This is a genomic window from Kribbella sp. NPDC055110 (genome assembly GCF_053607525.1).
In genome coordinates this window covers 115,343-172,042 of sequence record NZ_JBSGTS010000006.1, presented here as the reverse complement: position 1 = coordinate 172,042, position 56,700 = coordinate 115,343, and the positions used below count along the sequence as shown (strand labels likewise).

Here is a 56,700-nt window from a genome sequence, read left to right as displayed (position 1 = left end):
TCCTCGGTTTGATTCGCTTGGTGACCGGGATGTGGCTGATGTACCTGACGTTCGCCGTCACGCTGAACCTGGCCGCTGGTTTTCACCTGACCGTCTAGAACGGAGCGCCGACGATGATCGCGACGATGGCGAGCACGCTCGCGTCGCCGGATCAGGACTACCTCTTCCAGGCACGACAGATGCAGGCGCTGTCGCTGGCGGTGCACATCCCGCTCGTGTGCTTCGGGCTCGCCTTCCCGGCGATGGTGCTGTTCTGCGAATGGCGGTACCTGCGCACCGGGGACCTGGTGTTCCTGACGATCGCCCGGCGCTGGTCGAAGGTGATGCTGGGACTGTTCGCCGTCGGCGTGGTGACCGGAACGATCCTCAGCTTCGAGCTGGGTCTGCTGTGGCCGGGGTGGATGGCTGCCTTCGGCAACGTGTTCGGCCTGGGGTTCACACTGGAGGGCTTCTCGTTCTTCGTCGAGGCGATCTTCATCGGCATCTATGTCTACGGCTGGGACCGGTTCGCGCCACGGTGGCATTTCCTGTCCGGTGTTCCGGTGGCGATCGCGGGGATCACCGGTTCGCTGTTCGTGATCGCGGTCAACGCCTGGATGAACCATCCGGCCGGGTTCGAGTTGCAAAACGGCCGGGCGGTGAACGCGCATCCGTGGTCGGCGTTGTTCGCGAACTCCTACTTCTGGCCGGAGTTCGTGCACATGTACTTCGCTGGATACATCGTCGCCGGGTTCCTGATCTCCGTTCCGTACGCGTGGGGATTCCTGCGGGGCCGATGGGGGCGCTACCAGCGCACGGCGCTGACGGTCGGGCTGTCGGCCGCGGCGGTCGCCGCACCCTTGCAGGTCATCGTCGGTGACATGGCCGCCCGCGACGTCGCGGAGCAGCAACCGGTCAAGCTGGCGGCGCTGGAGGGGCTCGGTCAGACCACGAGCGGCGCACCCGAGCACCTGCTGGGCTGGTACAACGGTCACGAGGTCGTGTACGGCGTCGCCGTCCCGCGCCTGTTGTCGCTGCTGGCCTTCCACAACCCGAACGCGACGGTCCAGGGTCTCGACACCGTACCGACGGCGGACCAGCCACCGGTCAACGTCGTACGGTTCGCGTTCCAGACGATGGTCGGCATCGGGACACTGATGGCGCTGCTGGCCGTCGTGTATCTCTACATCCGCCTCCGCCACAAGCGCCTGCCCCGATCGCGCTGGTTCTACCGGGCCGTCGTACTGGCCGGGCCGTTGTCGGTGGTCGCACTCATCGCCGGCTGGATCACCACCGAGGTCGGACGCCAGCCTTGGATCGTGTACGGCGTGATGCGCACGTCCCAGGCGGTCACCGGCGCGGCGGGGATCCCAGTGGGCTACGGCACCCTGGCCGTGGTCTATCTCGGACTTGCCGGCGGGGTGTGGTGGATGCTGCGCTGCTTCAGCCGGGTGCCGCTGGAGGAGGGGCTGGATGGCTGAGATCCCGATGCTGATCATCCTCGCCGGTCTCGCCGCGTACACCGTGCTGGCAGGCGCGGACTTCGGAGCCGGGCTGTGGACGCTGCTGGCCGGCGGCGGACGAGACGGCGACTCGATCCGGTCCTTCGCGCGGCATGCCATGGGCCCGATCTGGGAGGCCAACCATGTGTGGCTGATCCTGGTGCTGGTCGTGTGCTGGACGGCGTACCCGGTCGCCTACGGGTCGATCACGTCCACGCTGGCGGTGCCCCTGTTCATCGCTGCGGTCGGGATCATCCTCCGCGGCGCCTCCTACGCTCTGCGCGGGCAACTCGACGGTGCTCGTGGCGGGCGGGCGATCGAGTACCTGTTCGCGCTCTCGTCGATTCTCACGCCGTTCGCGCTGGGCACCGTCGCCGGCGCGATCGCCGCCGGGCGCGTCCCGGTGGGCAACGCGCAGGGCACCTTGATCAGCAGTTGGCTCAACCCCACGTCGGTGCTCATCGGTGGACTCGCCGTCGCCACCGGCGCCTACCTGGCCGCGGTCTATCTCGCCGCGGACGCCCGGCGGCTCGGTTCGGAGACGTTCGAACGTGCGTTCCGCGCCCGAGCCCTGATGTCCGGACTCTTCGCGGGTTCGGTCGCGCTCGCCGGCCTGTTCGTCGTCCATTCCGACGCCCCCGCGCTGTTCCGGGGACTGACCCGAGGTGGTGGCGTCGTCATGGTCGCCGTTTCCGCGGCGGCGGGGCTGGGAACCCTGCTGCTCGTCTGGCGCGACCGTCTCGGCGCGGCCCGGGTCTCGGCAGCGGTCGCTGTCGCGGCAATCGTCGCGGGCTGGGCCCTCGCTCAGCAGCCACGCTTCCTGCCCGGGCTGACGGTCAAACAGGCTGCCGCCGGCCGATCGACCCTGCTGGCGGTCGTCATCGCCGTCGCGGCCGGGGCGGTCGTACTCGTTCCGTCTCTCATCTTGCTGTTCCGCCTCTTCCTTCGAGGTCGCTTCGACCCGGAGGCCGAGGCCGGCACGCCCGTCGTGACCGTCCCCACCGCTGGACCCGTAGCGAGAACGACCGTGCTCGGAGCCGCCGCCGGCGTCACGCTGCTCGCCGGCGCAACGCTCACCGTCTTCGCCGACGGCGGCTGGCTCCGCGCCCTGGGCATCCTCTGCCTTTTCGCTTGCGCGACCTCGACCTTCGTCCTCGCCACGACACAACCGGACGGTCAGGTCTGACCAGCTCTTGAGCCGGTTGCCGCGTTCTGGTGGCTCGGGGTGACTTCGACGACAAGGTGTTTCGTCAGCGGTTGGCCGCTCTGGCTGCTGACATCGGAGATGCCGCAGAGGACGTTGAGCTCGGGCATGTAGCCGGCCGCGCAGCTCGGCGGGATGTCGTAGCGGACAGCCCGGTAGCCGTGGACCGAACGCGTCGTCCCGTCCTTGGAGAAGCTGGTGATGTCGACCAGGTCGAAGTCCTCGAGGCCGCGGTCCGCCATGTCCTGGTCGTTCAGGAACACGACCGTGCGCAGGCCCTTGACGCCGCGGTAGCGATCGTCGTTGGAGTAGATGGTGGTGTTGAACTGGTCGTGCGACCGGACCGTGGTCAGGAGCAGCCGGCCTTCGCCGGGATCGACGTCGTCGGGGAGCGGCGCGGCCCAGAACTCGGCTCGACCGGTTGGCGTCAGGAAGACGCGCTCGCGTGCCAGTTGGCGGATGCGGAAGCCGTGGGGGTGGCGGGCACGCGCATTGAAGTCCTCGAACCCGTCCAGTACTCGCGCCATCGTGTCGCGGACCCGGTCGTAGTCGTCGACGTACGACTGCCACGGCGTGCGGCTGTCCGGCAGCGTCGCCTGCGCCATGCCGCCGAGGATCGCGCACTCCGAACGCTGCTCCGGCGAGCTTGGATCCTTCATCCCGTACGAGATGTGCACCATTGCCATCGAGTCCTCGACCGTGACGCCTTGGACGCCACCGGCCTGTTGGTCCTTGTCGCTGCGGGCCAGGCAGGGCAGGATCAGCGCCTGCTTGCCGTGCACGATGTGACTGCGGTTCAGCTTGGTGCTCACCTGTACGGTCAGGTCGCAGTTGCGTAGCGCATCGAACGTGTAGGGCAGGTCAGGGGTGGCGAGCGCGAAGTTGCCACCGAGCGCGACGAACACCTTGACGTCGCCGCGGCGCATGGCCTCGATCGTCTCGACGGTGTCCAGTCCCGCCTCGCGCGGTGGCTCGAAGCCGCAGACCTCGGCGATCCGGTCGAGGAACGCCTTGTCCGGACGGTGGTTGATGCCACAGGTCCGGTTGCCCTGGACGTTGCTGTGCCCGCGGACCGGGCAGGGCCCGGCTCCCTCGCGGCCGATGTTGCCGCGGAGCAGGAGCAGGTTGACGATCTCGCGCACGGTGTCGACGCTGTGCTCGTGCTGGGTAAGGCCCAGGCACCACGCGATGATCACCCGCTGCGATCCGACGTACGAGTCGGCAAGACGACGGATTGCCTCCTCGGACACGCCGGCGTCGTGGACCAGGTCCGCCCAGGCAGTGGTCCGCACGAGCTCGCGGTATTCGTCGATGCCGTTGGTGTAGCGACGGATGAAGTCCTGGTCGAGTACGTCGGGGTCTTCCTCGGCCGCCTCGAAGACCGCCTTGGCGACGCCGCGGAGCAGGGCAAGATCGCCACCGATCCGCACCTGGACATTCATCGTGCCGGTCGCGGTCGTGTGGAACCTGGCCATGTCGACGAACTCGTGCGGCACGATCGTCCGCCGCGAGGCCGCTTCGATCAGCGGGTTGACGTGGACCAGTTGCGCACCGCGCCGGTCCGCCTCGGCCAGCCAGGTCAGCATCCGCGGCGCGTTCGTCGCGGCGTTGTCGCCCATCAGCCAGATAGCGTCGGCGGCCTCCCAGTCGGTCAGGTCGACCGTGCCCTTGCCGCTGCCGATCGCCGCCGTCATCGCCCGGCCGCTGGCCTCGTGGCACATGTTCGAGCAGTCGGGCAGGTTGTTGGTGCCGAACTCGCGCACCCACAGCTGGTAGAGGAAAGTCGCCTCGTTGCTGAGTCGCCCGGAGGTGTAGAACGACGCCTGATGCGGACTGGTCAGGCTGCGCAGGGAGCTCCCGACCAAGGCGAAGGCATCATCCCAGGAAATCGGCTGGTACGTGTCGCTGGCGGGGTCGTAGCTCATCGGCTCGTCGAGCCGGCCCACCGCCTCGAGGTCGTGGTCGCTCCACCCGGCCAGCTCGCTGACGGTGTGAGCAGCGAAGAAGTCGCGATCTGCTCTCGGGGGTGCCAGCTCCCAGGTGACGTGTTTCATGCCGTTCTCGCAGATGTCGAGACGCAGCCCGCTCGGGTCGTCCGGCCACGCGCAGCCGGGGCAGTCGAAGCCGCCGTTCTCCTGGTTCATCACGAACAACGCGTGCAGCCCCTCGACCGGCTCGCCGGCGCGTTTCAGCACGTGTGCGACGCTGCCGGCGGCGCCCCATCCCGCGGCGGGATGGTGGTATTCGTGGCGCGAGTAGTTTCCGGGAGCAGGCCCACGACCGAGCGCGGGCTCGTCCGGTACGGCGCCGAGCATCCGCTGCTCGGCGTTCCTGCTGTTGTCAGGCTGGGCTGTCATGGTCGCTCTTCCCGGTCGATGTAATCGCCGTGGCTGCAACGAAATGTCACGTTACTCCGGCGGAGAGCGTCTGGGGATGGGTGCCTGCATGGACGAGGACAGCTGGGCCGGCGGCGTTTCGCCGCCGGCCCAGGTGTTTCGGTGGAGCGCGTTTGGTTCGACTTCGGGTTTACGGCTGACCGGAGTCGCTGTAGCGGCCGCCGTTGTTGTTGCTCCAGACTCGGCGGTTGGACATCTCCGAGATGTAGTCGACGTGGGCCTGCAACGGCCAGGAGAGCTGGTTCCAGCTGCCGATCATGTAGGTCATGTTGTAGGGCCCCTCGCCCGGTGAGTTGAGGAACGTCGGCGCGACTGCCTTGAAGTAGGCATCCACCTCGGACGGGAGGGTCGTGGCGCTGTCGGTGGTCACCAGCAGCGGTGCGTGGAAGCCAAGGTGCGACAGGGGTGCCGAGGCGACGGCGGCCTGCCAGTTGCTGACATTCACCAGGGTGAAGCCGTGGCCCGGGCCCAGGATGCCCCAGCCGACGTCGCCGGCGGGGTCGTGCATCTTGGCGAACGCGACGCTGATGTTCTCGGGGGTGGTCGTCGCCGGCGTGTTGAAGGCCACCGGGTCGTCGGCGGTGATCCGCTGTACGGCGCCGTACTGACTCAACTGCTGGACCACGGAGGCCGAGACCTGGTTCGGGCCGCCGAAGACGTAGATGACGGCGTGGCCGTTGCGGCGCTTCAGGGCATCGATGGTCGCCGCGGGGAGGCTGTTGCGGTGGCTCCACAGCAACCCGGTCGGCATGTGGGACGCCCAGTGTGTGGCGGGCAGGTAGTACTGCCAGTCGGTGCCGTCCGCGGAGCCGACGAACACGTCCTGCATGCCGTTTCCGCTCGAGCTCGCGCTGCCGCCCATCTGGGGCACGCCGAGGTCGGGGTTCTGGATGCTGCCGTACAGCTTGTCGACGTTGTCGGCGAGGCTGAAGACATCGCTGCCGGTGACCGTCTTGTATTTCACGCCAATGGCGGTGAGCTGCTTCTCCACAGTGGCGTTGGCGGCGGCGCCGACAAGGAACACGTCCGCGTTGTTCATCGGCGGACGGACGATGCCGGTGTCCCCGAGCCGCTTGATCTCGTTGAGGGTCACGTCGGGAATGCCGTTGTTGTTCACGAACAGGACCGGAGCGTCGTCGGGGAAGTGGATCAGCGGCACCGCCGTGATTCCGGTGAGGGGATCGTCGGGTGTGATCAGGGTGATCCCCCACGGGCGGTCGGGGACGTTGTTGGTCTCGTTGGGAGCGTTCGCGGGCAGAGCCGCCGGCCAGATGTGCTGGGTGACCGAGACAGCCTCCTCGAACGGGTTCGCGCCGTAGATGCGCGTCGTCGTCTTGGTCGTGTACGTCGGCGAGAGCGTCGGCTCCTGCGGTGGCGGCGGCACCTTCACCGCCAGGCCCCCGGTCGGCGCTCCGAACGGGTAGAGGTTCGGATCCGTCGAACCCGACGCGGTCGAAGTGGGTGCCGATGCGGTGGAACCTGGCGTCGACGCGGTCGAGCTGGGTGTCGATGCCGATGCAGTAGGTGTCGGGGTGGCGGATGGCGCCGCGGCACCGGCTGGGGCCGACATGGCGGCGACGCCGGCCAGGCCGAGCACAGCGACGGCCGCGATTCCACCGACCGCCCATTTGGGCTTGGACATGCTGCTCCTCTGGGGTGTTATGGGCAATTGCACAGGGTGCAGCCTCGTCGTATTCGTAGAAAGAACGAATGGCGGCGTTCCCTGCGACTCGCTGCTTAAAGTTTCCTGGGAGATGATTGAGAAGTCTGTGTTGCCAGCAGCAGACCCTCACCCCTGGCGGCGTGAATCTCCATGTACCGGCTACCTGGAATGCTGCCTTTCGGTGCGCGAAAGGTTGGCGCCTGCCGGCATCGGAACAGTGGCGCCAACGAGAACCACGGATGGGTATCTGCGGGATTGGCAGCGATGTCCGACGCGGGAAACGATTGTTCGCAGTCTGAGCGTCCAATCCGTCCGGCAAGGTGAAATTATGACCACAGCCCTCAGTGCCCGGGCAGGCCGTCACGGCCTGCACGCCGCCCTCGCGTCGGCTGCTCGCGGTCGCCGTGTCACCCGGCGAGGCCTCCAGGTCGTTCTCGGCGTGCTGTGGCTGCTCGACGGCGCGCTGCAGGCGCAACCGTTCATGTTCACCCGCAGCTTCGCCACACAGCTGATCGCGCCCGCCGGCCAGGGCCAGCCAGGCGTGGTCTCCGGTCCGGTTCACTTCGCGTCGGTGATCATCGCTGCCCATCCGTTCGCGTGGAATCTCTTCTTCGCGGGTGTGCAGGTTCTGCTCGGCGTCGGGCTGCTCGTACGCCGGTCAGCTCGCGTCGCGCTCATCGCATCGATCGGTTGGGCGCTTGGCGTCTGGTATCTGGGCGAGGGCCTGTCCGGACTGGCCGGCGGGCATGCAAGCCTGCTGACGGGCGCGCCTGGCTCGGCGTTGCTCTACGCGGTCATCGCCGCAGCTGCATGGCCGAAGAACCGAGTCGGCCAGGCGCCCGCCCGCTGGCTGGTGTGGGCCTGGGCGCTGATGTGGGTCGGCGGCGCGGTCCTGCAGCTGCTTCCCGGCCAGAACACGGGACAGGACCTGTCGAGTCTGTTGACCGCTGCCGCCGGCCAGGGACCGCATTCGCTGGCTGGGTTCGACACGTCCGCGGCGAGCTGGGTCAGCCGGAACGAGCGCCGGCCGTGTACAGCCTGGCGGCAGCTGAGATCCTCGTGGGGGTTGGGGCGCTGTTACGCAGAACCCGCGCCTGGGCGCTCGTGATCGGGTTCCTGCTGATCATCGCCATCTGGGCAATCGGACAAGACTTCGGCTTGCTCTTCAGCGGTCGAGCCACCGATCCGAACAGCGGGCCGCTGATCGCCGTCATGGCGATGGCGTTGCTGGCACCGGCGTTCGTAAAGACAGGGGTCGTTGCATGACCTCAGCCACTGATCCAACCGGCCGCTCTCGACCGATGAACGAGGTTCACGATCGTTCCGATCGGGTCGAGGCCAATGCTCGACTGACCGCGCTGGCGGGAACCGTACTGCTGTTCCTGTTCACAGCCGAGGTCGTCACTGTCATTCTGGGCGTCAAGCAGGTCCTGTCGGCACACGCCGCCATCGGCTTTTTGCTGATTCCCGTCGTGTTCCTCAAGATGGCCAGTACGAGCTGGCGAATTGTCCGTTACTATCGCCGCGACGCCGACTATCGACGGTACGGGCCGCCAAGCCCGTTCCTTCGAGCGCTTGGTCCCGTTCTGATCGCACTGACCGTTGTCCTGCTGGTCAGCGGCATTGTTACCTATGTCGGGCCGGCGTGGGCTCATCCGACGGCGTTGCTGACGCATCAGGTGTCTTTCTACCTTTGGCTCGCTGCCATAGCCGCTCACGTGATTGCGCATTTTCTGGAGACTTTCCGCCTGACGGCAAGAGATTTTTCCCCTCGACGAAGCACCATCGTTTCAGGTCTGTGGTGGCGCCGCAGCGGTGTCGTGGCAGGTCTCGCGGCCGGGGTCGTGCTCGCCCTGATCCTCTCGGGCCACGCCAGTGACTACTTGGCGCAATATCACCATCACCGATAACTGCTGGACGCCGGATGACGAGGTGACGTCTGCGTCAGTGGAGCTGTAGCGGGAGCTGGACGACGAGCTGTGTTCCATGACCCGCGGGGCTGCTGACCTCGATCGATCCGCCCAGGGCCTCTGCTCGGTCGCGCAGGCCGATCAGGCCCGATCCGCGGGCGGGGTCAGCCCCGCCGATGCCGTCGTCCCGGATCGAGAGGTGGAGGCAGTCTTCTCGCTGTTCGACGGCGATGGCCACGACCGATGCCCGCGCATGCTTGGTCGCGTTCGTGAGGGCCTCCGAGACGACATAGTACGCCGCCACCTCGATCGGCCCGGCGAGCCGTGCAGGCGCGGCAACCTCGAGCTCCACTGCGATCGCGGCCCGGCGGGCGATCGTCCGCAAAGCCGGTCCCAGCCCGCCTTCGGACAAGACCGCCGGGTGGATGCCGCGGGCAATCTCGCGCAGATCCTCGACGACTTCGTTGAGCCCGTCCGCGACACTGCCGATCTCGGCCCCGAGTTCAGGTAGCTGGGCGGGGACAGCCGACTGCGCGCGGCGAAGCTCCAGGCCCAGTGAGACCAGACGCTGCTGGGTCCCGTCGTGGAGATCCCGCTCGATCCGCCGTCGGGCCTCGTCGGCGGCGGCGACGATCCGCGTCCTTGAGGCGGCAACCTCGGCCCGGCTGTCGGCGTTCCCGACGGCCGTGGCGACGAGCTCGGTGAAGTCGGCCAGGCGTTCCGCGGTGCCGGAAGGGAAAGGCCCGCGCTTCGTCATCGCGAGCACCACGCCCCACAGGCCGCCTTCGACGATGATCGGGCTCGCCACCATCGATCGGATTCCCAACTCGCGGAGGCGGTTGGCGGCCGGGTCCGGCTTGGCGGCCCACGTGTCGTCATCCTGCTGCGCGGGCCGGCCGGTGCGCCACACCACCGCCGGGGCGAGGTAGTCGGGCAGCTTCACGCGGGTCCCGATCGGCAGCTGGGCTTCATCGCCCCCGGCACAGCCGGCGACGACCGCTGTCCCGTCCGCCTCGAAGCGGGCTATCCCCGCGTTGTCCGCGCCGAGGAGGCGGCCGACCTCATCGGCGACCGCCGCGAAGATCTCGGCCGGGGCCATCCCGCGGGCGACCAGCGTCGCGACCCGGTGTAACGCGGCCTGCTCCTGCAGGAGACGAGTGAGTTCGTCGAGGCTCGCCTCGAGCGATCCCCGGTTCTGCGCGTTCGCGATCGAGGTTGCGACCAGATCGGTGAACGCCGTCATCCGTTGCTCGGTGTCGGGCGGCAACGGCCCGGGTCCGACGGCGATCATTCCCCAGAGCCGCCCGTTGACGTGCAGCGGCACGGCGGCGGCGGACCGAATGCCCTCGCGGAGTGTTGCCTCCCCGCCTGGAATCGCGCCGTAGTCGTCGACCCGGGCGGCCTGGCCGGTGCGCATGACGGTCGCTGTCAGTCCGTCCGGCGGATAACCCTCCCATCGCTCGCCGACCTGCACGTCGGGGGCGGTCCTGCCTTCGTTGGCGACGAGCGTCGCCGTTCCGTCCAGCTCGAACCGGATCATCCTGGCGGTGTCGTTGCCGAGATGCCGTAGCACTTCCTTGGTCGCTGCCGCGAAGACCACCTCGGGCGGTTCGCCCCGCGCGACCAGGGTGGCGAGGCGTCGCAGCGCCGCCTGAGTGTCCGCCAGTTCGCGCAGCTCCCGGTCAGCCTCGGCCTTGGCGATCGCCGTCGCGGCGAGCTCCATGAAGTCCACGATCTGTGCCTCGGTGCCGGCCGGCACGTCCTTCTGCGAGGTCGCAGCCACCGTCACGCCCCAGTTGTGGCCTCCGACCACGATGGGCACGGCCACCCCGGCTCGCATGCCAAGCCCGCTGATCCACTCGCCGAACTGGCTCCGCGCCAGTTCATCGCCGGTCATCCGGGCCGGGCGCCTACTGCGCAGTGCGGCATGATGGATCGTCCCGGGTGCCAGCGGGAGCTTGGAGCCCACTGGTACTCGACCACCCAGCCGGCCATAGGAACCCACGACGGCCAGGTATCTGTCCGGGGCGCCGCGGTCGCACGACGAGGGATCGAGGCGGAGGACGAACGTCGCCTCGGCGCCGATCAGATGCCCCAGCTCATCGGCGACGGCGCTGAACACCTCCGGTGGCCGAGCACCACTGGCCACGAGCATGGCCACTCGCCGCAGCGCCGCCTGCTCATTGGCCAACTGACGCAGCCGCGCCGGCCCCGGCTCGCCTCCTCCGGCGCTTGCGGTGTTCGCCAGGCCCGGCACTTCACTCGGCCCACTCGGAGTTCGCGACCGTCTGTCGGCTGCTCATCATGTCCTCCTCAGCGCGGACGCGCCCTGCGCCCATCAGAGACGATCGCGTAGCCGCGCGGCCGGAGTCTGCCCGGCGAGCGCCTAACGCATCTACCCGCCAGCAGGTACGGCCGGTGGGGCTCGCAGGGAGGGCAGAGGACCGCTGGCAACGATGGTTCGGGATCAGAGGGGCGGAATCGTTGAGCCATATCAACTCCTGGGAGAAGGAGGAAATGAGATGGCTGACGTCGTCACGAACGGACGAGAAGCCGTAACACTGCCCGACCATTGGGTAGTAGCAATTCGGAAGAACACGGTCGAAGCGATCGGGGCGTTCTTCCTCGTATTCACAGTGGCAGTCAGTGGACTGACCCACAGTGCGTTCACCCCGCTGGCAGCCGGTTCGGTCCTGATGGTGATGGTCTACGCCGGCGGTCACATCTCGGGCGGCCACTACAACCCGGCCGTCACGATGGCAGCGCTGGTACGACGCCGGATCGGGCTGGCCGACGCCGTCCAGTACTGGATCGTGCAGCTGGTCGCCGGCGTGATCGCAGGGCTTGTTGCTCGCGCGGTCGTGGACCCGGCGATGGTAGTGACGTTCCGCCCATCCGGTCGTGAGCTCGGTGCGACGGCCGTGGTGGAACTGCTGTTCACCTTCGCTTTGTGCTACGTCGTCCTGAACGTTGCCACCAGCAAGGACCAGCCGATCAACTCTTTCTTCGGCCTGGCGATCGGCTTCACCGTCCTGGCCGGCGCGTTCGCCGTCGGTGGCATCTCCGGCGCCGCCTTCAACCCGGCCGTCTCGCTCGGCGCGGCCGTCGGCGGCCTGTTCGCGTGGTCGACGCTGTGGGTCTACATCGTCGTACAAGCCATCGCAGGTGTCGCCGCCGGATTGGTCTTCCGGGCGCTGAACCCGGACGACAAGTGATCCCCAATCACCAAGGAGAAACACCCATGACCAGCACACCTCCCAAGCCCACGACGACGGACGCCGGCATCCCGGTCGAGAACAGTGAGCACTCGCTGACCGTCGGCCCGGACGGCCCGATCCTGCTCCACGATCACTACGTCATCGAGCAGATGGCCAACTTCAACCGGGAGCGGGTGCCGGAGCGGCAGCCGCATGCCAAGGGCGGCGGCGCGTTCGGCCGGTTCGAGGTCACCGGCGACATCAGCGCCTACACCAAGGCGGCGTTGTTCCAGCCGGGTACGACGACCGACCTGGTGGCCAGGTTCTCCACCGTGGCGGGGGAGCACGGCAGCCCGGACACCTGGCGTGACCCGCGGGGCTTCGCGTTGAAGTTCTACACGTCCGAGGGCAACTACGACATGGTCGGGAACGACACCCCGGTGTTCTTTCTGCGCGACCCGATGAAGTTCCAGCACTTCATCCGCTCGCAGAAACGCCGTGCGGACAACAATCTGCGCGACCATGACATGCAGTGGGACTTCTGGACCTTGTCGCCGGAGTCGGCGCACCAGGTGACCTGGCTGATGGGGGACCGGGGCATTCCGCGCACCTGGAGGCACATGAACGGGTACTCCAGCCACACCTACATGTGGGTCAACGCTGACGGCGAGAAGTGCTGGGTGAAGTACCACTTCATCAGCGACCAGGGCATCGAATGCCTGACCCAGGCCGAGGCCGACGCCCTGGCGGGGTCGGACAGCGACTACCACGTCCGGGATCTGTTCCAGGCGATCCAACGGGGGGAGTTCCCCAGCTGGACGCTGAAGGTGCAGATCATGCCGTTCGCGGAGGCCAAGGACTACCGGTTCAACCCGTTCGACATGACCAAGGTCTGGCCGCACTCCGACTACCCGCTGATCGAGGTCGGAAAGATGACGCTGGACCGTAACCCGGCCGACTATCACTCCGAGATCGAGCAGCTGGCCGTGGAGCCGAGCAACATGGTGCCGGGTATCGGGCCGAGCCCGGACAAGATGCTGCTGGGCCGGATGTTCTCCTACCCGGACGCGCACCGCGCCCGCATCGGAGTGAACTACAACCAGTTGCCAGTGAACGCTCCTAGGTCGCCCGTGAACAACTACAGCACGGCCGGCAACATGCGCTACCGAAACGCCACCGACCCGGTCTACTCGCCCAACTCCAAGGGCGGCCCGCAGGCCGACACCGAGCGGTACGGCGAGCCCGCCGGCTGGTACGCCGACGGGGACATGGTCCACGCCGCCCAGACGTTGCATGCCGAGGACGACGACTGGGGCCAGGCGGGCACGCTCGTCCGCGAGGTGATGGACGACTCGGCCCGCGACCGGTTGGTCGGCAACATCGTCGGTCACCTGCTCGACGGCGTCAGCGAGCCGGTGCTGCTGCGTGCCTTCGAGTACTGGCGCAACGTCGACGCAGACCTCGGCCAACGGGTCGAGAAGGGCGTCCGCGCCGGACAGTCCTGATCCGCGGATCGCATTGTCACGGGGCCTGGCACCGACTGGGGTGCCAGGCCGCGCACGTCCCCAGTACCAACAACGGAACTCCGAGAGCGGAACGGTCACCGCGATGACGATTGTCAGCCTGAGCCTGTCCTACCGGACCACCCCGGCCGAGGCGCTGGAGAAGCTCGCCGTCCCGGTCTCGGAGCGAGGCCGCGTGTTGTCACGGCTGCGCACGGTGCCATCCATCGACGAGGCTGTTGTGCTGTCCACCTGCAACCGGGTCGAGGTCTATGCGGCGACGCACGACCCGGTCGAGCCAGTAACTCAGGCCGTGGCGGAGCTGCTGGCCGCCCACGGTCGGCTCGAGGTCGACGAGGTCCTTCCACTCACCCGGGTTCGAGTCGACGGTGCCGCCGCCGAGCATCTGTTCTCCGTCGCGTGCGGACTGGATTCGATGGCGGTCGGCGAGGAGCAGATCGTTGCTCAGCTCAAGTCCGCGGCCCGGGCAGCCGCGGCCGCAGGAACCACCGGTCCGGCTCTCACCGGTCTGATCGACGCGGCACTGCACGCCAGCAAGCAGGCACGTACGCAAACCACGATCAGCACTGAAGGCATCTCCCTCGCCCGGGCCGGCCTGGACATCGCCGCCGCTGAGCTGGGCGGGCTCGCCGGCCGCGAAGCAGTCGTGCTCGGGACCGGCAGCATCGGCAAGCTCGCGGCACGACTGCTCCGAGCAGCCGGCGTCGGACAGCTGTGGGTGGCCGGCCGTCGGGAGACGCGGGCCGCCGACCTCGCCACAGCCGTGGATGGCAGGTACCTACACGCGAACGATGTGCCCACCAAACTTGCCGAGGCCGACATCCTGGTCACGGCCACCGCAGCCACGGTACCGGTCGTGGCCGCGGAGCAAGTGCGAGCGGCCCGAGCGCGGGCCGGCGCTCGGCTGCTGTTCGTGCTTGACCTGGGGATGCCGCCCGATGTGGACTCCGCCGTTGGCCGCCTGCCCGGGATCAGGCTCGTCGACCTGACCGCACTCGGACGTCACCTGGCAGACCGAAAGGTCCCGGATCAGATCCCCATGGTCCGTGCCATCGTCGCCGCGGAGGCCGCCGCGTACATGGATCGGCAGGAACAAGCGGCGGCAGCGCCCGTCATCGCCGCGCTGCACGCTCAGATCGGGCAGCTGGCGGACGCCGAACTGGGCCGGCTGCAACATCGGCTGCCCGACCTGACCGATCAGCAACGAGCCGAGACGGCCGCCACCGTCCACCGCATCCTCCGCAAGGTCCTGCACCGGCCGACGGTCCGTGCCAAGGAGTTCTCCACCGGCCCAGACGGGGCTGTCTACCTCGAGGCGCTCCGCCGGCTCTTCGACCTCAAGTGAGGGAATCACCTCTAGGACTCAGGCGAGGCTGCACTGGTCTGGCCGTCGAGCGGGAGCTGGATCTGCAGCGTTGTGCCGCAGCCGGCTGGGCCGGTGACGTGCAGTTTGCCGCCCAGGGCCTCGACCCGGTCGCGGAGGCCGACAAGTCCAGTTCCCCGGGCTGCAGTGGGGCCGTCTGCGCCGCGCAACTGAAGACCGAGCGAGACGAGGCGTTGCTGGATGCCGTCGTGCAGATCGCGCTCGATCCGTCGGCGCGTCTCGTCGGCGGCGGCCACTGCCCTGGAAGCCGTCGCTGCTCGAGCGGAAAGTTGCCGTCGGCATCGATGGTACGGCGCTGTCCGCCGAGGCACTGGAGTTTGCCTTCGGCGTCGCTGCCGGCCGGGAAGCCGACCTGACCGTCGTGCACGCCGGGGTGCGGGCCGAGCGTGCGTTCAGTGAAGAGGACCCGGAGTGTTCGTGGATCAGCCGGGCGGGCGGACCACGTGTTGTCGGAGTCGCTCGCGCCGAGAACTGGGGCGCGGAACTCGGCCGGCTACTGACCGGCTCCGCGAGGCCGCCTGAAGGGAGCGTACGTCTGACGCCCCAACTTTGAGAACCCACCACCCATTTCGCCGCGGCGAAAACGGTTGGTGGCTTCTCAAAGTCTGGGTGGTCACCAGGACCGGATGCGGCGGCCGTGCCGACGGCGGTGGTCCCGGGTCACAGTTGTGGCGTGGTGGGCGCGGCATCCTGAACGGGTGCCCGACCGGGCGTGGAGCGGCGCGCAGCCGAAGGAGAGGGCGATGACGATCAAGGTGTTCCTGCTCGACGACCACGAGGTGGTGCGGTTGGGCCTGCACCAGCTGCTCGACGCGGAGCCGGACATCGAGGTAGTGGGCGACGCGTCGACCGCGGCGGAGGCGATCGCCCGGATTCCCGCCGTACGTCCCGATGTCGCGGTCCTGGACGTCCGGCTCCCCGATGGCGATGGCATCACCGTATGCCGCGAGGTCCGCTCGCAGATGGACGAGCCGCCGGCCTGCCTGATGCTGACGTCGTTCTCCGACGACGAGGCGCTGTTCACCGCGATCATGGCCGGCGCCGCCGGCTACCTGCTGAAGCAGATCAACGGCCAGGCCCTGATCGACGCCGTACGCCGCCTCGCGGCCGGCGAGTCGCTGCTGGACCCGAGCATGACCGCCAAGGTCCTGGAACGTCTCCGCCACCCGGCCGCGGACGAGAACCCGCGGTACGCGTCGCTGACCGAGCAGGAACGCCGCATCCTCGCCGAGATCGCCGAGGGCAAGACCAACCGTCAGATCGGCCAATCCCTCTTCCTCGCGGAGAAGACCGTCAAGAACTACGTCTCCTCCCTCCTCCGCAAACTCAACCTCGAACGCCGCAAGAAGCCGCCGTCTTCGCCATCGAACACGCGAAGAAACAGCAACGCGGCTAGCTCGAGCCGACCTTGTGCGCGACGTCCGTACGGCGCCGCTCGCGCCGCACGGATACGGTGCACAAGGTCGCGGTGGGAAGCCGTCGACACGGGTTCTCATCAGTCGGTACGTCGCCTGCGCATGCCATCACGACGTCGGCCGTTTCGCGCTCTTCGCCGTGGTGTCCCCTGCAAGGGCGGTTCTACGATGGCGGCACCATGACGCCTACTCAGCTCCGTGCGTTTTCTGCGGTTGTCCGGCTTGGATCGGTGAAGGCTGCGGCCGGTGAACTCGAGGTCACCGAGGCGGCCGTGTCGCTGCATGTGGCGCAGTTGCGTAAGGAACTCGGGGACCAGCTGTTCAATCGGACGGCCTCCGGGCTGGCGTTCACGCCGGGTGGGTTGCGGCTGGCCAGCCGGGCGTCGGAGTTGCTGGGTCTGCAGAACCGGACGATTCAGGAGGTCAGTCAGGCGGGTAGTGGTCGCCGGCTGATGCGGATCGCGGCGTCGACCTTGTTCGCGGAGTACGCCGCTCCTGGTCTGATCGAGCTGTTCGCGGGCCGGGCCGACGACCTGGATGTCGAGCTGAGCGTGCATCACCCGCGCCAGTTCTTCGGGCTGCTCTCCGAACGGGTGGTGGATGTTGCGCTCGGCCCCGTTCCCGATGGTCTGCCGGAGACCATCCGCCGGGTGCCGTTCCTGAACTACCGGCTCGTGGTGGTGGCGGGGAGTGGTCATCCGGCCGCTGTCGGTCCGGCGCGGCCTGCGATGCTGCGTGAGCAGACCTGGCTGCTCGGGCCGTCCGCGGTCAGCGACGGCGTGGTGGCGGCGATGCTCCGCAAGCTCGAAGTACCCGAGTCGCAGCAGCGGATCTTCCAGAGTCATGCGGCGGCGATCGAGGAGGCCAAGCACGGCCAGGGCGTGGCCGTCGCGCTTTCGTCGGCCGTGGCCGGTGACGTGTCGAACGGCCTGCTGGTGATCGTCACCGGACGCAACTTGACGCTGAGCGGGGTGTGGTCGGCGATGACACTGCCGGCCCACTCCGTGGTACCGCCCGCAGCCGAGCTGACGCGCTTCATCACGACACCGCGGGCGACACAGGCGATGTTGCGAGGCGCGGGGGTGACGATCGGGCACTTCCGGCCGTCCATCCATGTCACCTTGTGGAGCTGATCACCTCCGCGAGGGCGTCGAGCGTGTTGCCGGGGAGCAGCGCGTCGCAGTACGGCAGGGCGGCGACGAGCGCCCCTGTTCGGGGTTCGTAGCCGGGTGCGGCGATGCGTGGGTTCATCCAGATCACCCGGTACGCGCGCCGCGCGAGCCGGGCCATGGCCTTCGCCAGCAGGTTGGGATCGTCGCTGTCCCAGCCGTCGGAGGCGACGATCACGACGGCTCCGCGGACGAGCGCGCCGTAGCGCGAGGTCAGCAGGGTCTGGAGGTTGGTGGCGATCCGGGTCCCGCCGAACCGGTCCGTGACCAGAGTGGTGGCCTGTTCGACCGCGACGGTGACGTCGCGATGGGCGAGTACGGCGGTGAGCCGCGTCAAGGTGGTCCCGAAGGCGAACACCTCGGCGCCGGTCGTCATCGTTGCCGCTCGCATCAGATGCAGGTACGGCGTGATGAACGCCTGCATGGATTGGCTGACGTCGCACAGCATCACGAGTCGACGGGGCTTGTGGACCGGGCCGGTGCGCACGAGCTCGGTGGGCTCCCATCCGGTACGGCGGGAGCGGGCGAGTGTGGCGCGGAGGTCGACGATCGACCCTCGGTTACGGGTGTTCATCCGGCGGGTACGACGTACCGGCCAGTGTTCACGGGCGCTCTCCAGCCAGGCGCCTACTTCGGCCAATTGCGCCGGGTCGAGCTGGTCGAACGGGGTGTCGCGCAGGCCGCTCAGGGAGCTCGGCAGCCGCTCGGGGACAGCGAGGTTGCCTTCCTCGGCCCATCCGACGGCTGCGGGGAGGGTCATCCACGGGAGGCCGCCGCCGTCCTGGGCGCCGGTCGTGTTCGGGAGGGCGCCGGCCGATGGGTCGAGGGCGGATCCGTCGAGGAGTCGGCGGCGGGCCTGAGGATCGAGAGGCAGGACGCTGTCCGCGAAGACGGCTGCGAAGACCGCGTCGTACCGCTCGAGGTCCTGACGCCGGCGGATCAGGGTGACGCGGCCGAGCCAGTACAGCCGACGGCGGCTGTGGGTCGGCTGCAAGACCTGAGCGAACGTCTCGGTCGCAGTCAGGTCGACCGGCACACCGGCCGTCCGCAACCGATCGGCCAACGCGACGGCGAACGCCGCACGGTCGACGGCACGGAAGAGCGCGGCGTCACCGGACAAGGAGGTAGACCACCACTGCTATCACCACGACCACAGCAGCCGCGGGCAGCACTCGCTTCGCGATCGAGCCGCCCGCGACGTGCAGCAGATCCAGTGGTTCAGCTTCGTCGGCCGCCTTCGTGGACAGCGCCTCGCCGGGCGTACTCGCGCTGGCAACGGCAGACATCTCCGGGCTGTCCGTGACCGCCGCCCCGGTGGCCGGTGTCGTGCCGAGCATGCCTGTGGCGAGTTTGGACTCCAGGCAGGTGGTGAACTCGCCGAGGAGTTTTTCGGAGACCTGTTTGATCATGCTGCTGCCGAACTGGGCGACCTTGCCGGAGATCGTCAGGTCGGTGTCGACAGTGACCAGCGTGCCTGTCCCGTCAGGCTTGAGGTCGGCGGTGATGCGGGCGGACGCGTTCCCGGCGCCGCGGGTATCCTTGCCCTTGGCATCTATCACGGCGTGCTGGGTCGCGACGTCCTTCTCCGTGAACCGCGCCGTACCGCCGAAGTCGCTGATCACCGGACCGAGCTTGACCCGGATCTTGCCCTGGTACGTCTCGCCGTCGAACCCGGTCAGACCGGCTCCCGGCATGCACGGCGCGATCGCCTCGAGGTCGGTCAGTACTGCCCAGGCCTCGGCCGGCGGCACACTCACGGTGAACTCGTGGGTGATCTTCATGCTGTCCCCTCGCTCGGTTCGAACAGGTCGGTCATGGCTTGCACGTCGTCCGGCGATTTCGCGATCGCCGACAGCGTCCGTACGGCGTCCTCGCGGCCGAGCGCGCTGACACCGAGAGTGCTCAGCGCGGCGACCCAGTCGATCGTCTCGGCGAGGCCGGGCGGCTTGTCGAGGTCGAGCTCCCGGGCGCGGCCGACGAACTCGGCGACGCTGCGGATCAGGGGCTCGGACGCGGCCGGGATCCGGCGCCGGACGATCCGGGCGGTGCGCTCGGTCGTGGGGAACTCGATCCAGTGGTACAGGCAGCGGCGGCGCAGCGCGTCATGCAGTTCGCGGCTGCGGTTGGACGTGAGTACGACGTACGGCGGCCGCTCGGACGCGAACGTACCGAGCTCGGGGATCGTGACCGCCGACTCGCCGAGAAACTCCAGGAGGAGAGCCTCGAACTCGTCGTCCGAGCGATCGATCTCGTCGAGCAGCAGGACCGGCGGTACCGGACCGGTCGCGGTGACACTACGCAGGATCGGACGCTCGATCAAGAACTCGGTGGTGAACAGGTCCGCGTCCTCGAGTTTGTCGTGGCGGGACTCGGCCAGGCGGATCGCGAGGAGTTGGCGTTGGTAGTTCCACTCGTACAGCGCTTCGCGGGCGGTGAGCCCCTCGTAGCACTGCAGACGGATGAGTGGTGTGCCAAGGACGTTCGCGAGGGTGAGCGCGGACGCGGTCTTGCCGACGCCTGGTTCGCCTTCGAGAAGCAGCGGTCGGGGGAGCGCGGTAGCGAGGTAGAGCGCTGTCGCAGTGCCTTCGTCGAGCAGGTGGTCGGCGTCGTCGAAGCGGGCGATGATCTCGTTGGGGTCCCGGAACGGAGCAGTCATCGCTCGGCCCCCAGGAGGTGTTCGTAGTCGGCCCAGGTGTCGACGTCGGCGGGGACGTCTGTGTCGATCGCTATCTCGGCGACGTCGTACCGTTCGGACTCGATCAGCCCCCACACGCTTTTGTCTCCGTGGAGTTTCGCGAGGTCCGGGAAGAGCGCGCGGGAGAACCAGAACGGGTGCCCGATCCCGTCGCGGTACCTGCAGACGGCGATCGCCATGTCTGGTCGTACGACGGCGCGTGCCGACCCGGCGTCGACGCCGGGTTGGTCGCCGAGCAGCAGGACGACGCCGGCCGCGCGCTCGTCGACGACCTCCAGGGCGGAGACGATCGAGGACGAGCATCCGGTGCCGTACGACGGGTTGAGTACGACGGTCACGCCGTCCAGATCGACAGTGTTCTGGACCGCTTCCGCTGCACCGCCGAGGGTGACGAGCAGCTGGTCGAACGCGCAGGCGCGGGCGGTTCGCAGTACGGCGTCCAGCAACGTCGTGCCGTGGTAGGAGAGGAGTTGCTTCGGCTGACCGAGCCGCTGCGATCCGCCCGCGGCGAGCACCAGCCCGGTCACGAACACGCCGCTCAACCCGCAGCCTGCGCGGCGTACGCGTCCCGGCAACCCGAACCACAGAACCAGTACTCGGTCCCGTTCACCTCCAGGTGCGGCGTATCCGCCTTCACCGCTACCGACATCCCACACACCGGATCGACCGCCTGCACTGGAGAACCCGGTAGGGCAGGACGCAGATTGTTCTGTCGCATCGAGCGAATGACGTCTGCGAGCACGGACACGGCGATCTCACCCGGTGTTTCGGCGCTGATATCCAGGCCTGCTGGGGTGTGGATTCTGCCGCGTTCGTCGTCGGTCAGGGCCAGTTCGTCGAGGAGTGCTCGGCCTCGTTTGCTGCTGGCAATTAAGCCGATGTACGCGACCCCGGCGTCCAGCGCGGTGCGGAGAGGACCGGTTTCGTCGCGGCCGAGGCCGGCCACGACCACCGCGAGGGTGCCGGGTGACGGTGTCTTGCTGCCGTCCAGCCGGTCGACGGTGAACCCGGCCGCCACTGCCACCGCGCCGAGCGCCTCGGCGATCGGCGTCGTACCGGAGACGGCCAGCAACGGCGGCGGAATCTGCGGACGGAGGAAGATCTCCAACGCCCCACCACTCAGACAAGGGTTGGTCGCAACGACCGCGCCCGGGACCTCAGGGAAGGTCTCCGCATCCGACGGCAGCACCCGCAGCAGGACCGAGCGCCCGTCGGACAGCGCCGACAGCGACGCCGACACCACCGATCCCTCCGCGCACACCCCGCCGACGAATCCCTCGATCGACCCGTCCATCAGCACGATCGCGTCGTTTCCCGGACGCGCCGACGTCGGGTGCTCCGCGCGTACGACGGTCGCGAGCACGAACGGCACCCGGGCCCCGGTCAGCTCCGCGATTCGATCCGCGATGACGGTGTTCATGGGCATCTCACACCGGCGGCCGCGGGCGGCCCTGCATGGCATCCCAGACCCGCGACGGCGTGAGTGGCATGTCCGCATGCCTGATACCGAATGGCTTCAGGGCGTCCACCACCGCGTTCACCACCGCCGCCGGCGACCCGACGGTCGCAGATTCGCCGATGCCCTTCGCGCCGATCGGGTGGTGCGGCGACGGCGTCACCGTGTACCCGGTCTCCCAGTTGGGTACTTCGAGGGCGGTCGGGATCAGGTAGTCCATCAGCGACCCGCCGAGGCAGTTCCCGTCCTCGTCGAACGCGATCATCTCCATCAGCGCCATCCCGACCCCGTCGGTCAGGCCGCCGTGCACCTGACCCTCGATGATCATCGGGTTGATCCGGGTACCGCAGTCGTCCACCGCGACGAAGCGCCGTACCTTGACCTCCGCGGTGCCCGGATCCACGTCGACGACGCAGATGTACGCGCCGTACGGATAGGTGAGGTTCTCGGGGTTGTAGCAGATCTGCGCCTCCAGACCGCCCTCGATTCCCTCGGGCAGGTCGCCGGCCCCGTGCGCCCGCATCGCGATGTCCTGGATCGTGACCGCGGTCCCGGGATCGCCCTTCACGTGGAACGAGCCCTTGGTCCACTCGAGGTCGGCGACCGACACCTCGAGCATCCCGGACGCGATGATCCGCGCCTTGTCGCGGACCTTCCGCGCGACCAGCGCGGCGGCCGCACCGGACACCGGCGTCGACCGGCTGCCGTAGGTCCCGAGTCCGAACGGCGTGTTGTCCGTGTCGCCGTGCACGACCTCGATGTCGTCCGGCGGAATGCCGATCTCCTCGGCGACGATCTGCGCGAACGTCGTCTCGTGGCCCTGTCCCTGCGTCTTCACCGACAGCCGTACGACGGCCTTTCCGGTCGGGTGCACGCGCAGCTCGCAACCGTCGGCCATGCCGAGTCCGAGGATGTCCATGTCCTTGCGCGGCCCGGCGCCGACGGCCTCGGTGAAGAACGAGACACCGATTCCCATCAGTTCGCCGCGCTCCCGGCGTTCGGCCTGCTCGCGGCGCAACTCGTCGTACCCGGCCAGCTCCATCGACAGGCGCATGGTCTTCTCGTAGTCGCCGGAGTCGTAGACCCAACCGGTCTTGGACCTGTACGGGAACTGCTCGGGCCGGATGAAGTTCTTGAGCCGCAGCTCGACCGGATCCATCTTCAGTTCGTACGCGAGGCAGTCGACCAGCCGCTCGACCAGGTAGACGGCCTCGGTGATCCGGAACGAGCACGCGTACGCGACTCCGCCAGGCGCCTTGTTCGTGTAGACGGCGGTCATCTTGCAGTACGCCGCTTCGAGGTCGTAGCTGCCGGTGAAGACGCCGAAGAAGCCGGCCGGGTACTTGACCGGCGCCGCGGTCCCGTTGAACGCGCCGTGGTCGGCGAGCACGTTGGTGCGGATCGCGAGGATCTTGCCTTCGCTGGTCGCGGCGATCTCGCCGCGCATGATGTAGTCCCGCGCGAAGCCGGTGCTGGTGAGGTTCTCCGACCGGTCCTCCATCCACTTGACCGGTTTCCCGAGGACGAGCGAGGCGACGATCGAGCACACGTACCCGGGATAGATCGGCACCTTGTTGCCGAATCCGCCGCCGATGTCCGGTGCGATCACCCGGATCTTGTGCTCCGGCAGGCCGGAGACGAGCGCGTAGACGGTCCGGTGGGCGTGCGGTGCCTGGCTGGTGGTCCAGAGAGTGAGCTTTCCGTCGACCCGCTCGTAGTCGGCGACGCAACCGCAGGTCTCCATCGGCGCCGGGTGCACGCGCGGGTAGACGATGTCCTCGGTCACCACCACGTCGGCGCGTTTCAGGACCTCCTCGGTCGCTGCGGCATCGCCGGTCTCCCAGTCGAAGCAGTGGTTGTCGGACTTGCCGTCCAGGTCGTCGCGGATCACGGGCGCGTCGGGTGCGAGCGCCGTACGGGCGTCGATCACCGGCGGCAGCGGGTCGTAGTCGACATCGATCAGTTCGAGGGCGTCACGGGCGGCGTACCGGTCCTCGGCGACGACGAACGCGACCTCCTGGCCCTGGAACCGGACTTTGTCGGTGGCGAGGACGGCCTGGACATCGTTCGACAGCGTCGGCATCCAGGCCAGGCCCTTGTCGGCGAGGTCGGCGCCGGTGATGACAGCCTTCACCTTTGGGTGCGCCTGGGCCGCGGTGACGTCGATGCTGACGATCCGGGCGTGCGCCAACGGCGAGCGCAGGATCGCCAGGTGCAGCATCCCCGGCAGTTGCAGGTCGTCGACGTACCGGCCGAGACCACGGATGAACCGCGGGTCCTCCTTGCGCAGCATCCGACCGTGCCCGAGCGGCTTCTGGTCGTTGTCGTCGAACGTCTCCGGCCGGGTCGATGTCGTGGTCATGCCGGGCTCCCAGCTGCTTCAGGCTGCACGCCATCTGGATGTGTGGCAGCCCAGCGGATCGAGCGGACGATCGTTGCGTACCCGGTACACCGGCAGATCTGGCCCGAGATCGCCTCGCGGATCTCCTGCTCGTCCGGATCCGGATTGCGGTCGAGCAGTGCGCGGGCGGTCATCATCATGCCCGGCGTACAGAACCCGCACTGCAGCCCGTGGCACTGCATGAATCCCTGCTGAACCGGGTCGAGACCATCCTCGGTCTCCAGTCCTTCGACGGTTCGTACGTCGTGACCGCCTGCCATCGCGGCCAGTACGGTGCACGACTTCACCGGCTCGTCGTCCATCCAGACCACGCAGGTCCCGCAGTTGCTGGTGTCGCAACCCCAGTGCGTACCCGTCAGGCGGAGGTGATCGCGCAGGAAGTGCACGAGCAGTGTGCGGCCTTCGATCTCGGCGGAGACCTCGTCGCCGTTGACAGTCATCGTCACCTGCATGGTCACAGCCCTCCTGAGCGGTCGAGGTACCGCTGAACCGCGGTGCGGAAGGCCCGCGTGGTCAGCTCGGCAGCCAGGTGCTTCTTGTAGTCCGCGCTGCCTCGCTGGTCCGTCACCGGCTCGCTCGCCTCCGCAGCGAGCTCGCCCGCCCGGCGGAACAGCTCCTCCGACGGCGGATTGCCGCGCAGCGCCTCAGAGATCGCCGGGATTCCAGTGGTGTTCGGTCCGACCGCCGCCAGCCCGGCGCGAGCGTCGGCGATCACCCCGTCCTGGATCCACACCGCCGCGCCCGCGGAGACGACCGCCCAGTCACCAGCTCGGCGTTCGACCTTGTAGTACGCGCTCGACCCGCCAGGGCGGATCGGAAACCTGACCTCGGTGAGGATCTCGCCGTCGCCGACGGCGGTCTCGTACGGGCCGCGATAGAACTCGTTCATAGTGACCACTCGGGTCCCGGACAGACCGCGGATCACGCAGCTGGCGTCGAGCGTCGTACACACTGCCGACAGGTCCTCGGACGGATCGGCCTGACACAGCGATCCGCCGATCGTGCCGCGGTTGCGGACCACCGGGTCGGCGATCACCCGCTCGGCGTCGGCAAAGATCGGGAACAGGCCGGCCAGTTCGCCGGACTCCAGAAGCTCGCGATGCCGGGTCATCGCACCGACCCGTACCTCATCCGGCGTGACGGTGATCCGGCCGAGCTCGCCGTGCAGGTCGTTGATGTCGATCAGGTACTCGAAGTTGGCCAGCCGCAGCTTCATCATCGGCAGCAGGCTGTGCCCGCCGGCAACCAGCCGGGCCGAGCTCCCGAGTCGGTCGAGCAGCGCGATGGCGTTGTCGACACTGGTGGCGCGCTCGTATTCGAACGGTGCTGGAACCTGCATGCCGGGTCCCTCCGTAGTTCTCCTGTCCCTCGATGTCACTGCTCGGGACGGGCAATGTCAACGGTGACCTAAGGCATCGCTTAGGTGCCCAGCCGTGGCGTTCGCGGACCAATTCGCGCCGGCTGCCGAGGGCTCCCAGCGCACCGGCCCCACCCGGATCGCGGCCCCGACCCGGATCGCCGGAGCAGGCCTGGAGACCTGCGTCATGGCACGGACTCGGGACGCCGGTGTCGTCAGCTGTGTAGCTAGCGGTGGGGCCGCACGGTGGGTCGGGGCTGGTCTGGTTCGGGCGCGGTCGTAGGCGGCGCGGGGTCGGTGATGTGGATGCGGTGGGCGGGGCCGGGGTGGGCTTTCGGGGCGTGGATGGTGAGCAGACCGTGGGTCAGACTGGCGGTGATCTTGTCGCCCAGCACGGGGCCGGGAAGGCCGATGGTGTGGTGCAGTGGCCCGGTGTGGCGGGTGTGCTGGCGCAGCATGCCGGGGTGCTCGCGGTCGGGGATCTGGCCGTGCACTGTGAGGGAGCGGTCGTTGCGCTCCAGTACGACGTCGTCGGTGCCGGCGCCGGGCAGGTCGACCTCGACGAGGTACTCGTCGTCGGTTTCTTCGATGTCGACCGCGGGTGTCCAGGCCGTCCCGACAGGGGCGATGGTGAGTTGGCGCTTCAGCTGGTTCATCCGGCGGTGGATGTCTTCGAAGTGGGCGAACGGGTCGGTCGGCAGCCACCGCACCGCCTTCGTGGGAACCGGTCGCTGGGCGAGATCGGGATTCATCGCGCTCACCTGTGCCTTCGGAACGTCTGTCGTCGACCGGGGTGATGCGGCGGCCCGCGTTGGCGTGTGTCGTCCTAGGAAGGACAGGCGGCGGACAGAGCTTTCGTCGCCGCGGGTCGAGGATGTGCCCGCGGACGGCCGCATCACCGGGTCAAGGATTTGGTCTGTCTGGGATCTGCTCACCTCCTCTCGCTGGACTGCCTTGCAGGAGGGTCACGCCACCACGGAGGGCCGCGTCCCCGCCCGTTCGGTCGGCTGCTCGGCGCGGTCGCGGGCAGCGGGTTCCTGGGCCGGCGAGGCCACCTGGAGGGTGGCCCCGCCGCCCATCCACCGGCGGGTGGACAACGCTTGTCGAGGGGCGGCTCGCACGGCGATTCCCAGCAGTCGGCGATCAGTTCGTCGAACTCGGCCCGCACCCAGTCGTCGTTGCCGAGTACGAGGTCGACGAACACCTCGGCCTCGTCGAGTGTCTGCTGTTGGATCGCAGTCATCGATCTCACCCCATCGACAAACGTGTCCCTCAACGTGTCCTGTCGTACCCCGCCGGTTCGGCGCGCCACGGCGCGCGCCGTTGTTCCGAGGTCGTCAGGCGTCGATCTGCTTGCGGCCGCCGTCGCTGTTCGCGATCGCGATCTTGCGCGGCTTGGCCTGCTCGGCGATCGGGATCCTCAGCGTCAGGACGCCTGCCTCGTAGCCGGCCTCGATCCGGTCGGCGTCCAGGGTGTCGCCCAGGAACAACTGCCTGGAGAACGCCCCGAGCGGACGCTCCGCGACCTGCATCTCCACACCGTCGGCCAGCTCGAGCGGCCGGCGCTCGGCCTTCACCGTGAGCACGTTGCGCTCCACGTCCAGATCGATCGCGTCCGGCGAGACCCCCGGCAGATCGAACGCCACCACGTACTCATCGCCGTCGCGGTAGGCATCCATCGGCATCGCCGTCGGATGTGACCACGTGCCCGGCGCCTGGCTCCCGAAGAACTGCTGGGTCAGCCGGTCGAACTCCCGGAACGGGTCGGTACGGATCAACATCGTCCCTGCACCTCCTCAGTCTTCAACACACTCGTCAACTCGGTCTCACTCGCGGGTGGTGTCACCCGGCACTTCCGATATAGCATGTCATCGAGACGATGACAAGTAGGCAATGTCATCGAACCGCTGACATATTCGATCTGCCGACAGGTTGTAGTCAGGGAGGTGACGGATGGCGGCCGATGACACGACGCGGGACGCCACGACACAGGATGCGCGGTGGCCGGCGACGGCTGCGGTCGCTGCCGTGGAGCACACGGTCCGGCAGCTCATCTCCCCGGTCGACGGCCGGGTGGACGGCTCGGACCGGGCGGGCCCAGCAAGCGTCGGTTCGATGGACGTCCTGACTGCGCTCGCCGAGCTGCGGGTCGTCCAGGATCAGCTCGCGGCCTGGGAACCGATGCTGATCGGGGCGGCCCGTGACCGCGGCGCGAGCTGGACCGCGATCGCCCCTGCGCTCGGTTTGGCCAGCCGCCAGGCCGCCGAACGCCGCTACCTGCGACTCAACCCGCACACCGCAGACCCCGAAGGAATGACCGGCGAACAACGCGTCCAGGCCGCCCGCGACCGGCGCGCCGGTGACCGCGCGGTCACCCGCTGGGCCCGTGACAACGCGACCAGGCTGCGCCGCCTGGCTGCACAGATCACCGCCCTGGATGACCTCGACCCGGCCACGCAGGCCAGTGTCGACCAGGTCTTGCACGCCCTCGGCGACAGCGACACCGCGACGCTGCTGGCGCCGTTGGCCGAGGCCGGCGCCAAGCTCGAGGACACCCACCCACGACTGGCCGGGCAGGTCTCCGACATCAACGTGGCCACCGACCAGCTACGAACCGAACACACAACACGAACCCAATGACCACGCAATGATCCGCCCGGCCGCTGCCTCGACTCATCGAGGCAGGGCACTCACCGCGGCTGACACTCCCATCGCCCCTCTTCGTGGACAGTGCTTGTTAGGTCACGGGACGACGATGACCCCGTAGAGATGCCCAATCCCGTTTGCTCCGTCGTCCGTTCCGTGGCCGCTGAGGCCGTCGTACGCGCCGGTGCCACCCTGGAGACTCACGGGACCGGTGTTGTCGATCCCGGGCGGAGTTGCCACCAGGCGGATGTGCTTTTGCGCATTGAAGGTGCCACTGCCATCGGCGCAGGTGTACACGGTCTCGGTGAGTGCCGTCTCCAGCGGATGCTGGAACTGCTGTCCCCGCAGACCCGCGAGAGCTCGGTAGGTGTCGACGAACGTGCCGGACGGGCACAGCGGACCGGTGGTGACGAAGTCCCCGGTGTCGTAGTCGTCGAAGAACTGGATGTTCGTCTCGGTGATCGTGAAAGGTACCTGGCTCTGTTGGGCGACCGGAATCGGTCATGGTGGGGTGTTGACAGGGGTAGTTACCGATAACAAAATGTTACCGGTAACAGCGACACTGCCGGATGGCGTGGCCCGCCGTTCGGCGAAGAAGGGAAAGCAATGCCCAGACCAGGCGTAGGAAATCACCTGACGCGTCGACGATTGCTCGGGCTGGCCGCGGTTTCTGCTGGTGCTGTGTTCTCCGGGCCGGTTCTCACCGGTTGCAGCAAGGATTCGGCGGAAGGCGGCGGCTCGACGTCGCTGACGTTCATGAACCAGTCGCGAGGGCAGGTCAAGGCGCTCGAGAAGCTGGTCGAGACGTACCAGAAGCAGACCGGGGTGCGGGTGACGATCGACAGCCCGGGGCCGGCGAACTATCCGGCGAAGTTGCAGGCGAAGTCGCAGTCCGGCGATATGCCGGACATCTACTCGACGCTGACGCTGCCGGAGATGATCCCGTACTACAAGGCCGGCTGGGCGATGAATCTGCAGCCGAAGCTGACCGGCGACTGGAAGGCCGACTTCTCGCCGATCGCCTTGGACCTGACCACTGTGAAGGCCGGCACGATCAGCGGCGTGGACGCGGGTGTCTATTCGGCGCACTGGGAGATCCAGACCATGGGGGTGCTGCTGAACACCAAGACGTTCGAGTCGGCAGGGATCGATCCCAAGGCTCCGCCGGCCACGACGGACGCGTGGATCGAACAGCTGAAGAAGGTTTCGGCCAAAACCGGCAATGGTGCGTTCCTGGTGGCCGCGTCCCTGGCGGACCGGTTCCTGCTGACGCACGCGTCCAACTGGCTAACCGACGCCGAGATCGACGCGACACTAGCGGGCAAGGCGAGTTGGAAGTCGGACGGCTGGCGTAAAGGGCTGCAACTGCTGGCCGAGCTGAGGGACGCCGGGGTCATCGTCAACAAGACCCTCCCGGGTGGCAACGACGACAACCCGACGGTGGAGAAGGGCTTCTTCAACGTCCAGGACACGCCGGCGATCTTCGACGCGTCGGTCGCGATCGGTGTCGCGCGGGCGACCGCTCCGGACTTCACGGACTACGTGTCGATGGGGATTCCGAAGGCGGCGGACGGTACGCAGAAGCCGCGTGTGTACGGCGGTGTCGGCAAGGGCGCGTGCATCAACCCGAAGGGAAAGAACGTCGATGCCGCGGTGAAGTTCGTGCAGTGGCTGACCGAGCCGGAGCAGGCGAAGGTGTTCGTCGACATGGTCGGGCTGATCCCGGCGAACCCGAAGGTCACCGCCGGCGACCTGCCTCCGCAGGTGTCCGGGTTCGCGTCGCTCGCCGACGCGATCGAGATCGTTCCGTCGCCCTTCAGCACCGATGCCCGGACGGCGTTGATCAGCGGGGTGCAGAGCCTGGTGCTGAAGGAGAAGACCGTCGACCAGGTGCTCGACGACATGGAGACGGCGCAGAAGAGGTCCAAGTGACGGTCCATCCGCTCGAGGCGGGCGACGTCGCTCGAGCGCACTCGGGAACCCGCCGCCGCGGTTCACTCGCACGGCGCCGCGAGCTGATGGCGTACGGGTTCCTCCTGCCTGCGGTGCTGCTGCTGGCCGTCTTCACGTTCGTACCGTTCGTGCAGGCGATCGTGTTGAGTTTCCAGCAGTGGGACGGCGTCAGTACGTCGACGCCGTTCGTGGGCCTGTCCAACTACCGGTTCGTGCTGCACGACGCGGTCTTCTGGTCGTCGATGCGGAACGTGCTGGTCTTCGGTGTGGTGGGTTTCGTTGTCGGCAACGCGTTGTCGCTCGGGATGGCGATCGCCGTCAACAGGGTGCGTCGCGGTAAGGCGTTCTTCCGTACGGCGTTCTACCTGCCAGGCGTGTTCTCCGTCGTGGTCATCGGAATGATGTTCTCCTGGCTGCTCGCCCCGAACGCGGGCATCGTGAACCGCATACTCGGCGCGGTAGGACTGTCGGGACTGCAGCACAACTGGCTCGAGGATCCCGGTACCGCACTGCCCGCGGTGGCGGCCGTGTTCCTCTGGTACCACTGGGGATTCGGCTTCATCCTCTACCTGGCCGGACTGCAGGACGTGCCGGTGGACTTGTACGAGGCGGCCAGCCTGGACGGTGCGAGTGGCTGGGCGAAGTTCCGGTACGTCACCTGGCCCGAGCTGCTTCCGGTGACGGCGATCGTGTCGTTGCTGACGCTGCTCGGAGCGTTGCAGGTGTTCGGCACGGTGCAGGTGCTGACGAACGGTGGGCCGGGCGACCACACGATGGTGCCGACGCTGCGGATCTATCAGGAAGCGTTCACGAACCAGCGCTTCGGCTCGGCGGCGGCGATGTCGGTGATCTTCGGCGGCGCGCTGGTCCTGCTGGCGATGCTGCATCTGTGGTTGTCCAGGCGGCGGAGGTGATGGCGATGGTGAAGGGTCTTGCGGGCCGTGGCGGTCTGTACGGGTTGCTGGTGCTTGCCGCTGTTGGGGCGCTGTTCCCGATGGTCTGGTTGCTGATCGGGTCCTTGCAGACGAGCAGCGAGCTCTACCGGGGCAAGGATCTGCTGCCTGCCAAGCCGCAGTGGTCGAACTATGTGACGGCCTGGACGGACGGCGATCTCGGCACGTACTTGCCGAACAGCGTGATCTACACGGTGTCGGCGGTGATCGGCATCCTGGTCGTGTCCAGCATGGCCGGCTACGCGTTGGCCCGGATCGAGTTCCGCGGGAAGGCCGCGGTCACGTTCGGCCTGCTGGCGGTGATGATCATTCCGGCGCCGGCGTCGTTCATCGCGCAGTACAAACTGATGGTCATGCTCGGGCTGACGAACAGCCGGATCGGGTACGTGCTGATTCTCGTTTCCGCCGGTATCCCGATCTCCGCGTTGATCATGCGCGGGTTCTTCGCGAACCTGCCGAAGGATCTCGAGGAGGCGGCGGCGATCGACGGCAGCTCGGCCCTGAACACCTTCGCGCGGGTGATCCTCCCGCTGGCGCGGCCGGGATTGATTGCGGTCGCGGTGATTCAAGGGCTGGCGGTCTGGAACGAGTACCTGCTGGCGTTGGTGCTGTTCGACGACGACACGTTGATGCCCATTCAGCGTGGTTTGATGAACTTCGTGTCCGCGGAGACGCCGGTGCAGAACATCCTGCTGGCCGCGACGGCGATCTCTGTCGTCCCGGTGGTCGTGTTCTATGTCTTCGCGCAGCGGCAAGTGGTGCAAGGGATCAGCAGCGGAGCGGTCAAGTAGCCTGCAGTCGAAGGGAGATGGAGACGAGTTGACCGAGAAACCGGCGCCCGTGGTGCGGGCCACTCTCACTGATGTCGCGCGTGCCGCAGGGGTCTCCCGGCAGACGGCGTCCCGGGTCGCTCGCGGCGGCGAGAACGTGAATGCGCGGACGGCGGCCCGGGTACGGCGCGTGATCAAGTCGCTCGGCTACCGCCCGGACCCGATCGCGCGGGCGCTGTCCGTCGGTCGCGGGCTCAGCGTGGGACTACTCACGCATCAGTTGACCGGCCGGCAAATGGGCCTAGGCGCCATTTCGGTCATGATCGGGGTCGAGCAGGCCGCTGCTGAACTCGACCTCGGCGTCAGCGTCGCCACGTTCTCCACCTTCGATCGGGCCACCGTTCAGGACGGGATCGACCGGCTCGCGCGAGCCGGCTGCGACGGCGTGATCTTCATGGCCCCGTGGGTGTCGGCAGCGAAGACCTTGCGGGCTCTCGATACCTCGCTGCCGATGGTGTCTACCAGCGAGGTGCCCGAGTACGACGGTCCTGCCGTCCATGCCGACGCGACGCAGGCCGCGGCGGATGTGGTGAATCATCTGTTGTCGCTCGGCCACACGACGGTTCACCATGTCACGGGTCCGCCCAACTGGATCTCCAGCCAGCTTCGCCTCGCCGGCTGGGAGAGCGCGTTGCGGCGGGCCGACGCGGAGATCCCCGAGCCGTTGACCGGTGACTGGACCGCAAGGTCCGGGTACGACGCCGGCCGGCGGCTCGCCGAGGATCCCTCGGTCACTGCGATCTTCGCGGCCAACGACGAGATGGCGCTGGGGATCGTGTCCGCGCTCATCGAATCAGGCCGCCGCGTTCCAGAAGACGTCAGCGTCGCCGGCTTCGACGATGCGCCCGGGGCGGACTACTTCCGGCCGCCGCTCACGACCATCAGGGTCGACGACGCCGAGTACGGGCGACAAGCCGTCGCGCAGCTCATGCTGCAACTCAACGGCGAGCCGGCGGCCCCGGCGACCATCCTGCCGCATCAGCTGATCATCCGCGCCAGCACAGCGCGCAGTCCGCACCAGGCGCGACGGAAAGCATCTGCACGTCAGCTTCCGCGCTGACCTCCACATCAGTTGCAGCACCCGACTCGGCAGGCTCCGGCTCCCGAGTCTTCGAAGCATGCCTGTCCAGCAGAGTGAGGAACACATGAGCCGAGCCCCGAACGGACTGCGGATCGACAGCGGCGGCGACCAGTTCACCGTGTCGGGACCGTCTCCGAGACTTTCGTGGCGACCTCCGGCAACGCTCACCGGCCAGTCCGCGTACGAACTCGACAGCACCGTTGACGGCGCCTCGGTCGCTCGTGTCACGCATACGTCGACGGAACATCTGTTCGTTCCTTGGCCGTGGGCGCCGCTTCAGAGCTCTCAACGAGTGACGTGGCGCGTCCGGGTGCGCGGTGACCAGGGCTTCTCGGAATGGTCCGAGCCGAGCAGTTTCGAAGTCGGACTTCTCAACGAGGACTGGACGGCTCACTGGATCTCTCCGGACGAGACGGTCGATGCTGGGTATGGGAATCGGCCCGCCTACGTGCTCTCGACGCGGTTCGAGGTGGCCTCGGAGGTGATGTCAGCTCGTCTGTACAGCACCGCGCTGGGTGTCTACGAGGCGTTCGTCAACGGCCGTCGAGCTGGTACGGCGGAGTTGACTCCCGGCTCCACGTCGTACGACCGCACTCTCTACGCGCAGGCGATGGATGTCACGGACGCCGTACGTCGTGGGCGCAATCGGCTCGAGGTCCTGCTGTCGGACGGGTGGTACCGCGGTAAGACGGGCGGTTTTCGGATGCCGTCGGGATGGGGTACGACGACGGCCGCTCGGCTGGAGCTTCACCTGTGGTGCCGCGACGGCTCGCGACAGGTCGTTCGCAGCGACCGGACCTGGACGAGCACGGAGTCGAAGATCACCCGGGCCGACCTGATGGACGGACAGGCGGTCGACCTCGGTCTGCCGACCGGAGCGGTCCGTCCGGTGCTCGTCGATCAGGTGGTTGCTCCGAGCATCGACTGGTCGCCGGCGCCGGCGGTCCGCCGGATCGAGTCCCGTGCGCCCATCGCGCTGCGGCAGGTGGATGCCGGAACCTGGGTCGCGGACTTCGGTCAGAACGCCTCGGGCTGGATCTCGCTGGCCGACCTCGGACCCGCGGGCACCCGCACAGTCGTCGACTACGGCGAGTTCGTCGGGCCCGATGGCGATCTGACCACGACTCATCTGGACTCCTTTCTGCCCGGTGGCCGGCGGATCGTGTTCGTGCAACGCGACGAGGTCGTGTCGGCGGGCGACGGTGAGGTGTTCGAGCCGCGCCACACCGTGCATGGGTTCCAGTACGCGCGACTGCGGCGCGACGGCGCGGCGATCGACCCGGCGAGTGTGACGATGCACGTGGTGCACTCGGATCTCGCCCGGACTGGGACATTCGAGTGCGGCAACGCCGATCTCAACCGTCTGCACGACGTGGCGGTGTGGAGCTTTCGGGGCAACGCCGTGGACGTGCCGACCGACTGCCCGACCCGGGAGCGGATCGGCTGGACCGGTGACTATCAGATCTTCGCCCCGACGGCGGCGCGGCTGTACGACGTTCACGGGTTCAGCCGGAAGTGGTTGCGCTCGGTGCGGGACGATCAGCTGCCCGATGGCCGGATCGCGAACTTCTCCCCGGACGGCCGGCGTACCAAACTCAACCTCGAGGACCGCTTGGCGAAGTCAACCGGATCGGCCGGGTGGGGTGACGCGATCGTCGCCGTACCGATGGAGCTGTACGAGACGTACGGCGACCGCGAGGTGCTGGCCGAGAACTGGGACGCGATGGTGCGTTGGGTGGAGTGGGCATTGGCTGCCGCACGGGAGCACCAGCATCCGACTCGGATCGAGCGCTCCGCGCAGCCGTTGCCGCACGAGCGGTTCATCTGGGACGGCACCTACCACTGGGGTGAATGGGCCGAGCCGGGGATCGATCCGCCGCTGAGCGACCCGGCCGGCTGGGCCGCTTGGCAGCAGTCGGACCAGGGCGAAGTGGGAACTGCCTACCTCTACCGATCCAGCGCCACCCTCGCTCGGATCGCCGCCATCCTCGGCCGCTCGGCCGAGGCCGCCAACTACGCGGAGATCGCGGATCAGGTGCGTGCGGCCTGGCGTACGGAGTTCCTCGACGAGTCCGGTCGGACGACCGGCGACACCCAGGCAGGTTACGTGCGTGCGCTCACGTTCGGGCTGGTCCAGGAGCCGCTGCGCGAGGCCGTCGTACGGCGTCTTGTCGAGCTGATCCGGGCCGCGGGCAACCATCTCGGGACCGGGTTCCTGTCGACGGGCGAGCTGCTCCCGGTGCTCGCGGACAATGGGTACGCCGAGGTCGCGTACGACGTACTCTTCCAGCGCACGCTGCCGTCCTGGCTCGGGATGCTGGACCGCGGCGCCACGACGATCTGGGAGGAGTGGGACGGGGTCGACGACGACGGGAACCCGCATGCGTCGCTCAACCACTACAGCAAGGGTGCCGTCGTGCATTTCCTGCACACCCACGTCCTGGGCCTGCGCCAGGCCGACGGATCCGTCGGGTGGGAATCGTTCGTGATCTCCCCGCTGCCACACCCGGACATCCCTTGGGCACGAGGCACCTACGAATCTCCTCGAGGCACCGTCGAGGTGCGGTGGGAGATCAAGGGCGGCAGCTTCGAGATCGTGGTCGACGTACCGCCCGGCTCCACGGCCGAAGTCGTCTTTCCGGGCGGCGAGAAGGTATCGCTTCCGCCGGGGCATTTCACTGCGACCCGGCCCACTCCCGCCTCCTGAAAGGGCTCGTCTCGGTTTCCAAGAGCGTTCCGAGGCTGCGCGTTGCTGCGCAGGCGTACGCGGTCGGGACCGACGACGATCGCGAGTCCGTCTGATGTCGCGTCAATGCGACTATGGGTCCATGGCACTGACAAGCTACGGAGTGCTGGTCGGGCAGCTGATCCGCTTCGCTCGTGAGGATCCGAACGACTTCGGATCGTGGTACCACGGGAAGCTGTACGTCGCGGCTCCCGGTGGCGAGTACGAATGCGCGATCGATGTGTCGACACCGAGTGGCGTGCCGGTGCAGTACCGCGAGGTACGAAATCTCAATCCGCATCTCTTCGCACCGACCGCGACCATGAGTGACGGCTGGCACCAGTTGGCCAGCACGCCTGTGTCTGGTGCCCTCGACTATGTCCGATCACCGTTGCTGCGAGGAAGCGGCGGATGCCTCAGCGTTGTCTACAGTCCGCTCGTCGCGTTGGTCAACGCGATCCTGAGGTCGCCCAGATTCGGCTGGGTCGACAGCACGGCCGACAACGCATTGGATCTGCTGGAGCAGCGGCTGCTCGGCTGCGAACGCGTGTACGTGTACGGCGCGCCGTACACCACCGGCCACGGCGTACACGACATCCACTACAACCAAGGCGACCCGCCGGGCCAGTTCCAGCACCTGGACGGGATCTGGCAGGACGGCGGCACCGTCATTCAACGCCCGGGCGGGGAACTGACCGCCTTCCTCACCAAGTTCAAACCCCAATCCCTGAACACCGACGGCAACGGCCTACCACAGGGTTAGTAGGACGTTGCCTGGTCGATCTCGTTGTTCAAGCGGAGCGTGCCGCGGAGTCGGAGTTCGGACCGCCGGTATCAGCTGAGGGACTCGATGGCGGTGTGGATGAGGTCGGCGACGGCCTGGGGCTGGGAGACGTAGACGGAGTGGCTGCCGGCGACCTCGCGGGTGGTGGCGCCGGCGCGTTCGGCCATCTGACGCTGGGCGGGCGGCGGGATCATCTTGTCGTCGGCGGCGACGAGGTACCAGCTGGGCTTCTGCCGCCAGCCGGGCTCGGTGACGGCGCCGCCGAGCGCCTCGACGCCCCACGGGACCTGGGAGTCGGCCATGAAGGCTGCCTCGTCGGCGGGTAGATCGCCGGCGAACGAGTCGTGGAACTTGTCGCGGTCGAGGAACAGGAAGCCGTCGCGGGGCGGCAGGATCGGCGGGACCGGCGCACCGGGCGGCGGGTCGGCGATCAGGGTGTTGACGGACTCACCCTTGTCGGGGGCGAAGGCGGCGATGTAGACGAGGCCGGCGACGCGTTCGTCGCTACCGGTCTCGGTGACCACGACACCGCCGTACGAGTGCCCGACGAGCACCGCGGGGCCGTCGATCTCGTCCAGGACCTGCTTGGTCGCGGCCACGTCGCCCTCGAGCGTCAGGGTCGGGTTCTGTACGACGGCCACTCGGTGACCCTGTGCGCGCAGCCGGTCGTACACGCCGCGCCATCCGGATCCGTCGACGAAGCCTCCGTGGATCAGCACGATGGTCGGTTCGGTCATTGCGTCCTCCTCGGGTTGTTTCGGATGTCTGCGACGTTAGGGCGGGGGTGCGGGCGGGGCAGGAGGGGAAACCCTCGAACAGGTGCGGCCCGACCCTCGATCGGGGGCGAGGGGTGTCCGATGATGTGTTGATGGACGAGGCATCGGCGTACGGGCTGTTCGGTCGCGAGGACGTGGTTCGCGCGCTGAACGACGTCCTCGACAGCGGCGGAAGCGCGGTGGTGGTCGGTGATCCCGGCCTCGGCAAGAGCAGTCTGCTGAAGGTCGCGAACCAGCTCGCGCAACGCCGGGGGAGACGGGTGCTGTCCGTGACGCCGACCCAGTTCGACCGGGGGCTGCCGTTCGCCGGTCTGGCGGAACTGGTCAGCCAGTGTCCGGCGGGCGTCGAGGATCGGATCCCGGGTCCGCAGCGTCGCGCGCTGGCGGTTGCTCTGCAGCGTGCCGAGCCCGACGGTAGTGCGGTGGACGCGCTGGCCGTTCCGCTCGCGGTCCGGAGTCTGCTCACACAGCTGAGCGAGGCGGAGCAGGTCACGCTGGTGATCGACGACCTGCAGTGGCTCGACCACGCGAGCGCCGGCAGCCTCGCATTCGCAGTCCGCACCCTCGACGCCCAGCGCGTCAGCGTGATCGCCGGGATGCGCCCCGACCCCGAGGCAGGCGCCGACCTGCTGCGCTCGCTGCCGGAACCGCGGCACGAGATCCATCTCGCGCCGTTGGCGGACTGGGCGATCGGTCGACTGCTCCGCAAACACCTCGGTCAGCGATGGACTCCGCCGATGAGCGCCGGGATAGCGAGAGCCAGCGGCGGGAACCCGTTCCTGGCTTTGATGATCGCCGAAGCCATGCAGTCCGATCTGTCGAAGTGGCGGTGGAGCGCACAGCAGGGCAACGACCCGATCTTCCCCGTCCCACCGAGCCTGGTCGGACTGCTGTGCGAGAAGGTCGAGGTACTGCTGTCGCAGGAGTCTCGCGACGTACTGCTGCTGGTGGCCGCGGCGGGTCGGCTGACCGTCCCGGAGCTGCAGCGAACTGTCGAGGAGGCTCGGCTTCGCTCGGCGCTTGAGGATGCGGACGATGCCGATGTCGCCCGGGTCGGCGCGGGATCGGTCGTCGACTTCACCCATCCGCTCCTGGCTTCTGCGATCTATGACCAGGCGACGCCGGCCGAGCGCCGTCGAGCGCACCGGGTGCTTGCGGAGAAGCTCGAAGATCCGGTCGAGCGGGCACGCCATCGCTCGAAGTCGATCACCGCGCCGGACGAGGCAGTCGCCGGAGAACTCGAACGCGCCGCAGACGTGTCCCGGAGCCGTGGCGCCTTGCAGTTGGCCGGCGAACTGCTCGAGGGCTCAGCGCGCGCGACGCCGTCGGACCTGGACACGACGGGCAGCCTCGTCCGCTGGCTGCGAGCGGTGGACACGTACGTCGCCGCGGGCGATTTGCTCGCGGCGCGCAGGGCGCTGGACGTCGGCTCGGCGCTGGCGGCCGACGGCGAGCAACAGGCCCAGGTGCTGGTCCGGAAGGCGTGGCTGGTCGACGGGCTCGGTGCTGCGCGGTCGGTCACCGAGGAAGCGTTCCGCCTGGCACCGGCGGGCAGCGAGGTTCGCGCGCGGATCCTGCAGGAGCTCGGCGAGTACCACCGGATGGAGGGGCACGGGAAGCTCGCGCTCAGGCTCACCAACCTGGCGATCCGCGAAGCAGCCGACGCCGGCCGTCCCGACATCGAACTCGCTGCCCTGAATCAGCTGCAGAGCATCCAGCGGCTCTGGGCGCTCGGGGACGCGGAACAGACCTTGGCCGAGGTCGATCGCCTGGGCGACAGCTCGTCCAGCGAGTTGTCCGAGGCGCAGTGGGCGTGGGCCCACGGGTTCCATGCCGCGTGGAACGATCCGACCGCGGAACGACGTACCCGGGACGGCATCGCCCGTACCATCGAGGCCGGCCGGTACGGCGAGTTGTCGGGCCTGTACATCTGCTTGATCCTCACGCTCATTCGGCGTTCCAGGATTCGCGAGGCCCAGGCCGCGCTGGACGAGGCGGATCGGCTGGGCGCGTGGGCTGGTGGCGTCGGTCTGCAGGAAGCCATCGGGCGTGCACTGGTCAGGTCGTATGCGGGGGATCTGACGGACGCGCGGGAAGTCGCGCAGGGCGGGGAAGCGCAGGCGAGATCGAGTGGCCTGACGTACTGGCTGGCCGGATTCCTCGCCCAGCTGGGATTCGTCGAAGTCTCCGCAAAGAACTGGCAGGCGGCACTCGAACCGTTGCGTGAGCTCGCCGGGATCTTTGCCGACACCGAGGTGGTCGACCTCGAGCAATTGCTCTGGCCGGTCGACTACGCCGACGCCGCTCTCCAAGTCGGTGCGCTCGACGAGGTCGCGACAGCCGTCGCGCTGCTTCGGCGGCAAGGCCGTCCTGAGGCGCTCGTCGCCGCGGATCGTTGTCAGGCTTTGCTCACCGCCGCTCGTGGTGATGTCGAGGAGGCCTTGACCGGGTTGCGCGAAGTCGTCGATCGAGCGGACGCCGAATGTCCGTTCGAGGCGGCGCGATCGCGGCTCGCCCTCGGGCAGGTCGCGCGGCGCGCCGGCTACAAGGGTCTGGCCAGTGAGTCGCTCAACGCCGCGGCGAGCGCGTTCACCGAGCTGGGGATCCCGCGGTGGGCGGAGCGAGCCCTCGACGACGCCCGCCGAGTGGGGTTGCACAGCACCTCGACGCTACTGACCGAGACCGAACGCCAGGTTGCCGACCTGGTGGCGTCCGGCGCCTCGAACCAGGAGGCCGCGGCCCAGCTCTTCCTGTCGGTGAAGACCGTCGAAGCCAACCTGACCCGCGTCTACCGAAAGCTGTCCGTCCGCTCCCGGACCGAACTCGCCGCAGCGGTGGCCGCTCATTCGGTCGTCGTACGGCGGGGTGGTGGGGCGGTCGATTCTCGGTAGATCAGGCGGTTGATGGTTGGGAGCGTCGGTCGCGGGATCGGTTCGCCGCGGATCTCGGCGACGAGTTGGTGGACCGCGAGGCGGCCCTGCGCCTCGCGGTCGACTGCCACGGTCGACAGTGACGGGGTCGCGAACCGGCCCATCTCCTCGTCGTCCCAGCCGAAGACGCTGAGGTCGTCGGGCACGCGCCAGCCGCGCGAGCGGGCACCGCGGATCACACCCATGGCGACGACGTCGTTGGCTGCCACGACCGCGGTCACACCGCCGTCGGACGGCAGGGCGGTGATCGCGTCGAACCCGGACTGCGCCGACCAGTCGCCGTCGACGACTCCGACCGATTGCAGTCCGAGGCGTTCGATCGTCTCGAGGTAGACGCTCTTCCGGTTGCGTGCCGAGGCGAAGTTCTGGGCGCCGGCGACGTGCAGGAACGTCCGGTGACCCAAGGAGACCAGGTACTCGATGATCTCGCGGATCTCAGTGGCGTCGGCGAGCTCCGCCAAGCTGTGCAACTTGTCGTCGTAGGTGCCGTACTCGACGATCGGCACCCGATTCGAGCTCTTGCCCTTGAGGCTGATCGGCGAGAGGGCCAGGATGCCTTCGACCTGGCCGGATCTGGCCAGCTCGTCGATCCGTTCCGAACGCTCGCGGGCCCCGCCCTCGACGCTGACGATCTCGACCTGGTACCCCGCCTCGTGCGCCGTCCGGGACGCTGCCGCGAGCAGCCGCCCTGGAAAGTGCGCGCCTGAAGCGAGCACGATCGCGAGCCGGTTCGTGTGCCGCGTCCGCATCGAGCGAGCGACCAGGTTGGGGCGGTAGTCGAGCGCCTTGACGGCGTACTCGACCTTGATCCTGGTCTTCGGCTTCAGGCTGTCCTTGTCCTGCAGGTACCGCGACACGGTCGTGTGCGATACGCCGGCGAGACTGGCCACCTGGTGGATGGTCGCCGGCCGATCGACTGCCGAATCTGCCACGTTCCCCTCCTCGAACCGGGCCTTGACACTAAATCCCGGCTCCGATTAGCTGTCAACCCAGAAGTGGATCGATCACTTTTTATTGGAGTCCTCTTGAATTCCAGTCAACCCATCAGGTTCGCCGCCGTCGGGCTCGACCACGCGCATATCTTCGGTCAGATCGCCGGCTTGATCGAGGCCGGTGCGACGTTCGCCGGGATGGCCACCGACGAACCGTCGGCAGCGGTCGCGGTGACGGTCCGGGAGCGCTATCCCGACGTACCCGTGATCGAGGATCCCGACGAGTTGATCGCGCAGGACGGGATCGACCTGATCGTGACCGCCGCCGTACCGGACCGCCGCGGGCCGATCGCCGTCGCGGCGTTGCGGGCCGGCAAGGACGTGATCGCCGACAAGCCCGGGTGCGTCACCCTCGAGCAGTTGGAGGACGTCGAGAAGGCGGTCGACCAGAGCGGCCGGTTCTGGTCGGTGACGTTCTCCGAGCGGTTCGAGGTCAAGTGCGTGGTCAAGGCCGGTGAACTGGTCCGCGAGGGCCGGATCGGCACGGTCGTGCAGACGCTCGGGACCGGGCCGCACCGGATCGGGGATCGCGGTCATCTCGCCGGTGGCGGCGGCCGCCCGGACTGGTTCTACGACAAGGCCCGGTACGGCGGCATTCTGACCGACATCGCCTCGCACCAGATCGACCAGTTCCTCTGGTTCACCGGTGCGTGGACCGCCGAGGTGGTGACGAGCGCCGTCGGGAACTTCGCCAACCCCGACGAGCCGGGTCTGCAGGACTTCGGCGAGGTCCTGCTGCGCAGCGGGAACGCCCAGGGCTACATCCGGGTCGACTGGTACACCCCGGACGGGTTGCCGACGTGGGGCGACGGCCGGCTGACCGTGCTCGGCACCGAGGGTTACATCGAGATGCGCAAGTACGTCGACATCGCGGGCCGCGACGGCGGCGACCACCTGTTCCTGGTGGACAAGGAAGGCATGCACTACATCGACTGCTCGGACGTCGAGCTGACCTACTACTCGGACGTACTGCGCGATGTTCGGGACCGGACCACTACCGCCACGCCGCAGGAGCACACGTTCGAGACCATGCGGCTGGCGTTGACCGCCCAGCAGAACGCGGCCTATCGCGGGGCCGCTCAGTGACAGTGAAGGTCGCGATCGTTGGCTGCGGCAACATCAGCAACCGGCATGCGGAGGCGTACGCGAACACCGGCCGGACGTCGCTCGTCGGCGTCGCGGACATCGTCGACGCGAAGGCCCGGACGCTGGCGGAGAAGTACGGCGCAACGCCGTACGCGAGTGTGACGGAGCTGCTCGCGGCGGAGGACCCCGATCTGGTGTCGGTGACAACGCCGCCCGGTAGTCATGCCGAGATCGCGATCGAGATCCTCGCCGCCGGCAAGTCGGTGCTCCTGGAGAAGCCGCCGGTGCTGAGTCTGGCCGAGATGGACGCGGTCGCGGAGGCCGAGCAGGCGAGCGAAGGCTCGGTGTGGGTGATCTTCCAGCACCGGCACGGATCCGGCGCACTACGCGCGGCCGACCTGCTCGGCCGCGGCGCGCTCGGGCGTCCGCTGGTCGCGGTCTGCGAGACGTTGTGGTTCCGGCCGCTCAGCTACTTCGACCCGGACTGGCGCGGCACCTGGGTCGGTGAAGGCGGCGGGCCGACGCTTGGCCACGGGATTCACCAGATCGACCTGCTGCTGCATCTGCTCGGGCCGTGGCGGACGATCAACGCCACCGCCGTACGGCTGGATCGGCCGGTCGAGTTCGAGGACGTGTCGACGGCATCGGTGATCTTCGAGAGCGGCGCGGTAGGCACCGTGATCAACAGCCTGCTGTCGCCGCGGGAGCTGAGTCGGATCCGAATCGACACGGCCGGTGGAACGCTCGAGGTGAACCACGTCTACGGCTACTCCGACCAGGACTGGACGTTCCACCCGGCCCCGGACGCGGCGAAGGCGGCGACCCTCGGCATCGATCCCGGCGTCCGGAAGGCAGACGTCGAGTCCAGTGTGGGAGACGATCCGTGGGCCGCGTCGGCGGGTGACGATGTGGCGAGCAACCACGACGCGCAGATCAACCGCCTGATCGACGACCTCCTGGCCGGCCGGACCCACGACACCACCTTGGCCAGCACGCGACCGACGATGGAGTTCGTCACCGCGCTCTACGCCTCGGCGATCACCGGCCGCCCGGTACGCCGCACCGACCTGACCCCGAACCACCCGTTCTACCAAGCCCTCCACGGCAACACCCCGAAAACCGACCTCAGCAAGGCGTTCAGCTTTCTGGACTGATGTGTGGGTTCCGGGGCTTGGTGTGATGTGCACGCTCGACAGGATGTGTCAGGTCGCCGGGTAGTGCACCTGAGCGTAAACGCGCTCGTGCGTACACCGTCTCACCGGTGCACTACCTGTCGAGCGTGCCGCGAGGGCCGAGTGGGTCTTCGGTGGGTGGGGCGGGGGAGCGGCGGGTGGTGTTGGCGAGGAAGCGTTCGGGCAGCCAGATGACGAAGGTGGAGCCGATGCCCAGTTCGGAGTTCCCGCGCCGCCCGCTGGCTCGTCGGGTCTGGCGCGCGGGGGGATATCCACTGGTGTTGTGGGTTCTCTGGTGGTGTGCGAGGGGAGAACCCTCAACGCGAGGGGATATCCAGTCGCGTGTCGCCGGTTTGAGGTTCAGGCCCCGTCTCGTTCACGCCCGTCCGTTCACACCGGTCCGTTCACACCGGGCGTTCACACCGGGTCGGCGTGGGTGTGGCGGGTGCGGGCGGCTTGGATTTCGGGGACGTGTTGTTCGGCCCAGTGGCGTACGGCGCGGAGGGGGACGAGGAGGGAGCGTCCTAGTGGGGTCAGGGCGTATTCGACGTGTGGCGGGTTCTCGTCGTACTCGTGCCGGCTGATCAGGCCGTCGACCTCGAGGGAGCGGAGGGTCTCGGTCAGGACCTTCGGGGTGATGCCTTGGATGTGTGCCTTGAGGTCGGTGAAGCGGCGGGGGCCGTCCTCGAGGGCGTTGACGACGAAGACGGTCCAGCGGGCGCCGATGCGGTGCAGGACGGTTCGGCTCGGGCAGGTCGCTGCCATCACGTTGTACGCCTTGCCCATGGGTGCTCCCAGTTCCGTTGAAGATACCGGTATCAAATCCATACCGTGAGATCCGATCCTACGAGAGGGAGTACTGACAATGGAACGGATCCTGGTCATCGGCGGTGCACGGGCGCTGGGCGCGGCCGTCGCGCGGCGTGCGGTGAAGGACGGGTACGACGTGGTCATCGGTGCGCGTGATCTGGCCGCCGCCGAGGCGCTGGCGGGGGAGATCGGCGCGAGCGCCGTACGGATCGATCTGCAGGACGAGACGACGATGGCCGCCGCGGCCACACGGCTCGCGGACGGGATCGACCACATCGTGACGACGGGCTCGGCGCCGCACGATGTTCGGGCTGTAGAGCTGGATCACGACAAGTTGGTGGCCGCGTTCACGGCGAAGGTGATCGGGCCGATGCTGGTCGCCAAGCACTTCGCGCCGGTACTGCGGCCGAACGGCTCGATCGTGTTGTTCTCCGGGGTCGTCGGGTGGCGGCCGGGACCAGGCTCGCTGGTCAAGGGGGTGACCAACGGTGCGGTCGAGTACGTCGCGCGCCATCTCGCGGCGGACCTCGCCCCGGTGCGCGTCAACGCCATCTCGCCCGGTGTTGTTGACTCGGGTGCTTGGGACCGGTTGGGAGACGGCAAGGCCGGTCTGCTGAGCAAGAGTGCCGCTGGAACATTCGTCGGAAGGTACGGCGAGTCCGACGACGTCGTCGACGCGGTGCTGTGGCTGCTCCACGCAGGCTTCATCTCCGGCGAGACAATCCACCTCGAAGGCGGCGCCCGCCACAAGACCTCCTGACCATCACCCCGGCACCAACGTGTGCGGGTTTTCACGGCCGTCTCACGCCGCCTAGAGGTCGGTGTAGCCCAGGTGTGGTGAGGCGGTGAAGGTTGCTGTGGGGGATTCGAGGAGTTCTAGTTCGAGTACGGCGAGGTTGTTGGTGCCCTGTTTCAGCAAAGGCGCTGGTACGTAGAGGGTTTCCTGGGGGCCGCGGCGCCAGTAGCGGCCGAGGCAGAAGCCGTTGATCCAGGCGAAACCCTTGCCCCAGGCATCGGTTCGCAGGAACAGGTCGGACTCGCCGTCGGTCTCGAACGTCGCGCGCCACGCGGTCGGACCGATACCGAGCGCGGACGGCGTCGGTCCGGCGGAAGTCCACAGCTGTGGAAGCCGGTCGAGGTCGATCCCGCAGGCGGTCCAGCCGGCGAGTTCCGCAACACCCAGGCGGACCGGCCCGATGAGGCCCTTGGGCTCGCCGATGCGAGGCCCGTAGTTGACCCGGCCCTGGTCCTCGACGACGAGCTCGAGCCGTCCGCGGGTGTGGGGGAGCATGATCGCGCGCTCGTGGCGTTCGCGTTCCAGGACGCCGACCGGCGCACCGTCCAGGAACACCTGCACGCGGTCGCGGACCTCGCCGAACGTCAGCAACGCCGGCCCGCCCTGACGCAGCTCGGTCCGGAAGATCGCGAGCCGCGCGTCCAGCTCATCAAGCGTCGGCAGTTCCTGATGCTCCGACCACGTTCCACCGAAGCCCGGGAGGAGCCCGACCGGATCGGACAGTGCAACGCTGAACTCGGACGCCGGTGGGTTCGGCTCCGGCAGGGTGTCCGGCACCGGCGCGTACCGCGAGATCACCTCACGGAACGCGTGGAACTTGTCGGTCGGATTCCCGGCCTCGTCGAGCGGTGCGTCATAGTCGTACGACGTCACGGTCGCGCGGTACACCCCCTTGTCGTTGGCACCGCTCGACAGTCCGAAGTTCGTACCACCGTGGAACATGTAGATGTTCACCGACGCCCCGGCCGCGAGCAGCGCATCGAGCTCCGCGGCGGCATCGGCCGCGCTCGTCGTGTGATGACGTCCACCCCAGTAGTCGAACCACCCGTCCCAGAACTCCATACACATCAGGGGCCCGTTCGGTTGGTGCTTCCGCAGCGTCTCGAGCCGCGAGGTAACACGGGACCCGAATGACGCCGTCCGCAGTACACCGTCCAGCCCGCCGGCGGCGAGCATCGAGTCCGTCGGCTGATCCACCGTGACGAGCGGAACGGTCGCGCCGGCGTTCCGGACGACCTCGGCCAGCGCCTTCAAGTAGGTCTGGTCGTCCCCGAACGCGCCGTACTCGTTCTCGACCTGCACAAGCAGCACCGGCCCGCCCTGGTCGATCTGCAACGGCTGCACGATCTTCAGAACATCCTGCAGGTACTGCGTGACTGCGGACATGAACGCCGGCTCATAGCGGCGTACCCCGGCCCTGTTCTCGCGGAAGAGCCACGCCGGGAGTCCGCCGTTGTCCAGCTCCGCGCAGATGTAAGGCCCGGGTCGCACGATCGCGTACAGCCCGGCGGCCGCGACCTCGCGGAGGAACCGCCCGAGGTCGAGCATTCCGGAGGTGTCGAAGACGCCGGGACGCGGGCTGTGCAGGTTCCACGGGACGTAGGTCTCGATGGTGTTGAGCCCCATCAGCCGCGCCTTCTCGATCCGGTCCGCCCAGCAGTCCGGGTGCATCCGGAAGTAGTGCAGGGCGCCGGAGATGATCTGCAACGGACGGCCGTCCAGAACGAAGTCGGACTCACCGATGGCGAAGTCGGGCATGGGCTCTCATCTCTTGTTTACGTAAACATCAACGACGGTAACCGGACCTGCGGGCGACTGTCCACCCGAAGTCAGCGGCGGGTACGGCGACGCTTGCGGGGTGCTGCGGTGCTCTGCCGGACGATCAGCGGTGCGGCCACCGTGCCGTGGTAACCGGTCAGCTGCTCCCGCCCGCCGAGCTGCCGCATGATGACCTCGACGAGATCGTGGCCGATCTGGTGGAACTCCTGCCGGACCGTCGTCAGCGGCGGCCAGAGGTGGGCGGCGAGGTCGATGTCGTCGAACCCGACCACGCTCACGTCGTCGGGCACCCCACGGCCGGCCTCGTGCAGCGCATGGATCAGGCCGGCCGCCATCTCGTCGTTCGCCGCGAACACCGCGGTCACGTCGTCGCGCTTCGCGATGTCGCACCCGATCTGGTAGCCGGAGTCCGCGGACCAGTCGCCGCCGAACGGCGCAGGCACCTCGCGCCCGGCGCTGGTCAGTGTCTGTTTCCACGCGGTCGCCCGCAGGTCCGCCGGGCCGGAGTCGCCCGGCCCCGCGATGTGATGGACGGTCGTGTGCCCGAGATCCAGCAGGTGCTGGACCGCGGCGCGGCTGCCACCGACCTGGTCGGCGCCGACCGCCGGATGGTGTCCGATGAACCGCGAGTCGGACACCGCGACCGGCATGGTCGGCGGCAGTGCCAAGGCCGCCGGGGTCGCGGTCTCGGCGCGGATGATGATCAAGCCGTCGATCGCCTGGTGACTGAGGTGCTGCACGGCCTCGCTGACGTCGCTCGACGACGGACTCTCGACGTCGACGAGGCTCACCGAGTAGCCCTCCTGCCGGGCGGCCTCGATGACCGCCTCGATGGTCTTCGACTCGCCCGTGCGGATGACCTGGTGAGCGATCAGACCGATCGACCGGAAGTTGCCCTGGCGCAGCGCCCGGGCAGCGAGGTTCGGTGCGTACCCCAACTGCCGCATCGCGTCGAGCACCCGCTCCCGGGTCTCGGCCTTGACCGGCTCCGAGCCCGTGGACACGCGTGACACGGTCTGCGACGAGACACCGGCCAGCCGCGCGACGTCGCCGATGGACGGCCCCGTCTTCGGGTGTCCCTTGACTCCGCGGCGTACACCCCTGACCTCGCTCGACATGGCATCAGCATAGGCGGGGCGTCAGCTGTCACGGGCGATCATCAGCCAGCTGACCTGGATGTCGGGGGAGCGGGTGGGCGCGATCGACACGGTGATCTTGCCGTCGGCTCCGACCGAGACTCCGCCGTACGACGCGGCGACGCCGGTCGCGGTGAACAGGCGCTGCTGATCGACGACGGACCCGTTGACGGTCACCTCGGCCGCGCGGTTGGCCCACGGCCAAGGGTCGTAGTAGCCCGCGTGGACCGTGTACGTGCCCGGCTCGAGGTTCTCGAACGTGTACACCAACGGCTCGTGATTCTTCGCGTACCGCAGCGTCGTGTAGAGGTCGCCCGCGCCGGCCGGCGCGCTCGAACCGGTGTATCCCCACTGCGTGCCCGTCACGGGATCAGTCCCCAGCGGCTGTTCCGGTGTCGAGTTGAGCAGCGGTTGTTCGGTCGACGCGACCTGCGTCAGACGGGTCCAGTCGGGCGTCGCGGTCCCGCCGGCGTTCACGGCGTACCGCAGGCCGTGTGGCACGACCACGACCGAGCGCGTGAACGTCCTGCCGTCCGCCAACGTGCCACGCAGGGTCGTTGGCCCAGCCTGCGCGATGGGGTCCCAGGTGACGGCGACCTGCTGCGAGCCGCGTGCGGTCGTCACGGTGACGTTGGCCGGCAGTGTGCTGGTGTCGTTGAGCCAGATGGTGTCCGGGATCGCGCTCGTGACGGACCAACGGGTGTACGGCGTGAGGTCGCCCAACGTCCACTCGGTGTCCGGGCCGATGGTGAGTGCGCCCCCTTCGCCGAAGCTCATCGGCATCCAGACGTACGGCGCGTTCGCGAGATCGTTCGGGGTCCACCGGTCGCCCATGAAGAGGAACTTGCTGTGCTTCTGGTCGACCGGGATCACGTTGGTGCTCTGCGATCCGTACGTGGTCGCCGCGCCGGCGCCGGTGATCGGGACGCCGCGGTCGGTGAACTGACCCAGGACGTTCTGCGAGGTCGCGTAGTGCGCCGGGTTCGGGTCCCAGCCGGTGGCTCCCGACGTCACCAGATAGTAGGTGCCTTCCGACTTGAACAGGGCCGGTGCCTCACGCTGGTTGCAGGCGAGGGTGCGCACGAAGTCCTTGCCAGGTACAGCGTTTTCCGGCGCCGCGGACAGGTACGTGTAGGACCTGTTCAGCTTGGAGATGTACATCGTCCGGTTCTCCTCGGAGGAGTAGATGATGTACGCCGTACCGTCGTCGTCCACGAACAGGTTCATGTCCCGCGCCATCCCGCCGGCCGGGTCGAACGCGGACGACGTACCGCACCACGGCACCGAGTCGCTCGGGACCCGGTTCAGGCGGTACGAGTCGATCCAGCGGAACGGGCCCTTCGGCGAATCGGCGATCGCCACCCCGGCCTCGGCGCGCGCGTACGTCGACGTACTGGTCGGCGACGACGGGCCGTCGGAATGCACCCACATCACCCACTTGCCGGTGCTCTTGTTGTAGATCACCTTCGGGCGCTCGAGGATCGACGGACGCGCCCAGCCGTCGGTACGGACGCTGTTGGTCGACAGGTCGCGCCACACGACGTCCTTCTGCGCGGGCGTGTACTTCTTGTAGACCTTGGCGAAGTACGGATCGTTCTCGAACTGGTCGGGGGAGTTCATCGCGCGGAGTGCGAGCCCCTGGTCCTTCCAGTTGTAGAGGTCGTACGACGAGTACAGATGCACACCCGGGCTGTCGTAGTAGCCGTTGCTGCGATCCTCGCCGTACCAGTAATAGATGCGCCGGCCGTCCTCGTCCTGCGAAGGCACAACCTGCCCGCCGTGGGCCTGAACGACCTTGCCGCTGGTGTCCAGCCAGGGTTCGCCGGGGCGGAACGAGGTGTTTCCGGCGGGCTCGGCGGAGTTGGCCGGCGACGCCAACAGGCTCAGACCGACTGCGGCGAGCAGGACACCCACGACCGCCCGGATATCTCTTCGTTTCATAGGGGTTCAGCCTTTCAGACCGGTCTGGGCGACGCCCTGCACGAGATAACGCTGCAGGAAGACGAAGACGAGGACCAGCGGCAGGATCGAGACGGCTGCGGCCATGAACAGTTGCGGGATGTTGATCGTCTGCGCGGTGACGAACGTCGAGAGCGTGACCTGCACGGTCCACGCGCTCTCGTCCTGCGCCACGACGAGCGGCCAGAGGAACGCGTTCCAGCTCTGGATGAACGTGATCACGGCGATCGCCGCGATGAAGTTCCCCGAGTTCGGTACGACGATCCGCCAGAACGTGCCGCCGTACCCGAGACCGTCGATCCGGGCCGCCTCCTCGAGCTCCTTCGGAAATGACAGGAAATACTGGCGGAACAGGAAGACCGTGAAGCCGCTGAACAGGGCCGGGATGATCAGGCCGCGGTAGTCCGAGACCCACCCGAGCCAGGACACGATCACGAAACTCGGGACGAACGTGACTGCGCCCGGGATCATCAAGGTCGCGAGCACCGCGTAGAAGATCTTGTTGCTGTGCGGGTGGTTGATCCGGGCCAGCGCGTACCCGGCCAGCGAGCAGACGAGCAGCGTGCCGGCCGTGGTCAGGACCGCGACGATCGCCGAGTTCCGCAGCGAGCTGAGCATCGGCACCTCGGGATCGTTGAACAGATCGACGATGTTGTGCCACTGCACCTCCCGCGGGAACAACGTCCAGCCCGGGGCGGTGATGTCCTTGGTGCTGGCCAGACCGTTCCTGATCAACAGGTAGAACGGGATCAGGAAGAGCAAGGTCATCACGAGCAGCACGGTCAGTCCGGCGCCGTTGGCGATCCGATCGGTGACGGACCGCCGGTAGCCGACGGCTGTCGGCTGATGTGCATCCATGGGAATCTCCTAGTCGCTCGGTTTGCCGAAGCCGAGGATCTTGCCCTGCAGCACGGTGACGACGGCGATGATCGCGGCCAGGATCAGGGATCCTGCACTGCCGAGACCGAAGTTCTGCTGACTGCCGAGCGCCAGGTGGTAGAGGTACACCAGTGGTGGGCGTGCGTACTCGACCGCGCCGAGCAGGTTGTAGAACTCGTCGAAGGCCTGGTACGCCGCGATCAGGCAGAGCAGCAGCACCGAGATCGAGGTCGGCCGGAGAAGGGGCAGCGTGATGTGCCGGAAGACCTGCCATCCGGGCTTGGCGCCGTCGACGTACGCCGCCTCGTAGAGCTCGGGATTGATGTTCTGCAGCGCGGCCAGGAACAGGATCATGTAGAAGCCGGCCTGTAGCCACAGCCGCGCGGTCACGATGACGAGCCAGTACCAGGGCGGATCGAGCGAGGCCAGCCAGCTGATCGGTTCCACGCCGATCCAGCCGAGCAACGTGTTCGCCATCCCGAACCGGACGCCGTTGAAGATCGACAGTTTCCAGATCAGCGACGCGACGACGTACGAGCACGCGGTCGGCAGGAAGAACACCGAGCGGAAGAACGCCCGCGCGACCCGGACCCGGTTCACCAGCATCGCCAGGAACAGCGACACCACGAACGTGGTCGGCACGATCAGCAGGGCGAACGCGCTGAACGTGACCAGCGACGAGACGAATGCCTTGTCGGTGAGCATCGTCGTGTAGTTGCCCAGGCCAACGAACTTGGTCGGCGTCACCGTGCCCTGCGCGTCGAAGAAACTCAGGAAAGCGCTCCACGCGATCGGGAAGTAGACGAAGACGACGAGCCCGACCAGGAACGGCGCGATGAACAGCCAGAACGCCCGCCGCTGCCCGTGGATCGCGCGCGTTTTCCGGGCACTCCGGAGGCGCCCGACCGGGCGCACTCCGGGGGCAGCGGTCGTCTGCTCCGACATCACCCGAAGATCTTGTCGAGCTCGGTGTTGATCTTCTTCACCGCGCCGGCCAGCTCCGCCTCGGGATCCGCGCCCTTGCCGACGATCCTGGTCACCGCGTCCTTGAGCGCGGTGTCCATGGCCGGAGTCCAGTTCGGGTTGCCGGGTACGCCGTACTGCGTATTGAGCGTCACGGACTCGGCGGCCGGACCGGACTGGAGCTTGGACGCCTTCGCCGCGAGGCTCTTCCGCGGCGGGATGTGGAACCCGTAGCTGAGGGACCAGTCCTCCTGAAGATCGGTCTTGTCCACCCAGAGCCACTTGGTCAGGGCCTTCGCGGCGTCGATGTTCTTGGACTTCGCGCTGACGAACGCCGACCAGCCGCCCGAGATCACCGCCGGCTTGCCGCCGGTCGCGGCCGGGAACGGGAACGCGCCGATCTCGTCCTCGCCGAGCGCGGTCGACATACCGGGCACCGCCCACATGCCGAGCCACTGCATTGCGCACAGGTTCTGGTTGATCGCCGAAGGGTCCCACCAGTCCGTCGGCGCACCGAGCAGCAGGCTCTTGTCCGCGGAGAGTTTGCGGAGCTTGACGAGCACCTCGGCGACCTGCGCCGGCTCGAAGCCGACCTTGTGGTCCGCGGTCAGCAGGCGTCCGCCGGTCGCGAAGATCGCCGCCGGATAGAGGCCGCCGCCGGTGATGTTCGCGTCGTTGCCGGCGAACAGTCCCTTGGTCGTCTTGCCGGTGAGCTCCTTCGCGGCGGAGACCAAGTCGTCGACGGTCTCCGGCGGCTTGATGCCCTTCGCCTCGAACAGGCTCTTGCGGTAGTAGAGCATCTGCGGGTCGTTGATCATCGGGATCGAGTACAGGTTCCCGTCGATCGAGTTGGCGGCGAGATCGCCCTCGGCGAAGTCGTCCTTCACGTCGGCGATCAGGTCGTCGAGCGGAACCACCTGTCCCGAGCTGACCAGGGACCGCTCGAGGTGACTCTCGAACGCGTCCGGTCCGTTGCCCGACGACAGACCGCTCGACAGCTTCGCGGGATAGTCGCCGGGGATCCACTGGATCTGGACGGTCGCGTCGGTGTACTCGGCGGCGTACTTCTTCGCCGCCTCCTGCGTCCCCTTCTCGCCGTACTGGTGGTACCACTGGCTGAGCGAGACCTTGCTCCCGCCGCCACTGGCGGCGGCTCCGGTTCCCTTGTTGGAGCCACAGGCGCCGAGTACTCCGGCAGCGGCCAGACCAAGCGCCCCGCCGAGAACGGCGCGGCGGGAGAGGGTGGCGGGCGGGGTCATTGTTACCTCCGGAAGGCCAAGAATGTTTACGTGAACAGAATGTGTGCCCTGATTAGAGCGCCACACCGCTCCGGCGTCAAGACCCCGCCCCCTGGAACTTCGACTGATCCGGTTTACCTCCTACATCTCTTGTTTTGCAGACATTTCCACGTTGTAGCACGGTGATCTGAGCAACCAGTTCAGATCTGGCAACGCTGCCCTCTTGACGCCAACGCCGTACCAGCGCCATGATCAGGCCGATCGTCCTGTTTGCGTAAACAGAACGCCGTGCAGATGCTGTGCAGTAGCTTGTTGTAATGATTGCAATAGCTGTCGCGGCGGTGTTCTTCGCCGGCATGGGGATCTATGGGATCACCATGCCCGCGGCGCTGGTGCGGCCGTTCGGGATCGTGGCGGCTGGGCCTGACGCGCGCAACGAAGTACGGGCCGCGCCCGCGGGCCTTCTACCCGTCCTGGTTCTACTTCGGTGTGGAGGTCGTCCTCGGTGGAGTGCTGTGGTTCGCGGTGAGTTGAGCCGGGTGTTACCAGCCGGGGAGCACTAGCGCGGCCCAGACGAGCAGCGGGCCGGCCGCGACCACGATCACGCTGTAGGTGAGAATCTGCTGGTAGTACACGGGTTCTTCGATCGTGTCCGGCCGGTTCGCGAGCATCAGCGCACCGTTGGTGGAGAACGGGCTGACGTCGACGATCGTCGACGCGATCGCCAGCGCCGCGACGAAGAGGCCGGCGCTGATCCCACCGTGACCGATCAGCGGTACGGCGATCGGGATGATCACCGGCAGCAGTGCGGTCGACGACGCGAACGCCGACACGACACCGCCGACGTAGCACAGTACGAGCGCGCCGATCACGGCCGCGCCCAACCCGGCGGCCCAGTTGCCGACGAACTGCGGCGCACCCGATTCGGTCAGAATCGCGGCGTACGTGCTGACCCCCGCGACCAGCAGAACCGTCGGCCAGGCAACCTGCTTGATCGCGTCCTTGTGCTCGGTCGGCGACAGGATCGCGAGCAGTACGGCGGCGGTGATCGCGACGAACCCGATGTTCTTGTCGAACGCGAGCGCCACCACGGCCACGCCGACGAAGGCGATCAGCGTCAGCAGTTGGTCCCGTCGTACTCCGCGAGCGAGTGTTCCGGTCGGGGCCGACGCGCCGGTGCCCCGTTCGGTGACGGGGGCGCCTCCGTGGTGCAGATCGTCCGAGCTGATGACATCCACACGCTGGTTCAGCAGTTTCCGGCCGCCGAGCACGATGAACAGGATCGTCGCCATCACCAGGTTGACGACGAGGCTGGACAGGAACACGGTCAGCTCGCTGGACGGCAGCTTGGCGTCCTCCATGACCGAGTTGGTGATCGTGCCGTAGATGCTGATCGGCGAGAACCCGCCGCCCTGGGCGCCGTGGACGACGAACATGCCCATCATCAGCGGGTTGATCCTGTACCGCGCGGCGAAGCCGAGCGCGATCGGCCCGATGATCGCGCACGCGGCCGGGCTGGCGGCGCCGATCGCGGTCAGTACGGCGGTGACGGCGAACATCACCCACGGGATCAGCGCGACCCGGCCGCCGACGGCCCGGACCGCGCCGGCGACGATCAGGTCGACGGTGCCGTTGTTCTTCGCGATCGCGAACAGATAGGTGACGCCGATCAGCGTGAGGACCAGGTCCCCGCTGACGCCGGCCAGGATCTCCTTCTCGCTCAGGTGCAACGAGTACACGCCGACCAGCCACGCCGCGACGTACGCGAGGGCACCCATGTTGATCGGCAGCAGCGTGCCGACGACGAACAGCGCGACGAGCGCCAGGATCGCAACCCACTCTGGTCCCATGACGTGTCCTTCTTCCGGGGCGGAGGACGGTGCTGGTTGAGGCACAGATCACAGTGGTGGTTCGGTGGCCTAGCCAATAGCCCAATGGGCCACCTGTCAATAAGGTGTCTACATGGAGTCGCCCGCTCGTCCCGCACCACCCCGGCCGGTGCCGCGGTCCCGCCTGTACGAGCTGGTCGCCGACCAGATCAGCACCTGGATCACCGAGAACGGCCTGCTGCCCGGCGACCGGCTGCCGCCGGAGCGGGAGCTGGCGCAGCGACTCGGCGTGAGTCGCGCGACGCTGAGCCAGGCGCTGGTCGCGCTCGAGGTGATCGGTGCGGTCGTGGTTCGGCACGGCGACGGTACGGTGCTCACCGAGCGGGCCCGGACCGCGCCGGTGATGGAGGCGATCCGCGCGCACGCCGACCGGCTGCCCGAGATCATCGAGGCCCGTGACGCGCTCGAATCGAAGCTGGCCGCGCTGGCAGCGTCCCGTCGTACCGAGGGCGACCTGACCGCGATCCGGTCGGCGTTGGACACGATGGAGCGCGACATCGAGGCAGGTGGCCGGGGCGTCGAGGGTGACGCGGCGTTCCACGAAGCGGTGACCGCGGCCGCGCGATCGGAGTTGCTGGCGCAGATGATGACCGCCATCCACGACCTGATCCGGGAGACCAGGCTGGAGTCGTTGTCCCAGCCCGGCCGGCCGCGCGAGTCGCTCGCCGGCCACCGGAAGATCGCGGACGCGATCGCCGCCGGTGATCCGGACGCCGCCGCCCAGGCGATGCACGAGCACGTGATGCTGGTGTCCGACGTCGCACTGCTGCGAGACAGGTCGTGACCGTTGCGCAGCAGCTGGCGATCATCGCGGCCGGGCTCGGGGCCGGCGTGCTCACGTCCACCGTCGGGGTCGCGTCGCTGATCAGCTTCCCGGCGTTGATCGCGCTCGGGATTCCGCCGGTCGTGGCGAACGCCTCGAACACGATCGGCCTCCTGCCGGGCGCGCTGAGCGGCTCGTTCGGGTACCGCCGCGAGCTGCGCGAGGTCTCCCGCCCCACGACGATCGCGGTCGTGTTGACATGTGCGATCGGCGCGATCGGTGGCGCCGTACTGCTGCTCGCTTTACCGCCAGGAGTGTTCGCCGCGGCGGCACCGTGGCTGATCCTGTTCACCTGCCTGATCGTCGGCGTACAGCCGTGGATCTCCCGGTGGCTGCGATCTCGGCACACCGAACCGCAGGAAACGCGGACGACGATGACTCCGGCGACGACGTTCTTCGCCGCTCTCACAGGCGTGTACGGCGGGTACTTCGGCGCCGGCGCAGGCGTGATGATGATGGCGGTGCTCGGCCTCGGCCTGGACCTCGAGATGCGCGTCGTGAACGCGCTCAAAACCCTGTCCCTGCTGGCCGCGAACCTCGTCGCCAGCATCATCTTCGTCTTCATCGCCGACCTGAACCCGACCGCGATCGTGCTGCTCGCGATCGGGTCCGTCGCCGGCGGGTACGTCGGTGCGCACATCGGCCGCCGGCTGCCGAGCGGCCTGCTCCGCGTCCTGATCGTGCTCGCAGGCATCACCGCCGCGGTCCTGATGCTCCGCTGACTTCACGAGTCCCATGTCAGGCTTGCCGTAGCACACAAGCCCGGATATCCCCTCGAGTTGAGGGTTCTCCCCTCGCACACCACCAGAGAACCCCCAAAACGAGGGGATATCCGGCTCTTGTGGCTGAGGTGTGGGTGGTCGACGGGTTCCGGGGCGGTGCCGGCCCGGCGTGATGTGCACGCTCGACAGGAGGTGTCGGGTGGTGGGGTAGTGCACCTGAGCGTGAACGCGCCCGCGCGTACACCGTCTCGCCGGTGCACTACCTGTCGAGCGTGCACATCACCCCGCCGCAAGCAGCCGTCCCGCCACCAACCCGATCACCCAGCCACCCGTCCAGCAGAAGAACGGATATCCCCTGGTGTTGTGGGTTCTCCCCTCTAACACCAAGGGAGAAGCCAAAACACCGTCGGATATCCCCTCGTGTGCGAGGGCTCTTGTCGCGCTCGACCTCGGGGCCGGCCGTCGGGATGGACCGGGCGGTGCATGCGGTGGTGCGATGCGTGCGGCGGTGCGGGCGGTGGTGTGGT

Annotated in this window: 49 protein-coding genes (1 of these 49 running past the window's edge); 25 read left to right on the top strand and 24 right to left on the bottom strand. The window is 67.9% G+C overall.

Annotated features, from left to right (window positions below; genetic code table 11):
* The 3 genes in view from ACWF0M_RS12225 to ACWF0M_RS12215 are tightly spaced (at most 15 nt apart) and all read left to right on the top strand, a layout consistent with a single transcriptional unit that may run on beyond the window.
* Positions 1 to 98 carry the final stretch of a hypothetical protein gene (locus tag ACWF0M_RS12225; RefSeq protein WP_452235686.1) on the top strand. 490 nt of this gene lie to the left of the window's left edge, so 98 of the gene's 588 nt are visible here — the last part of the coding sequence; its start codon lies beyond the left edge, outside the window; it ends in the stop codon at positions 96 to 98.
* A 15-nt stretch (positions 99 to 113) separates the two neighbouring features.
* Positions 114 to 1,460: a cytochrome ubiquinol oxidase subunit I gene (locus ACWF0M_RS12220; protein WP_452235685.1), complete on the top strand. Its 1,347-nt coding sequence runs from the start codon at positions 114 to 116 to the stop codon at positions 1,458 to 1,460.
* Positions 1,453 to 2,667, top strand: a complete 1,215-nt coding sequence (locus tag ACWF0M_RS12215; protein WP_452235684.1) for a cytochrome d ubiquinol oxidase subunit II — start codon at positions 1,453 to 1,455, stop codon at positions 2,665 to 2,667. Before ACWF0M_RS12220 ends, ACWF0M_RS12215 begins: the two co-directional genes overlap by 8 nt.
* Here the strand turns inward: ACWF0M_RS12215 and ACWF0M_RS12210 are convergent.
* Positions 2,658 to 5,042: an FdhF/YdeP family oxidoreductase gene (locus tag ACWF0M_RS12210; RefSeq protein WP_452235683.1), complete on the bottom strand. Its 2,385-nt coding sequence runs from the start codon at positions 5,040 to 5,042 to the stop codon at positions 2,658 to 2,660. The genes ACWF0M_RS12215 and ACWF0M_RS12210 overlap by 10 nt on opposite strands.
* A gap of 169 nt (positions 5,043 to 5,211) precedes the next feature.
* Complete coding sequence (locus ACWF0M_RS12205; protein WP_452235682.1) at positions 5,212 to 6,723, bottom strand: hypothetical protein; 1,512 nt, start codon at positions 6,721 to 6,723, stop codon at positions 5,212 to 5,214.
* Between the two features lie 349 nt (positions 6,724 to 7,072).
* On the opposite strand from ACWF0M_RS12205, the gene ACWF0M_RS12200 reads away from it, so the two are divergent.
* From ACWF0M_RS12200 to ACWF0M_RS12190, 3 genes are read left to right on the top strand one after another with little or no spacing between them, the layout of a single operon-like run.
* Positions 7,073 to 7,852, top strand: a complete 780-nt coding sequence (locus tag ACWF0M_RS12200; protein WP_452235681.1) for a hypothetical protein — start codon at positions 7,073 to 7,075, stop codon at positions 7,850 to 7,852.
* Positions 7,849 to 8,010, top strand: a complete 162-nt coding sequence (locus ACWF0M_RS12195; RefSeq protein ID WP_452235680.1) for a hypothetical protein — start codon at positions 7,849 to 7,851, stop codon at positions 8,008 to 8,010. Before ACWF0M_RS12200 ends, ACWF0M_RS12195 begins: the two co-directional genes overlap by 4 nt.
* Positions 8,011 to 8,045: 35 nt before the next feature.
* Positions 8,046 to 8,654: a hypothetical protein gene (locus tag ACWF0M_RS12190; RefSeq protein WP_452235679.1), complete on the top strand. Its 609-nt coding sequence runs from the start codon at positions 8,046 to 8,048 to the stop codon at positions 8,652 to 8,654.
* 34 nt (positions 8,655 to 8,688) lie between these two features.
* On the opposite strand, the gene ACWF0M_RS12185 is transcribed toward ACWF0M_RS12190, so the two are convergent.
* The gene (locus ACWF0M_RS12185) at positions 8,689 to 10,845 is read right to left on the bottom strand and encodes a sensor histidine kinase (protein WP_452235678.1); all 2,157 of its coding nucleotides are present in this window, start codon (positions 10,843 to 10,845) and stop codon (positions 8,689 to 8,691) included.
* A gap of 331 nt (positions 10,846 to 11,176) precedes the next feature.
* Between ACWF0M_RS12185 and ACWF0M_RS12180 the strand changes: the two genes are divergently transcribed.
* From ACWF0M_RS12180 to hemA, 3 genes are all read left to right on the top strand, one after another.
* Positions 11,177 to 11,869: an MIP/aquaporin family protein gene (locus ACWF0M_RS12180; RefSeq protein ID WP_452235677.1), complete on the top strand. Its 693-nt coding sequence runs from the start codon at positions 11,177 to 11,179 to the stop codon at positions 11,867 to 11,869.
* A 26-nt stretch (positions 11,870 to 11,895) separates the two neighbouring features.
* Positions 11,896 to 13,356, top strand: a complete 1,461-nt coding sequence (locus ACWF0M_RS12175; protein ID WP_452235676.1) for a catalase — start codon at positions 11,896 to 11,898, stop codon at positions 13,354 to 13,356.
* Positions 13,357 to 13,459: 103 nt separating this feature from the next.
* Positions 13,460 to 14,719, top strand: a complete 1,260-nt coding sequence (hemA, locus tag ACWF0M_RS12170; RefSeq protein WP_452235675.1) for a glutamyl-tRNA reductase — start codon at positions 13,460 to 13,462, stop codon at positions 14,717 to 14,719.
* A gap of 11 nt (positions 14,720 to 14,730) precedes the next feature.
* On the opposite strand, the gene ACWF0M_RS12165 is transcribed toward hemA, so the two are convergent.
* Positions 14,731 to 14,994: a histidine kinase gene (locus ACWF0M_RS12165; protein WP_452235674.1), complete on the bottom strand. Its 264-nt coding sequence runs from the start codon at positions 14,992 to 14,994 to the stop codon at positions 14,731 to 14,733.
* Positions 14,995 to 15,501: 507 nt separating this feature from the next.
* Here ACWF0M_RS12165 and ACWF0M_RS12160 point away from each other — a divergent pair.
* Complete coding sequence (locus ACWF0M_RS12160) at positions 15,502 to 16,356, top strand: response regulator (RefSeq protein ID WP_452235673.1); 855 nt, start codon at positions 15,502 to 15,504, stop codon at positions 16,354 to 16,356.
* The gene (locus tag ACWF0M_RS12155; protein ID WP_452235672.1) at positions 16,353 to 17,306 is read left to right on the top strand and encodes a LysR family transcriptional regulator; all 954 of its coding nucleotides are present in this window, start codon (positions 16,353 to 16,355) and stop codon (positions 17,304 to 17,306) included. The genes ACWF0M_RS12160 and ACWF0M_RS12155 overlap by 4 nt, the downstream gene beginning before the upstream one ends.
* On the opposite strand, the gene ACWF0M_RS12150 is transcribed toward ACWF0M_RS12155, so the two are convergent.
* The 10 genes from ACWF0M_RS12150 to ACWF0M_RS12105 all read right to left on the bottom strand — a co-directional run bounded on the left by ACWF0M_RS12150 (position 17,290) and on the right by ACWF0M_RS12105 (position 27,032).
* Positions 17,290 to 18,462 carry a vWA domain-containing protein gene (locus ACWF0M_RS12150; RefSeq protein ID WP_452235671.1) on the bottom strand — a complete coding sequence of 391 codons (1,173 nt, stop codon included), beginning with the start codon at positions 18,460 to 18,462 and terminating at the stop codon, positions 17,290 to 17,292. The genes ACWF0M_RS12155 and ACWF0M_RS12150 overlap by 17 nt on opposite strands.
* Positions 18,452 to 19,123: an SRPBCC family protein gene (locus tag ACWF0M_RS12145; protein ID WP_452235670.1), complete on the bottom strand. Its 672-nt coding sequence runs from the start codon at positions 19,121 to 19,123 to the stop codon at positions 18,452 to 18,454. The genes ACWF0M_RS12150 and ACWF0M_RS12145 overlap by 11 nt, the downstream gene beginning before the upstream one ends.
* Positions 19,120 to 19,998 carry an AAA family ATPase gene (locus tag ACWF0M_RS12140; RefSeq protein ID WP_452235669.1) on the bottom strand — a complete coding sequence of 293 codons (879 nt, stop codon included), beginning with the start codon at positions 19,996 to 19,998 and terminating at the stop codon, positions 19,120 to 19,122. Before ACWF0M_RS12140 ends, ACWF0M_RS12145 begins: the two co-directional genes overlap by 4 nt.
* On the bottom strand, positions 19,995 to 20,570 hold the full coding sequence (locus ACWF0M_RS12135; protein ID WP_452235668.1) for a nucleotidyltransferase family protein: 576 nt from the start codon (positions 20,568 to 20,570) through the stop codon (positions 19,995 to 19,997). The genes ACWF0M_RS12140 and ACWF0M_RS12135 overlap by 4 nt, the downstream gene beginning before the upstream one ends.
* A 5-nt stretch (positions 20,571 to 20,575) precedes the next feature.
* The gene (locus ACWF0M_RS12130; RefSeq protein ID WP_452235667.1) at positions 20,576 to 21,457 is read right to left on the bottom strand and encodes an XdhC family protein; all 882 of its coding nucleotides are present in this window, start codon (positions 21,455 to 21,457) and stop codon (positions 20,576 to 20,578) included.
* 7 nt (positions 21,458 to 21,464) lie between these two features.
* Positions 21,465 to 23,855, bottom strand: coding sequence for an aerobic carbon-monoxide dehydrogenase large subunit (locus ACWF0M_RS12125; RefSeq protein ID WP_452235666.1), 2,391 nt, complete (start codon positions 23,853 to 23,855; stop codon positions 21,465 to 21,467).
* Positions 23,852 to 24,334 carry a (2Fe-2S)-binding protein gene (locus ACWF0M_RS12120; protein WP_452235665.1) on the bottom strand — a complete coding sequence of 161 codons (483 nt, stop codon included), beginning with the start codon at positions 24,332 to 24,334 and terminating at the stop codon, positions 23,852 to 23,854. Before ACWF0M_RS12120 ends, ACWF0M_RS12125 begins: the two co-directional genes overlap by 4 nt.
* Positions 24,335 to 24,348: 14 nt before the next feature.
* Complete coding sequence (locus ACWF0M_RS12115; protein ID WP_452235664.1) at positions 24,349 to 25,233, bottom strand: FAD binding domain-containing protein; 885 nt, start codon at positions 25,231 to 25,233, stop codon at positions 24,349 to 24,351.
* A gap of 245 nt (positions 25,234 to 25,478) precedes the next feature.
* On the bottom strand, positions 25,479 to 26,003 hold the full coding sequence (locus ACWF0M_RS12110; protein ID WP_452235663.1) for an Hsp20/alpha crystallin family protein: 525 nt from the start codon (positions 26,001 to 26,003) through the stop codon (positions 25,479 to 25,481).
* 585 nt (positions 26,004 to 26,588) lie between these two features.
* Positions 26,589 to 27,032: an Hsp20/alpha crystallin family protein gene (locus tag ACWF0M_RS12105; protein WP_452235662.1), complete on the bottom strand. Its 444-nt coding sequence runs from the start codon at positions 27,030 to 27,032 to the stop codon at positions 26,589 to 26,591.
* A 172-nt stretch (positions 27,033 to 27,204) separates the two neighbouring features.
* Between ACWF0M_RS12105 and ACWF0M_RS12100 the strand changes: the two genes are divergently transcribed.
* The 7 genes from ACWF0M_RS12100 to ACWF0M_RS12070 all read left to right on the top strand — a co-directional run bounded on the left by ACWF0M_RS12100 (position 27,205) and on the right by ACWF0M_RS12070 (position 36,202).
* Positions 27,205 to 27,891 (top strand): hypothetical protein, encoded by a 687-nt coding sequence (locus ACWF0M_RS12100; protein ID WP_452235661.1) that lies wholly within the window; start codon positions 27,205 to 27,207, stop codon positions 27,889 to 27,891.
* 612 nt (positions 27,892 to 28,503) lie between these two features.
* Positions 28,504 to 29,829 carry an ABC transporter substrate-binding protein gene (locus tag ACWF0M_RS12095; protein ID WP_452235660.1) on the top strand — a complete coding sequence of 442 codons (1,326 nt, stop codon included), beginning with the start codon at positions 28,504 to 28,506 and terminating at the stop codon, positions 29,827 to 29,829.
* Positions 29,826 to 30,764 (top strand): carbohydrate ABC transporter permease, encoded by a 939-nt coding sequence (locus ACWF0M_RS12090; protein ID WP_452235659.1) that lies wholly within the window; start codon positions 29,826 to 29,828, stop codon positions 30,762 to 30,764. Before ACWF0M_RS12095 ends, ACWF0M_RS12090 begins: the two co-directional genes overlap by 4 nt.
* The gene (locus ACWF0M_RS12085; protein ID WP_452235658.1) at positions 30,740 to 31,594 is read left to right on the top strand and encodes a carbohydrate ABC transporter permease; all 855 of its coding nucleotides are present in this window, start codon (positions 30,740 to 30,742) and stop codon (positions 31,592 to 31,594) included. The genes ACWF0M_RS12090 and ACWF0M_RS12085 overlap by 25 nt, the downstream gene beginning before the upstream one ends.
* A 28-nt stretch (positions 31,595 to 31,622) precedes the next feature.
* The gene (locus ACWF0M_RS12080) at positions 31,623 to 32,693 is read left to right on the top strand and encodes a LacI family DNA-binding transcriptional regulator (protein WP_452235657.1); all 1,071 of its coding nucleotides are present in this window, start codon (positions 31,623 to 31,625) and stop codon (positions 32,691 to 32,693) included.
* Positions 32,694 to 32,751: 58 nt separating this feature from the next.
* A complete protein-coding gene (locus ACWF0M_RS12075) occupies positions 32,752 to 35,421 on the top strand; it encodes a family 78 glycoside hydrolase catalytic domain (protein ID WP_452235656.1) in 2,670 nt (889 codons plus the stop codon).
* Positions 35,422 to 35,542: 121 nt separating this feature from the next.
* Positions 35,543 to 36,202, top strand: a complete 660-nt coding sequence (locus ACWF0M_RS12070; protein ID WP_452235655.1) for a DUF2278 family protein — start codon at positions 35,543 to 35,545, stop codon at positions 36,200 to 36,202.
* A gap of 71 nt (positions 36,203 to 36,273) precedes the next feature.
* Here the strand turns inward: ACWF0M_RS12070 and ACWF0M_RS12065 are convergent, their stop codons facing one another.
* Entirely contained in the window at positions 36,274 to 36,960 is a 687-nt protein-coding gene (locus ACWF0M_RS12065) for an alpha/beta fold hydrolase (protein ID WP_452235654.1), read from the bottom strand.
* A gap of 131 nt (positions 36,961 to 37,091) precedes the next feature.
* Between ACWF0M_RS12065 and ACWF0M_RS12060 the strand changes: the two genes are divergently transcribed.
* Positions 37,092 to 39,890, top strand: coding sequence for an ATP-binding protein (locus ACWF0M_RS12060; protein WP_452235653.1), 2,799 nt, complete (start codon positions 37,092 to 37,094; stop codon positions 39,888 to 39,890).
* Here ACWF0M_RS12060 and ACWF0M_RS12055 read toward each other — a convergent pair.
* Positions 39,842 to 40,861 carry a LacI family DNA-binding transcriptional regulator gene (locus tag ACWF0M_RS12055; RefSeq protein WP_452235652.1) on the bottom strand — a complete coding sequence of 340 codons (1,020 nt, stop codon included), beginning with the start codon at positions 40,859 to 40,861 and terminating at the stop codon, positions 39,842 to 39,844. The genes ACWF0M_RS12060 and ACWF0M_RS12055 overlap by 49 nt on opposite strands.
* Before the next feature lie 93 nt (positions 40,862 to 40,954).
* Here ACWF0M_RS12055 and ACWF0M_RS12050 point away from each other — a divergent pair, with 93 nt between their 5' ends.
* Together ACWF0M_RS12050 and ACWF0M_RS12045 are read left to right on the top strand one after the other, a co-directional pair.
* A complete protein-coding gene (locus ACWF0M_RS12050; protein WP_452235651.1) occupies positions 40,955 to 42,007 on the top strand; it encodes a Gfo/Idh/MocA family protein in 1,053 nt (350 codons plus the stop codon).
* The gene (locus tag ACWF0M_RS12045) at positions 42,004 to 43,161 is read left to right on the top strand and encodes a Gfo/Idh/MocA family protein (protein WP_452235650.1); all 1,158 of its coding nucleotides are present in this window, start codon (positions 42,004 to 42,006) and stop codon (positions 43,159 to 43,161) included. The genes ACWF0M_RS12050 and ACWF0M_RS12045 overlap by 4 nt, the downstream gene beginning before the upstream one ends.
* A gap of 435 nt (positions 43,162 to 43,596) precedes the next feature.
* On the opposite strand, the gene ACWF0M_RS12040 is transcribed toward ACWF0M_RS12045, so the two are convergent.
* Positions 43,597 to 43,965 carry a winged helix-turn-helix transcriptional regulator gene (locus ACWF0M_RS12040; protein WP_452235649.1) on the bottom strand — a complete coding sequence of 123 codons (369 nt, stop codon included), beginning with the start codon at positions 43,963 to 43,965 and terminating at the stop codon, positions 43,597 to 43,599.
* A gap of 79 nt (positions 43,966 to 44,044) precedes the next feature.
* Between ACWF0M_RS12040 and ACWF0M_RS12035 the strand changes: the two genes are divergently transcribed.
* Positions 44,045 to 44,749 (top strand): SDR family oxidoreductase, encoded by a 705-nt coding sequence (locus ACWF0M_RS12035; protein WP_452235648.1) that lies wholly within the window; start codon positions 44,045 to 44,047, stop codon positions 44,747 to 44,749.
* A 51-nt stretch (positions 44,750 to 44,800) separates the two neighbouring features.
* On the opposite strand, the gene ACWF0M_RS12030 is transcribed toward ACWF0M_RS12035, so the two are convergent.
* From ACWF0M_RS12030 to ACWF0M_RS12005, 6 genes are all read right to left on the bottom strand, one after another.
* Positions 44,801 to 46,543 (bottom strand): glycoside hydrolase family 35 protein, encoded by a 1,743-nt coding sequence (locus tag ACWF0M_RS12030; protein WP_452235647.1) that lies wholly within the window; start codon positions 46,541 to 46,543, stop codon positions 44,801 to 44,803.
* A 71-nt stretch (positions 46,544 to 46,614) separates the two neighbouring features.
* Positions 46,615 to 47,682, bottom strand: a complete 1,068-nt coding sequence (locus ACWF0M_RS12025; RefSeq protein WP_452235646.1) for a LacI family DNA-binding transcriptional regulator — start codon at positions 47,680 to 47,682, stop codon at positions 46,615 to 46,617.
* 21 nt (positions 47,683 to 47,703) lie between these two features.
* Positions 47,704 to 49,641 carry a family 43 glycosylhydrolase gene (locus tag ACWF0M_RS12020; protein WP_452235645.1) on the bottom strand — a complete coding sequence of 646 codons (1,938 nt, stop codon included), beginning with the start codon at positions 49,639 to 49,641 and terminating at the stop codon, positions 47,704 to 47,706.
* Between the two features lie 6 nt (positions 49,642 to 49,647).
* Positions 49,648 to 50,517, bottom strand: a complete 870-nt coding sequence (locus tag ACWF0M_RS12015; protein ID WP_452235644.1) for a carbohydrate ABC transporter permease — start codon at positions 50,515 to 50,517, stop codon at positions 49,648 to 49,650.
* Between the two features lie 9 nt (positions 50,518 to 50,526).
* A complete protein-coding gene (locus ACWF0M_RS12010) occupies positions 50,527 to 51,483 on the bottom strand; it encodes a carbohydrate ABC transporter permease (protein WP_452235643.1) in 957 nt (318 codons plus the stop codon).
* Entirely contained in the window at positions 51,483 to 52,760 is a 1,278-nt protein-coding gene (locus ACWF0M_RS12005) for an ABC transporter substrate-binding protein (RefSeq protein ID WP_452235642.1), read from the bottom strand. The genes ACWF0M_RS12010 and ACWF0M_RS12005 overlap by 1 nt, the downstream gene beginning before the upstream one ends.
* A gap of 296 nt (positions 52,761 to 53,056) precedes the next feature.
* On the opposite strand from ACWF0M_RS12005, the gene ACWF0M_RS12000 reads away from it, so the two are divergent.
* The gene (locus ACWF0M_RS12000) at positions 53,057 to 53,302 is read left to right on the top strand and encodes a DUF4345 family protein (RefSeq protein ID WP_452235641.1); all 246 of its coding nucleotides are present in this window, start codon (positions 53,057 to 53,059) and stop codon (positions 53,300 to 53,302) included.
* On the opposite strand, the gene ACWF0M_RS11995 is transcribed toward ACWF0M_RS12000, so the two are convergent.
* Entirely contained in the window at positions 53,282 to 54,589 is a 1,308-nt protein-coding gene (locus tag ACWF0M_RS11995; RefSeq protein ID WP_452235640.1) for an SLC13 family permease, read from the bottom strand. The two genes, ACWF0M_RS12000 and ACWF0M_RS11995, sit on opposite strands and share 21 nt — an antisense overlap.
* A gap of 112 nt (positions 54,590 to 54,701) precedes the next feature.
* On the opposite strand from ACWF0M_RS11995, the gene ACWF0M_RS11990 reads away from it, so the two are divergent.
* Both ACWF0M_RS11990 and ACWF0M_RS11985 read left to right on the top strand, forming a co-directional pair.
* Positions 54,702 to 55,412, top strand: coding sequence for a FadR/GntR family transcriptional regulator (locus tag ACWF0M_RS11990; RefSeq protein WP_452235639.1), 711 nt, complete (start codon positions 54,702 to 54,704; stop codon positions 55,410 to 55,412).
* Positions 55,409 to 56,173, top strand: coding sequence for a sulfite exporter TauE/SafE family protein (locus ACWF0M_RS11985; RefSeq protein WP_452235638.1), 765 nt, complete (start codon positions 55,409 to 55,411; stop codon positions 56,171 to 56,173). The genes ACWF0M_RS11990 and ACWF0M_RS11985 overlap by 4 nt, the downstream gene beginning before the upstream one ends.
* The last annotated feature ends 527 nt before the right edge of the window (positions 56,174 to 56,700 follow it).

What these genes read in the sequence shown, in the direction of transcription:
- ACWF0M_RS12060 (WP_452235653.1), top strand. Translation starts at nt 37,092, where the DNA reads ATGGACGAGGCATCGGCGTACGGGCTGTTCGGTCGCGAGGACGTGGTT.
- ACWF0M_RS12180 (WP_452235677.1), top strand. Translation starts at nt 11,177, where the DNA reads ATGGCTGACGTCGTCACGAACGGACGAGAAGCCGTAACACTGCCCGAC.
- ACWF0M_RS12005 (WP_452235642.1), bottom strand. Translation starts at nt 52,760, where the DNA reads ATGACCCCGCCCGCCACCCTCTCCCGCCGCGCCGTTCTCGGCGGGGCG.
- ACWF0M_RS12095 (WP_452235660.1), top strand. Translation starts at nt 28,504, where the DNA reads ATGCCCAGACCAGGCGTAGGAAATCACCTGACGCGTCGACGATTGCTC.
- ACWF0M_RS12210 (WP_452235683.1), bottom strand. Translation starts at nt 5,042, where the DNA reads ATGACAGCCCAGCCTGACAACAGCAGGAACGCCGAGCAGCGGATGCTC.
- ACWF0M_RS12070 (WP_452235655.1), top strand. Translation starts at nt 35,543, where the DNA reads ATGGCACTGACAAGCTACGGAGTGCTGGTCGGGCAGCTGATCCGCTTC.
- ACWF0M_RS12200 (WP_452235681.1), top strand. Translation starts at nt 7,073, where the DNA reads ATGACCACAGCCCTCAGTGCCCGGGCAGGCCGTCACGGCCTGCACGCC.
- ACWF0M_RS12125 (WP_452235666.1), bottom strand. Translation starts at nt 23,855, where the DNA reads ATGACCACGACATCGACCCGGCCGGAGACGTTCGACGACAACGACCAG.
- ACWF0M_RS12030 (WP_452235647.1), bottom strand. Translation starts at nt 46,543, where the DNA reads ATGCCCGACTTCGCCATCGGTGAGTCCGACTTCGTTCTGGACGGCCGT.
- ACWF0M_RS12145 (WP_452235670.1), bottom strand. Translation starts at nt 19,123, where the DNA reads ATGAAGATCACCCACGAGTTCACCGTGAGTGTGCCGCCGGCCGAGGCC.
- ACWF0M_RS12175 (WP_452235676.1), top strand. Translation starts at nt 11,896, where the DNA reads ATGACCAGCACACCTCCCAAGCCCACGACGACGGACGCCGGCATCCCG.
- ACWF0M_RS12140 (WP_452235669.1), bottom strand. Translation starts at nt 19,998, where the DNA reads ATGACTGCTCCGTTCCGGGACCCCAACGAGATCATCGCCCGCTTCGAC.
- ACWF0M_RS12110 (WP_452235663.1), bottom strand. Translation starts at nt 26,003, where the DNA reads ATGAATCCCGATCTCGCCCAGCGACCGGTTCCCACGAAGGCGGTGCGG.
- ACWF0M_RS12015 (WP_452235644.1), bottom strand. Translation starts at nt 50,517, where the DNA reads ATGGATGCACATCAGCCGACAGCCGTCGGCTACCGGCGGTCCGTCACC.
- ACWF0M_RS12190 (WP_452235679.1), top strand. Translation starts at nt 8,046, where the DNA reads ATGAACGAGGTTCACGATCGTTCCGATCGGGTCGAGGCCAATGCTCGA.
- ACWF0M_RS12130 (WP_452235667.1), bottom strand. Translation starts at nt 21,457, where the DNA reads ATGAACACCGTCATCGCGGATCGAATCGCGGAGCTGACCGGGGCCCGG.
- ACWF0M_RS12155 (WP_452235672.1), top strand. Translation starts at nt 16,353, where the DNA reads ATGACGCCTACTCAGCTCCGTGCGTTTTCTGCGGTTGTCCGGCTTGGA.
- ACWF0M_RS11995 (WP_452235640.1), bottom strand. Translation starts at nt 54,589, where the DNA reads ATGGGACCAGAGTGGGTTGCGATCCTGGCGCTCGTCGCGCTGTTCGTC.
- ACWF0M_RS12105 (WP_452235662.1), bottom strand. Translation starts at nt 27,032, where the DNA reads ATGTTGATCCGTACCGACCCGTTCCGGGAGTTCGACCGGCTGACCCAG.
- ACWF0M_RS12215 (WP_452235684.1), top strand. Translation starts at nt 1,453, where the DNA reads ATGGCTGAGATCCCGATGCTGATCATCCTCGCCGGTCTCGCCGCGTAC.
- ACWF0M_RS12100 (WP_452235661.1), top strand. Translation starts at nt 27,205, where the DNA reads ATGGCGGCCGATGACACGACGCGGGACGCCACGACACAGGATGCGCGG.
- ACWF0M_RS12120 (WP_452235665.1), bottom strand. Translation starts at nt 24,334, where the DNA reads ATGACTGTCAACGGCGACGAGGTCTCCGCCGAGATCGAAGGCCGCACA.
- ACWF0M_RS12020 (WP_452235645.1), bottom strand. Translation starts at nt 49,641, where the DNA reads ATGAAACGAAGAGATATCCGGGCGGTCGTGGGTGTCCTGCTCGCCGCA.
- ACWF0M_RS12035 (WP_452235648.1), top strand. Translation starts at nt 44,045, where the DNA reads ATGGAACGGATCCTGGTCATCGGCGGTGCACGGGCGCTGGGCGCGGCC.
- ACWF0M_RS12205 (WP_452235682.1), bottom strand. Translation starts at nt 6,723, where the DNA reads ATGTCCAAGCCCAAATGGGCGGTCGGTGGAATCGCGGCCGTCGCTGTG.
- ACWF0M_RS12075 (WP_452235656.1), top strand. Translation starts at nt 32,752, where the DNA reads ATGCCTGTCCAGCAGAGTGAGGAACACATGAGCCGAGCCCCGAACGGA.
- ACWF0M_RS12040 (WP_452235649.1), bottom strand. Translation starts at nt 43,965, where the DNA reads ATGGGCAAGGCGTACAACGTGATGGCAGCGACCTGCCCGAGCCGAACC.
- ACWF0M_RS12010 (WP_452235643.1), bottom strand. Translation starts at nt 51,483, where the DNA reads ATGTCGGAGCAGACGACCGCTGCCCCCGGAGTGCGCCCGGTCGGGCGC.
- ACWF0M_RS12160 (WP_452235673.1), top strand. Translation starts at nt 15,502, where the DNA reads ATGACGATCAAGGTGTTCCTGCTCGACGACCACGAGGTGGTGCGGTTG.
- ACWF0M_RS11990 (WP_452235639.1), top strand. Translation starts at nt 54,702, where the DNA reads ATGGAGTCGCCCGCTCGTCCCGCACCACCCCGGCCGGTGCCGCGGTCC.
- ACWF0M_RS12025 (WP_452235646.1), bottom strand. Translation starts at nt 47,682, where the DNA reads ATGTCGAGCGAGGTCAGGGGTGTACGCCGCGGAGTCAAGGGACACCCG.
- hemA (WP_452235675.1), top strand. Translation starts at nt 13,460, where the DNA reads ATGACGATTGTCAGCCTGAGCCTGTCCTACCGGACCACCCCGGCCGAG.
- ACWF0M_RS12065 (WP_452235654.1), bottom strand. Translation starts at nt 36,960, where the DNA reads ATGACCGAACCGACCATCGTGCTGATCCACGGAGGCTTCGTCGACGGA.
- ACWF0M_RS12000 (WP_452235641.1), top strand. Translation starts at nt 53,057, where the DNA reads ATGATTGCAATAGCTGTCGCGGCGGTGTTCTTCGCCGGCATGGGGATC.
- ACWF0M_RS12220 (WP_452235685.1), top strand. Translation starts at nt 114, where the DNA reads ATGATCGCGACGATGGCGAGCACGCTCGCGTCGCCGGATCAGGACTAC.
- ACWF0M_RS12115 (WP_452235664.1), bottom strand. Translation starts at nt 25,233, where the DNA reads ATGCAGGTTCCAGCACCGTTCGAATACGAGCGCGCCACCAGTGTCGAC.